Origin of the sequence: Streptomyces sp. NPDC127190 (genome assembly GCF_042672505.1) — a bacterium.
Lineage (GTDB): Bacteria > Actinomycetota > Actinomycetes > Streptomycetales > Streptomycetaceae > Streptomyces.
On sequence record NZ_JBHXVE010000017.1, the window covers coordinates 1 to 57438 of the forward strand.

The following is a 57438-nucleotide window of genomic DNA, read 5'->3' on the forward strand; positions in this document are numbered from 1 at the left end:
GAGGTAGAAGCGCTGCGCCATGGCGTCCTTCGGGGACCGCCAGGTCTCCGGGTCGTAGGCGCTGACGTACGCCGAGAGCCGCTCGCTGACGTCCTTGAACTCGGGGTGCGAGGTGACCTTGGCGATGGCCGGGCCGGGCTCGCGCTCGGACTCGATGAGGTGCATGTACACATCGCCGAACTGGAAGAGGCTGCGCCGCACCACACCGACGAGGTGCGGCAGCTCGCCCCGGTCGGACTCGGCGAACACCTTGGCGATGTCGGGGGCGGAGCCCGGGGCCATCCGGGCGACGATCAGGGCCTGGTGCACGGTTGTCTCCTCGTCGTCCGGGCTCAGTCGGTGGCCAGGGCGGGGGCGGGCCGGTGACCGGCGGCCGCCTTCTCGATCTTGTCCCGGATCAGGGCCATCTGGATCTTGGAGTTCCGGTTGATGTTGTCGGTCATCCAGTCGTCGTCGACCGGCGCCTCCGGCTTCATCTGGAAGTCCTGGGTCCACACCATGCGGGTGCCGGCCGGTACCTCCTCGTACTTCCAGTGGATGTTCATGTAGGCGAAGGGGCCGGTCTCGACCCGGCGGGCCCGCACCTCCAGGCGGGGACGGTCCGTCTCCCGCTCCGAGACCCAGCTCCACACCGTGCCGTTCTCGTCGGGGTGCATGGTGAGCCGGAAGGTGGTCTTGTTCCCCTCCTGGGAGAGGATCTCGGCGCTGGCGTACTCGGTGAAGAGGTTCGGCCAGTTCGCCACGTCGTTGGTCATGTCCCACACCAGGTCCAGGGGTGCGGCGACGGTGATCTCGTTCTGGGTGTGTCCGGCCATGTCAGGCTCCCGCGGGCAGTGCGCTGTTGACGAGGTCGAGGAACTGGCGGGGGGTCTTGCACCGCTCGGCGTCGACCGGCATGGGCGTGCCGCGGCGGTTCTCCAGCTCGCCGACGATGCCGAGCAGGCCGAGCGAGTCGATGCCGAGGTCGTCGAAGCCGGCGTCGGCGCGCCGCTCCAGCTCGTCCGGGGCGACGGTGACCCCGGCGGCCTTCTTCATGAGTTCGGAGAGCTCTTCCACGGTGATGTGGTCACTCATGCTTTTCCTCCTTCGCTGATGTCCGGTGGTGCGGCGGCGCCGTGCCGCAGCACGAGCGCCGCGTTCGACCCCATGAGTCCCCGGCTGAGGACCAGGGCGGTGCGCAGCTCGGCGGCGCGCGCCCGGCCGGTGACGAGGTCGAGGTCGTGGCAGGTGTCGACGACACCCGGGGTGGGCGGGACCAGGCCGTGTTCCAGCGCCAGGACCGCCGCCGCGGTGTCGAGGACGGGGGCCGCGCAGTAGCCGCGGCCGATCCCGGTCTTGGGCGCGGTGACCGGCACCCGCCGGGCGTGCGTGCCGAGCGCGTCGGCAAGGGCCAGCGCCTCCGCGCGGTCGGCCTCGGGGGTGCCGAGGGCGTCGGCGAAGACCACGTCGATCTCCTCCGGGGCGCAGCCGGCCTCGTCCAGGGCGCCGCGGATGGCCTGCGCGAGCCCCTCCCGGGACCGGTCCCAGCGGCCGGCTCCGGTGAAGGTCGCCGTGTGCCCGGCGAGGACGGCCCGGACGGGCAGCCCGCGGCGCCGCGCCGAGGCCGCCTCCTCCACGACGAGCATGGCGCCGCCCTCGGCCGGTACGAAGCCGCAGGCCTGGTCGGTGAACGGTCGGTAGGCGCGCGCCGGGTCGGCCTCCCGGCTCAGCTCGTCGTAGCCGAGCTGGCACACCACCGAGTACGGCGCGAGCGGCGCCTCGGTGGAGCCGGCCACGATGACGTCGGTGCCGCGCCGCACGGCCCGGGCCGCGTGGGCGAGGGCGTCCAGGCCGCCGGCCTCGTCGGCGGCGACCACCGAGCAGGGCCCCTTGAAGCCGCGCCGGATGGAGATCTGGCCGGTGCTGGCGGCGTAGAACCAGGCGATGGACTGGTAGGGGCCGACGTACCGGCTGCCCTTGCCCCACAGCCGCTGGAGTTCGCGCTGGCCGAACTCGCCGCCGCCGGAGCCGGCCGCGGTGACCACGCCCACGTCGAACGGGGAGCCGTCGGTGTCGGCGCGGCCGAGCCGGGCGTCGTCCAGCGCGAGGTCGGCCGCGGCCATCGCGAAGTGCGTGAAACGGTCGGTCTGGACGAGGAAGCGTTCCTCGACCGCGGCCGCCGGTTCGAAGCCGCGGATCTCGCCGGCCACCTTGAGCGGCAGCTCCTCACAGCCCTCCCGGGTCACCTTGTCGAGGACGCTGACGCCGTCCACGACGGATTTCCAGAAGGTCTCGGTGCTGGTTCCGTTGGGCGCGACGACGCCGATGCCGGTGACGACCGCCCGCCGAGGATGGGGTTCGCTCATCGTTTCCTTCCTCTCGGCCGGGTCAGGATCACCGCGGACTGGAAGCCGCCGAAGCCGCTGCCCACGGACAGGACGCCGTTCAGGGTCCGTTCGCGGGCGACGCGCGGGACGTAGTCCAGGTCGCATTCGGGGTCGGGGGTCTCGTAGTTCGCGGTGGGCGGGACGACCTGATGGGCGAGGGCCAGCACACAGGCGACGACCTCGATCGCGCCGATCGCCCCGAGGGAGTGGCCCACCATGGACTTGATGGAGCTCATGGGGGTGTCGTAGGCGTGCTGCCCGAGAGCCCGTTTCACGGCGGCGGTCTCGTGGCGGTCGTTCTGCCGGGTGCCGGAGCCGTGTGCGTTGACGTAGTCGATGGCGGTCGGGTCGAGGCGGGCGTGGTCGAGCGCGGTCTCGATCGCGCGGGCCATCTCCAGGCCCTCCTTGGTCAGGCCGGTCATGTGGTAGGCGTTGCCGAAGGTGGCGTAGCCGTCCAGCTCGCAGTAGACGCGGGCACCGCGGGCCCGGGCGTGCTCCAGCTCCTCCAGGACGAGCACCGCGCCGCCCTCGCCCATGACGAAGCCGTCACGGTCGTTGTCGAAGGGGCGGGAGGCGTGCGCGGGGTCGTCGTTGTGGGGGGACGTGGCCTTGATCGCGTCGAAGCAGGCCATGGTGATCGGGGAGATCGGGGAGTCGGAGGCGCCGGCGATGCATATGTCGGCCCGGCCCTCCTGGACGGTGTGGAAGGCGTAGCCGACGGCGTCCAGGCCGGAGGTGCAGCCGGTGGAGACCGTCTGCACCGGGCCCTGGGCGCCGAAGCGTTCCGCCACCGCGGAGGCGAGGGTGCTCGGCGAGAACGCCCGGTGCAGCTGGGGCTCCGCCTTGCGGTGGTCCACGTCCCAGCGCTGGCCGGCGCTGCTCACCAGCACGTAGTCGTGCTCCAGCCGGGTGGTGCCGCCGACCGCGGTGCCCAGCGACACCGCGACCCGCCAGGGGTTCTCCCGGCCGAGGTCGAGACCGGAGTCCCGGACCGCCTCCTCGCCCGCGACCAGGGCGAACTGTATGTACCGGTCCGCCCGCTCGACCTGTTCGGCGTCCAGGCCGTGCGCGGCCGGGTCGAAGTCGCACTCGGCCGCGATCCGCGACCTCAGTCCGGAGGGGTCGAAGAACGTGATGCCGCGCGTCGCGGTCCGGCCTTCGGCGAGCAAGTTCCAGAACGCCGGCACGCCGATCCCACCCGGAGCCACCACGCCTATGCCGGTCACCGCCACGCGCCGGGTCACGACCGGACCTGCCCCACCGCGACGGACTCCGTCTCCTCCGTGTCGACGTGGCCGAGGCTCGGCCGCGGGGCCAGCGGGCCGAGGTGGAAGACGATCCGCGCCTCCACGTTCCCCACGTTGCGGAAGCGGTGCCGCATGTTGATGGGGATCATCAGCCCCTGCTCCGGCCGGAGCGGATGGGGCTCGCCGTCCAGGTCGACCTCCAGCTCGCCGCAGACGACGTACACGAACTCCTCGGAGTACGGGTGGTAGTGCTCGCCGATGCGGTCTCCCGGCTGCACGATGGCCACACCCATGAAACCGCTGGTGGAGCCGACCGTGGCCGGGGTGAGCATGGCGCGCAGATCGCCGCCGCGCCGGGTGTTGGGCTCGACCTCGCTGAGGTGCACGATCTTCGGAAGGGGTTTGATCACGACGTACCTCCGTGGTGTGGTGCGGCTTGGCGGTTCAGGCGTCCGGGGAGCGGCGGTCGGTGATGAGCTGCATGCGGACGGCGGCACCGGCCAGCAGGCCGGCCGGGGCGGCCGCCGCGGCGTGGTCCGCGTCCGCGCCGGGGCGCAGGTCGATGAGCCGTACGACGACGTCGTCCCGCTGGAAGATCGTGCTGCGCAGCACCGGGCTGGCCGGGTCGTCCGCCGCCGCCTCGTCGGTCTGCGCGAGCAGCTCGGCCAGCTCCATCCCGCGGTCCGGGCGGGCCGGGTAGTACAGCGCGTGCCGCTCGCCCTCGGCCAGCTCGTCGGCGGTGACGTGGTGCACGGCGGGCAGCGCCGCCCGGGTGAAGAACACCCGCGCGGACTCCTGGTCGTTGAGGTCGCGCTCCTGCTCCAGATACGGGTTGATGGCCTCCTCGACGGCCCGTACCTCGGGCTGCCGGGCCACGTGCCGCAGCGCCGCGAGCAGGTCGCCGCGCACCTCGATGGCCCGTACCACCCGGTTGCCGTGCATGAACAGCGAGGTGCGGCACAGCCGGGTGGTCTCGTCGACCCGCGGCTCGGGCGAGGCGTAGTCCGCGAGGATCTTCGCGACCCGGTCCTCGCTGCCCGGCCGGACGGTGAAGGTGAGCGCGTGCCGGATCACTCCGTCACCGATCCGCGGGGACGCCTGGAGCCGGCGCTGCGGCTGCGCGGTCCCGGCCGCCGCCTCCGTGCCGGTCTCCCGGACGATGTGGAAGCGCAGCGAGCGGGTGTCGCGGACGCAGGAGTGCAGAGGCTCCACCATCCGCACGTGCTCCTCGCTGTTCACCCAGTTGAGGAACGGCGGGGCGCTCTCCCACTCGCTGGTGATCAGCCACTGGGAGGGGTTCTCGATGGACTGGCACAGCTGGTCGCTGACATGGCCGGGCACGGACGCGACCTGGTTGCACAGCTGCTCGTAGGCCTCCAGGAACTGCTGCTGGGCGCCGTCGTACACGTCCACCAGCAGGACGACCCGGAGGCGGGAGCCGTCGAAGACGGACTGGGAGACCCGTTTCGTCATCTGTCGCGTCAGCTGATCCGAGGCCTTTTCCGAGGTGGTCGTCATGGGTCGCACATCTCCTTCACGGGGGCCCGGGCGGGCAGAGGCTTCAGCGCCGTCGCCGATGACGCGACGTCAGCGCTTTTTGATCGTGTTCCGGTCGCGGACGGCGCGCGACTCGCGTGAACCAGGCGGGTGATTGAGCCCGCCGGGGGCCCCGCACCGGGCCCCGCACCGGGCATGGAACCTGCAACGAGCCCCACCGCCCGACCCCTGCCCCTGGAGCCACCGATGCAGCAGAAAGCCGATCACCAGGTGCCCGTCCTCATCGTGGGCGGTTCCCTGGTCGGCCTGTCCATGTCCCTCTTCCTGGGCCGTCTAGGCGTCCGCCACATGCTCGTCGAGCGGCACTCCGGCACCTCGATCCACCCGCGTGGCCGCGGCAACAACGTCCGCACGATGGAACTCTTCCGGGTGGCCGGCATCGAGCCGGCGATCAAGGAGGCGGCCTCGCTCCTCGCGGACAACCACGGCATCCTCCAGACCCCGACGCTGGTCGGCGACGCCGGCGAATGGCTGTTCCGGGAGATCGACCCGGGCGGCGGCCTGGCCCGGTTCAGCCCGACCAGCTGGTGCCTGTGCAGCCAGAACGACCTGGAGCCGGTGCTGCTGAGCGGCGCCCGCGCACTCGGCGGCGACCTGCGCTACTTCCACGAGCTGGAATCCTTCGCGCAGGACCCCGAAGGAGTGACGGCGTACGTCCGCGACCGCGACTCCGACCGGCTCTACACCGTCCGTGCCGACTACCTGGTCGCGGCCGACGGCCCGCGCAGCCCGGTGCGCAACCGGCTCGGCATCGGCCAGACCGGCCCCGGCGACCTGTTCGCCAACGTGAGCGTCACCTTCCGCTCCAAGCTCCTCGCCGACGTGGTGGGCGACCGCCGCTTCATCTGCTGCTACCTCACCGACCCGGAGGCGGACGGCGCCCTGCTGCCCGTCGACAACAAGGAGCGCTGGGTCTTCCACGCCCCCTGGCACCCCGAGCACGGCGAGACGCTGGACGAGTTCACCGAGGAACGGCTGCGCCGGCACATCCGCCGCGCCGTCGGTGTCCCCGACCTCGACGTGGAGATCACCGGCAAGGCGTCCTGGCGCGCCGCCGAACGGGTCGCCGCGGCCTACGCCGACGGGCGGGTCTTCCTGGCCGGCGACTCCGCCCACGAGATGTCCCCGACCGGCGCGTTCGGCTCCAACACCGGCATCCAGGACGCCCACAACCTGGCCTGGAAGCTCGCCGCCGTCGTCGACGGCTGGGCCGGCCCCGGCCTGCTCGGCAGTTACGACGCCGAGCGCCGCCCGGTCGCCCTCGCCACCAGCGCCCGTGCCTCGGCCCGCTCGGTGGAACACAGCCACCCGGGCTTCGCCCCGGCCCCCGGCATCGGCGGCGGCAGACGCGGCGGCATCCTCAACGTCGTCCTCGGCCACCGCTACCCGGACGGCGCGGTCGTCGGCGCCGACCGGTCCCAGCCCGTCGTCCCCGAGGGCCTCAGCCTGTCCGGCGAGCCGGGCACCCGCGCCCCCCACCTGTGGCTGCACCGCGCGGGCGACCGCCTGTCCACCCTGGACCTGTACGAGCGGTCACTGGTCCTGCTCAGCGACGCGTCGACCCCGGCGGGCGCGGAGTGGCAGCGGGCGGCGCACCGGACCGCCCAGACGGACGGGGTACGTCTGGAGCCCTACCGAATCGGCCCCGCCACCGCTCCGGACGCCGACCTGCACTGCGACACCGACTGGACCGAGTCCCACGGCACGACGGCCGACGGCGCGGTACTGATCCGCCCGGACGGCTTCGTGGCCTGGCGGACGCAGGACGCCCCGACGGACGCGGAGGCCGAGCTGCGGGGAGTGGTGCGGGAGGTGCTGGGGTTGGGGTGAGGGGGCTGGGGTGGGGCTGGGGTGGGGTTGAGGCGGGGCTGAGGCGGGGTGGGGTTGGGGCGGGGCTGAGGCGGGGTGGGTGCGGCGCGCGCGGGGGTCAGGCCGGCGCCGGGTGGGTCGCCGGCCGGCCGGGGGGGCCGGTGACCGGCCGGTGCGGGGGCGGGCCGGTGGTCGGCCGGTGCGGGCCCCGGCCGGTGGCCGACCGGTGCAGATCCGGCCCGTGGCCGGTGTGCGTCAGCGGATGCGGGAGGCCGACCTTCGGCGGACGGTGCGACAGGGGCTGACGCGGGGTGGGTGCGGGGGCCGGGCCGACGCGGAGAGGGTGCGGGGGCCGGGCCGACACCGGATGGGTCGCCGACCAGCGGGAGTCCGAGCCCGGTGGCCGACCCGTGCGGGTTCTGTCCGGGGGCCGACCGGTGCGGGGTCGGGCCGGTGGCCGACCGGTGCGGGGTCGGGCCGGGGGCCGACCGGTGCGGGGTCGGGCCGGGGGCCGACCGGTGCGGGGTCGGGCCGGGGGCCGACCGGTGCGGGGTCGGGCCGGGGGCCGACCGCTACGGTTCCGGCCGGGGGCCGGTATGCGGGTCCCGGCCGGTGCGGGTCCGGACCGGTGGCCGGTGTGCGGGTCTGGACCGGGGCCGACCCATGAGAGCGCAGGCGGCGTCGGCGGATGCGGGAGGCCGAGCTTCGGGGGACGGTGCGGCAGGGGCTGAAGCGGGATCGGCGCAGGCGCCCGGGACCTGGGCCGACGCCGGGCGGGTCGCCGACCAGCGGGAGTCCGGGCGCAGTGGCCGACCGGCACGGGTCCGGACCGGTGGCCGACGTGCGGGTCCCGGCCGTGGAGACCGGTGCAGGTACGGACCGGTGGCCCGATGCCGGGCGTCGGCGCTGCGCAGGTCGGCGGCCGGTACTGGGACCGGTGCCGGATCGGTGTGGTCCTGGCCTCGGCCGGTGTTAGATGCGGACCTCGACCGTTTTCGCGAGGCGGTCGTGGAGTCCTCGCCCGTCCCGGTCCCAGATCAGCGCCGGGATGGCCAGGCAGAGCAGGACCGAGCGGAACAGGGAGCGCAGCGGGCTGACCGTGCCGGTCTCCAGGGCGACGACCCGGAGGCCGAAGATCCGCTTACCCGGAGTGGAGCCGACCGTGCCGACGGTCAGCACGCTCAGCACGAAGAAGATGCCCAGTGCCCAGTTGCTGGTAGCCGGGCCGTTGCCGTGCGTGATCAGGCCGTATGCGATCAAGACACACAGCCCCCAGTCCACGAGCAGCGCGCCGAGCCGCCGCCCGGGCCGGGCGATCGAGTTCGGCCCCTGCTCCGGGAGCCCCAGCTGCTCACCCCGGTAGCCGAAGTCCGCACCGGCCTCTTCCATGGCCGCGCGGGGCCCGGAGAGCCACGATCCGATTGCCTGCCTGTTGTCCACGCGACCACGGTACTGTGCCCGAAATGACCGGGGTACGGCGGGGTGTCCCGGGGCTACGGTGGAAGCGTGGCCGGTTAACTTCTGCGAAACAAACGAGTCACGCCCGAGAAATCACCCATCCCTAGGGTCGAGACCAGCGTGTGCCACCGCACTGGCCGCACGAACGATCTACCACCCCGGCGAGGACGGTCGGGAGTAGGAGGAGCTGGATGTTCCAGAACGCCGACGAGGCCAAGAAGTTCATCGCGGACGAGGACGTCAAGTTCGTCGACGTCCGCTTCTGCGACCTGCCGGGCGTCATGCAGCACTTCACGGTGCCCGTTGAGGCGTTCGACCCGGACGAGGAGCTCGCCTTCGACGGCTCGTCGATCCGCGGCTTCCAGGCCATTCACGAGTCCGACATGGCCCTGCGCGCCGACCTCTCCACCGCCCGCGTGGACCCGTTCCGCCGCGACAAGACCCTCAACATCAACTTCTTCATCCACGACCCGATCACGGGCGAGCAGTACTCCCGCGACCCGCGCAACGTGGCGAAGAAGGCCGAGGCCTACCTCGCCTCGACCGGCATCGCGGACACCGCCTACTTCGGTCCCGAGGCGGAGTTCTACGTCTTCGACTCGGTGCGCTTCGCCACCTCCGCGAACGAGTCCTTCTACCACATCGACTCCGAGGCGGGCGCCTGGAACACCGGTGCGGTGGAGAACAACCGCGGTTACAAGGTCCGCTACAAGGGCGGCTACTTCCCGGTCGCGCCGGTCGACCACTTCGCCGACCTGCGTGCCGAGATCTCCCTGGAGCTGGAGAAGTCCGGCCTGAAGGTGGAGCGCCAGCACCACGAGGTGGGCACGGCCGGCCAGGCGGAGATCAACTACAAGTTCAACACGCTGCTCGCCGCGGCCGACGACCTCCAGCTCTTCAAGTACATCGTGAAGAACGTGGCCTGGCGCAACGGCAAGACCGCGACCTTCATGCCGAAGCCGATCTTCGGTGACAACGGCTCGGGCATGCACGTGCACCAGTCCCTCTGGTCCAACGGCGACCCGCTGTTCTACGACGAGGCCGGTTACGCGGGCCTGTCGGACACCGCCCGCTACTACATCGGCGGCATCCTCAAGCACGCCCCGTCGCTGCTGGCCTTCACCAACCCGACGGTGAACTCGTACCACCGCCTGGTGCCGGGCTTCGAGGCGCCGATCAACCTGGTGTACTCGCAGCGCAACCGCTCCGCCGCCATGCGTATCCCGATCACGGGTTCGAACCCGAAGGCCAAGCGTGTCGAGTTCCGCGCGCCCGACTCCTCCGGCAACCCGTACCTCGCCTTCTCGGCCCTGCTCCTCGCGGGTCTGGACGGCATCAAGAACAAGATCGAGCCGGCCGAGCCGATCGACAAGGACCTGTACGAGCTGGCTCCGGAGGAGCACGCGAACGTCGCCCAGGTCCCGACCTCGCTGAACGCCGTCCTGGACGCGCTCGAGGCCGACCACGAGTTCCTCCTCCAGGGCGACGTGTTCACGTCCGACCTGATCGAGACCTGGATCGACTTCAAGCGCACCAACGAGATCGCCCCGCTCCAGCTGCGTCCGCACCCGCACGAGTTCGAGCTGTACTTCGACGTGTGATCGACACCGCCGAGCGCCTCTGGGGGCCGTCATCCGCAAGGGTGGCGGCCCCCGCCGCGTTCGCCGGCCCCGGCCGGCTCAGCCCGTGTGCCGGAACCGGCTGCGGTACTCCGTCGGGGTGGTGTCGAGCTTGCGGCGGAAGGCGCGGATGAGGGTGTCGACGGTGTTGAACCCGCAGGCCGCGGCCACCCGCTCCAGGGTGTCGTCGGTGGTCTCCAGCCGGTTGCGGGCCGCCTCGACCCGGGCCGACTCGATGTACGACGCCGGGGTCGTGCCCAGTTCGGTCTTGAACAGGCGGGTCAGCTGGCGCTCGCTGACATGGGCGTGGGCGGCGAGGTCGGCGACGGTGAGCCGGCCGGTGGCGTGCCGGGTGACATGGCGGCGCAGCTCGTCCATGCGGCGGGTGGTCGAGACGGGTTCGAGGGGGACGCTGAACTGGCTCTGGCCGCCCGGCCGCTTCAGGTACATCACCAGTTGCCGGGCGACCCGCAGCGCGACGGTCTCGCCGAAGTCCTCGGCGACCAGGGCGAGGGAGAGGTCCAGGCAGGCCGTGATGCCCGCGCCGGTCCACACCTTGCCGTCGCGGATGAAGATCGGGTCGGCGTCGACCTCGACGGACGGGTGCTCGGCGGCCAGCTGCTGTGCCGTCGACCAGTGGGTGGTGGCGCGCCGGCCGTCGAGCAGTCCGGCGGCGGCGAGCAGGTGGGCGCCCACACAGACGGAGGCGATGCGCCGGGCGCGTTCGGCGAGGATCCCCACCCACCGGACCACCTCCGCGTCGGTCCGGGCATGGACCCGCCGGTGCTCGTCGACGTCGACCGAGCCGGGCACCAGCAGGGTGTCGATGGGGCCCTCGGCGGCCTGCTCGAAGGTGAGGTCCGGCAGCACCCGCACCCCGGCGGAGGTGGTGACCGGGTCCAGGCCCGCGGCCGCCAGCGCGACCCGGTAACCGCCGGCCTCCTCCGTCTCCCGGCGCAACAGCGCGAACACCTCCGGCGGCCCGGTGACATCGAGCAGATCGACCCCCTCGAACAGCAGCACGACGACCACGCGCTCCTCCCCCACCTCGTCCCTCTCCTTCTCGATGTCCGAATCTGCAAGTCACCCGACATTGTCGCCATAGCGGGAGCGCTCCTAGCGTGAGGGGCATGGAATCGACAACGCTGCGCGACCTCAACGACCTCGACCCGACCCCGGCCTCACTGGCCGCCTCGACGCTGATCCTGGTCGACTACCAGAACACCTACACCCGGGGAGTCCTGGAACTGACGGGCTGGGAGGCCGCGCTCGACGCCGGCGCCGAGCTGCTGGCCCGGGCCCGCGAGGCCGGCGCCAGGGTCGTCCACGTCATACACGACGGCGGCCCGGGCACCCCCTACGACATCCGCGCCGACATCGGCCGGATCCACCCGCGCGTCGCGCCCGCCGAGGGCGAGGCCGTGGTGGTCAAGGGGGCACCCGACGCGTTCCGTGACACCGACCTGGGCGCCCATGTCGACGCGGCCGGCCACCAGGACGTGATCATCGCCGGCTTCATGACCCACATGTGCGTGACCTTCACCGCCCAGGGCGCCTTCCTCCGCGGCAACCGCCCCACGGTCGTCGCCGACGCCTGCGCAACCCGCCCCCTGTCCACCCCCGTGGCCACCGTCCAGGCCCCCGAGCTCCACCACAGCGCCCTGGCCACCCTCGCGGACCTGTACGGCGTGGTCGTACCGTCCGTGACGGCCCTGCGCTGAGCCAGGCCGCCCTCTCCACCGGCGCCGCACAACCTTCCCGGCTTTCCATGCTTCCTACTCTCGGGGGATCATCCCTCCTGACTCTGTCGGACGAGAGAGGTTGAACGGGGATGTCTGAACTGGACGGCTGGGAGGGCGAGTTCGACCACAGGTGGGCGAACTCGGCTGAGCACAAGGAGCCTTCGGCGCGGGCTCGGATGCTGGCCGCGCGGTGGAAGGAGAACCCGCCGAATCCGGCGCCCTTCCGCGCCGACCCGGATCCGGTGGGGCCGCGACGCTCGTCGTGGGTGTCGACGGTCGTGGTGCTCGGCTGCGTGGCCGCGGTGATAGTGCTGCTGGGGTACGCGCAGATGCGTTCCTCGTACTGAGGGGGTGCGGGCGGTGGCCGGGCTGCGGGTGCTCGATGCCCCGGCTGCCCTCGGCCGCCGGCCTGCTCGGAGATCCGGATGGACGGCTGCGGGCGCGGATCCGGGTGCTGCTGGGTTGATTTCTCCGGGGCGGCCGGGGTGCCCCTCGTGCCGCGCCCGGGACACGCCGGCGGCCTTTTGCTGGTCCTAGGGCCGATCGGGAGCGCTTCATGGCGGTCCGGAGGTGCACACTGGACAGCGGGACGAGTGCCTGACTGCGGGGTGATGCACAATGCAGAGCCGCTTCCGGAGCGACCGGCGACTGACCATGCGCATGGGTCTCACGCTGTTCCTGCTCGGGTTGCTGTACGTGGGCTTCGTAGCTGCCCTGATCGTGCTGCTGAAGTCCTGGTTGCTGGTCGTCGTCCTGGTCGGGGCGATGTTCGTGGCGCAGTTCTGGTTCTCCGACCGGATCGCCATGTTCGCGATGCACGGCCGGGTGGTGGAGCGGGAGGAGTATCCCGAGCTGCACGCGGTGGTCGACCGGCTGTGCGCGATCGCGGACATGCCCAAGCCGGTGGTCGCGGTGTCCGAGATGGACATGCCGAACGCGTTCGCGACCGGGCGGAATCCCGATCACGCCGTCGTCTGTGTGACGACCGGGCTGCTGCGCCGGCTGGACCCCGCCGAGCTGGAGGGCGTGCTCGCGCACGAGCTGTCGCACGTGGCGCACAAGGACGTCGCCGTGATCACGATCGCCTCCTTCCTCGGGGTGATCGCGGGGCTGATCGTGCGGTTCGCCTTCTACTCACAGGTGTTCGGCGGAGGCCGCCGGGACCAGAACACGGCCGTCGTGTTCGCCGCCGTGCTCGGTGTCTCCGCGGCCGTGTACGCGATCAGCTTCCTGCTGATCCGGGCGCTGTCCCGGTACCGGGAGCTGGCCGCCGACCGCGCCGCCGCCCAGCTGACCGGCCGGCCCTCGGCGCTGGCGTCCGCGCTGACCAAGGTCTCCGGGGACATCGCCCGGATCCCGACCAAGGATCTGCGCACCGCCCAGGCGTTCAACGCGTTCTACTTCACCCCGGCCGCCGGCAAGGAGCCCGGGCTGGAGCGGTTCTTCTCCACCCATCCGACCCTGGAGCAGCGTCTGGCACAGCTGGGCCGGATCTCGGCGGAGCTGGGCGAAGCGGCCGTCCCCGGGGCGGGCGAATGACCGTGACACGTCGGCGGAAGGCGGGCTGAGCGTTGGGGCTGCTGGACATCCTGCTGGGGCGTACGAAACCGGTCGCGCCCGATCTCGACCAGCTGTTCGCGCTGCCGTCGGCCGCCGTCACCCTCCAGGCGGCGGCCGGTTTCACCCCGACCGGCGGCGGGGCGGTGTGCTTCGCCACGGTGGAGGGCGCGGCCTTCGAGCAGACCCACCGGGAGGTGCAGGCGCTGCTCGACGCGGACGCCGAGCGCACCGGTCCCCCGGTGGACCTGCGGCGGGACGACTACGGCTACTCCTGGCTGGTGTCCCAGCGCTCCCCCGACCAGCTCCCGCAGCTGGTCAACGACCTGCACGCGGTGAACAGCTCGATGGAGGCCAACGGCTTCGGCCCGCAGCTGCTGTGCTCGCTGGCCGGGTTCCGGGACGACGGGGGCCGCAGTCTGGCGCTGGTGTATCTGTACAAGCGGGGGAGCTTCTATCCCTTCGCGCCGCTGCCGGGCGGCGGGCAGCGGCGGAACAGCGCGCTGGAGCTCCAGGTGAAGGCGGCGCTCGCGGACGATCTGCGGATCGAGCCGGACCTCGCCCGCTGGTTCCCGGTGTGGGGCGCCCCCGGACTGTGACCGGGGACGCCCTGGCTCACCTGCTCTTCTGCTGCTCCTGACGGCGGGCCTCGTAGGGGCGCTCACGGCGGTAGCGGCGCTCCCAGCGGGCCTGCCGGTCGCGGCGCTCGCGGTAGGCCCGGTAGCTGTCCGGCAGCGCACCGGCGCCGGGCGCGGGCGGGGCCGCACCGGTCGTGCCGGTCGTGCCGGTCGTGCCGGGTGATCCGCGGCCGTGCGTGGCGTAGAGATAGAGCAGCGCTACGGCGGCGAGCCACCACAGATGGTCTCCGATACCGAGGATGACCAGGACGGCAGTCCCGGTCGCGACGATGCCACGCATGACGGACCTCCTTGGGTGCCGGTGGCGGAAGGGGAGGGTGTCGGCTTCGTGCCGTTTGTTCAGCGTAGGGAGAGCGGGAGCGCGGCTGCATCCGGTTTTCCGCGGCCCGTGCCGGATTCCACGGCCCGTGTCGCTACCCGGCGCGTTCGCCGTCCCGCGCCCTCACAGGCCGGGCCCCGCCCTCACAGGCCCGGCGCCGCCGTCACCACGCCCGCCGCGATGGCCGCGCCGAGCGTGCCGTGGTCGGCGGCGGTCCGGTCGGCGTAGGCGAGGGCGAAGTCGGCGACCGAGCGGTCGAAGGTGTCGGCGCCGCCGAGGTAGGCGGCGATGGCGACCCGGTCGCCGGAGCGGGCGTGCGCGCGGGCCAGGACGCTGCCGCACAGCCGGGCGTAGCCGGCCAGGGCCGCCGGGCCCAGGCCGGCCACGTCCACCGCGCCGCCCTTGGCCTGGCGCAGGTGCCGCCAGTAGAAGGCGCGGCCCTGGGGGCCGGTGGCGGCGCCGAGGAAGAGGTCGGCACCGGCCTGGAGCAGCCGCTGCCCGGCGACGACCCGGTCCCCGGGGTGGACGTACGGCCCGCTCGGCAGATGCTCCTCCAGCACCGAGGTCCGCGCCTCCCTGATCCGCAGGAACAGCGGGTCGCCCGCGTCCCGTCCGGCGAGCAGCACGAGGAAGCAGCGCATGCCGACGCTGCCGACGCCGACGACCTCGCGGGCGGCGTCGGCGAAGCGGTAGCGGTCGAGGAGGCTGCGGCGCTCCTCGGGGAGGGTGGAGCGGTAGTCGCTGAAGAGCTTGCGCAGGGAGGCGGTGTCCGGGGCACCGGCGGGCTCCAGCAGCGGCGGGTCGTGGATGATCCGGCACCGCCCGTCCACCAGCTCGGTGAGTTTGCCGAGGGCCGGCAGGTGGGTGCGGCGGCGGGCCCGGGTGAGCGTGGCCCCGGCCCGCGCCCGGCGCCGTCCGGAGCGGACCAGGGGGCGCAGGCTCGCCGTGTCGATCCGCTCGTGCCAGACGGCCAGTTCGCCGAGTCCGGCCAGCCGGCGGACGGTCGTGCGGTAGCCGGCGCAGGCGGCCCGGGCGGCGGTGCGCGCGGCGCCCTTGCCGTGGCCGTTCTCCAGGGCCGCGACGGCGACGCTGGCGGCGAGCCGCTTCACGTCCCATTCGAAGGGGCCGGGGAAGGTCTCGTCGAAGTCGTCCAGGTCGAACAGGAGGGTGCGGTCGGGGGCGGTGTACAGGCCGAAGTTCAGCAGATGGGCGTCGCCGCACAGCTGCACGGTGAGACCGGTGTGCGGGGCGGCGGCCAGGTCGGCGGCCATCACCGCCGCGGCGCCGCACAGGAAGGCGAGCGGGGAGGCGGCCATCCGGCCGTACCGCACGGGCAGCAGCTCCGGGAGCCGGTCGCGGCCCTGCCGTTCCAGTACGGCGACCGGGTCGGGGCGCTCGGCGGACGGCAGCCAGAGGGCGTGCGCGGAACGGGCGACGCGCTTGCGGGCCTCCTTGCCGCGCCGGGCGCGGTCCTCCGGAGTACTCATACGGCGGCCTCCCTCGGCTCCTCCCGCGCAGCTCCTGCTCGCAGTGAAGGCGCGGGAGGAGCCGGCCGCACGCGGATTACGCCGAACAGGTGACGGGAGACCGGGGCCGCTGTCAGTGCGGTGCGCGACCATGCAGACAGGGATCGGCGTGAGGGGATGGCGGCATGCGGCACATCGGCGTGGAGGAGCGGCGGGCCCGGCTGGCGGTGCGGCACCGGCTGGCGGGGGCGGTCCGGGCGGCGCGGCCGGAGGAGGTCGCCGGCGCGCTGGTGGCCCTGCACGGCACGGACCCGGCGACGGTGTATCTGGCGCTGGCCGCGCGCCTGGCCGACCCGGCGCGGACGGTCCCGGAGACGGAGCGGGCGCTGTACGAGGACCGCACGCTGGTCCGGATGCACGGCATGCGGCACACCGTGTTCGTGTTCCCGGCCGAGCTGACGGCGGTCGTGCACGCTTCGACGGGGCTGGCGGTGGCCGCGCGGGAGCGGGCGCACCTGCTCCGGGACATGGCCCGGGCGGGCGCCCCGGACGCGGACTGGCTGGCGGAGGTGGAGAAGGCGACGCTGGCCGCGCTGGAGCGGCGGGGCCAGGCGACCGCGGCGGAGCTGTCGGCGGACGAGCCGCGGCTGCGCGAGCAGTTCGTGTACGGCGCGGGCAAGAGCTACGAGGGCGTGCACACGGTGTGTTCGCGGCTGCTGCGCGTGCTCGGGGTCGAGGGCAAGGTCGTCCGCGGGCGGCCGCTCGGCTCCTGGACCTCCGGGCAGTTCCGCTGGGCGCCGGCCCCGCCGCATCCGGAGCTGGACGGCGGTGTGGCCCGGGCGCGGCTGCTGGAGCGCTGGCTGCGAGCCTGCGGCCCGGCCACCGAGGCGGATCTGAAGTGGTGGACGGGGTGGCGGGTGAGCGAGGTCCGCGGGGCGCTGACGGCGATCGGGGCGCGTGAGGTGTCGCTGGCGGAGGGCACGGGCTATGTGGCGGACGGCGACACGGACCCGGTGCAGGCCCCGGAAGAGCCGTGGGCGGCGCTGCTGCCGGCTCTCGACCCGACGGCCATGGGCTGGCAGCAGCGGGACTGGTACCTCGAACCGGGCCTGCGGCCGCAGCTGTTCGACCGCAGCGGGAACGTGGGGCCGACGGTGTGGTGGAACGGCCGGGTGGTGGGCGGCTGGGCCCGGCGCGCGGACGGGGAGGTCGTGTGGCGGATCCTCGCGGACGGCGTCGGCGCGGAGGGCGAGGCGGCGATCGCGCGGGAGGCGGAGCGGTTGCGGGCCTGGGTGGGGGCGACGCGGATCATCCCGCGTTTCCGGACGCCGCTGGAGCGGGAGTTGTCGGCCTGAGACCGGCGCCGGGCGCCCCGGGTCACGGGGCGTCCGGCGCCGTACCTCATCGGCTGTAGCGCAGCAGGGCGCGCACCATGTGGCAGGTGGTGGCGGACGGCGGATGCACACCGATCCGCTCGGCGGTGCTGCGGATCGCCTCGTCTCCCGCCTGGTTCGGCGCGTAGACACCGGAGTCGAGCAGGGCTATGGCGAGGCGCATGGCCTTCAGCCGCCGGTTGTGCGTGACGTACCAGTCGCGCGGCCGTCCGGCCGGCAGCGGCCGCTTCACCACGGGCTCGTACGGCGAGTCGAACAGCACGGAACGCTTGGCGGTGGACTGGGTCGGCAAGGGCTTCGGCTTCAGAGCGGCAGCGGGCACAGGCATCCTCCTGTCGCGGTCAGGGGGCCGTCCAGGGTTCCGGTGACCCCCTCGAACACTGCCTCCATTCTACTGCCGGGCACTGACAACGGGATGGTCGCGGAGTGCGCGAACTCCCAGGTCAAGCTGGAAATTGGCGCTGTGTCACACGAGGTTCGGAAGGTGCGGATGAGGCGGTCGGAATTCGAACACGCCGGGGGGTCAGCGGCCGAGGGCGTGCAGCACCGCGGCCGCGATGGCGCCTTCCCCCGTGGCGTTCGGATGCAGCGGCAGGGCGGGCGAGGCGGGGAGGAGCCCCTCGATCCAGGGGGCGGCGGAGCAGGCGTCATGACCCAGGGTCGGGGTCAGGGTGTCGACGTAGGTGTCGCCGTCGGCGCGGGCGGCGGTGGCGACCGTGTCGTTCAGGTCGCCCAGGACGGTGCGCAGGAACGTGAGGTCCCCGGTGGTGATGGGCATCTTGCCGAGGCACCGGGTGGGGTCGTCGGGCAGTACCGCCGGATAGCCGACGACCAGCACCCGGGCCCGGGGGGCGCGGGCGCGGATCTGCCGGAGGGCGCTGCCCAGTTCCGCCCCGGCGGCCTGGAGCCGCTCGGTGAGGGTGTCCTGGTAGTAGTCGCGGCACGGGGTGCCGAGCGGGGCGGTCACGGACAGGCCGGAGCAGGTGGCGGCGACGTCGCCGAACCCGAAGTCGGACGTGCCGAGGTTGTCGCCCGCGACGGTGACGGTGACCAGGGTGGCGTCCGGTGCGACGGCGTCGAGCTGGGGGCCGTTGACCGCCGAGCCGGCGTCCGTCTGGGCGGTGGTGAGCGCGCCGGTCTTCGCCCCGGCGCAGGTCACGTCCCGGTAGCCGGCCGGGGTCAGGGAGGCCGCGACGAGCCGGCCGTAGTCGTGGTCGGAGCGCATGCACAGCCCGGCGGACTGTCCGGGGATGCCGGCGCCGGCGGCGTAGGAGTCGCCGAGCGCCACATAGGTGCCGGCGGCCGGGTCGGTGCCGCTCGCGGCAGTGGTGTCCGCGTGGGCGGTGGTGGTGAGGGCGGTGGCGAGCAGGGCTCCGCCGACCAGGGCGGACATTCTCTGCACCGCGGTCGGCTTCGGTCGGTTCAGTGCGGCTCTGGGCACGGTCACTCCTGGGGAGGCTCACGACGGACGTCACGTTCGATACCGGCCGGTAACGGTGTGGACATCGTGGTGGGCCCAGGCCCGGCGGGCCATGTGCCCGCGCACCGTGCCGGGCCGGTCCAACTGTCCCGGCGCACAACGGTCTTGTGGGGCGCGCGGCGCTGCGTAACCTCCCGGTCATGACCCGCATACCGCCGCCCCCGCCCGCGATCGCGCCGGTCGCCGCCGTGCTGCTGGGCCGCGCGCCGGACCTGGGGCTGCGGATGGCCCGCCGGATCCGCGCCGAGGTCGGCTACTACGGCGGCCGGGGGCCCGTCGCCTTCGAGGAGCTGACGGCCTCCTGCCGGCGCAACGCCGAGCTGGTCTTCGGGCAGCTGGCCGACGGCTGCCCGGCCGGTCCGGAGGCGGCCCGGGAGACCGGCCGCAGAGCGGCCCGCGAGGGTGCGCCGCTCGGGGAGCTGCTGCACGCCTACCGCGTCGGCTCGGAGTTCCTGTGGGCCGAGCTGGCGGCCGAGGCCCGCACCGCGGACGCCGTCACCACCGACACCGTGGTCGCGCTGGCCGCGTGGTGGATGAACGAGGGGCTGGCGGCGGCCGCCAGTGACGCCTACCGGGAGACCGCCTCGGAGCTGCTGCTCCAGCGGGAGCGCGAGCGGTCCGCGCTGGTCGAGGCCCTGTTCACGGGGGTGCTGACCGACCGCACCACCGTGTGGGAGGCGGCCGACGCGCTCGGGCTGCCGGCCGAGGGGCCGTTCGTCGTGGTGGCGGCCGGGGTGCCCGCGCCGGGCCGGGAGGGGCTGCCCGGGATCGAGCCCCGGCTCCAGGCGGAGCGGATCCGCTCGGCCTGGCGGCTGCTGCCCGACGCGCAGATCGGCGTGGTGGCACCCGCGGGCCCGGACGGCGAGGAGGCGGTGCTGCGCGTCCTCGGCGGTTTCACCGCCTCCCGGGTGGGGGTCAGCCCCGCCTACTCCGCGCTGCGGGACACGCCCCGGGCGCTGCGGCTGGCCCGGCTGTGCCTGGCGCGGCTGCCGAAGGGGGCGGCGGGCGTCGTACGGTTCGACGACAGCCCGGTCGCCACGCTCGTGGCCGCGTCCCTGGACGAGGCCGGCCGGATCGCGCGGGCGGTGTTCGCGCGTGTGCTGGAGCTGCCGCCGGAGGAGAGCGGCCGGCTGCTGGAGACCCTGGACCACTGGTACGCGGCCGGGGGTTCGGCGGCCGACGCGGCGCGGCGGCTGTACTGCCATCGCAACACCGTCCGCTACCGGCTGCGCCGGCTGGAGGAGCTGACCGGCCGCTGCCTGCGCGATCCCCGCGCGGTCGCCGACCTCGCCGTGGCCCTGGAGGCACTGCGGCTGCTGCCGCCGGAGCCCGGGTAGCGTGGCGCGCATGGAAATCTGGATCAATCCCGCCTGCTCCAAGTGCCGTAGCGCGATCGGCCTGCTCGACGCCGAGGGCGCCGACTACACCGTCCGCCGCTACCTGGAGGACGTGCCGAGCGCGGACGAGATCAGGGCCGTACTGGAGCGGCTGCGCCTGGAGCCGTGGGACATCACCCGCACCGGCGAGCAGGCCGCCAAGGAGCTGGGGCTGAAGGACTGGCCGCGGGATGCGGAGTCGCGGGAGCGGTGGATCACGGCGCTCGCCGAGCACCCGAAGCTCATCCAGCGGCCGATCATCACCGCCGACGACGGTACGGCCCTGGTCGCCCGCACCGAGGAGGCCGTACGCGAGGCCCTGGCGCACAACAAGAGCTGAGCGCCGCTCAACTCCCCTGTGACTCAGGTTACTTGGGTAAGCGCTTCAGCGGCTGAGCAACCCTGTTCGGTATCTCGTACCTAGCGACGTACGCTCCCCTACCTCTTTCAGGAGGCGCGCATGTCGCGCAGGAGAACTCTCGGTACGAAGAAGAAGATCGCGCTGCTCGTCAGCGCCGCGGCGGTGGCCGGTGGCGGTGCCTTCGCGCTGGCCACCACGTCGAACGCCGCCCAGCCCGGTGCCCAGCACGCGCGGACGCTGTCGGCCGGGGACGCGGGCGTGTGCCAGGGGCTGGCCACGGCGCTCGGCAACAACCAGAAGTTCATCGACGGCCAGAAGGCGCATCCGGACAGCCAGTCGGCGGCCCGGATCGCCAACCGGCAGGCGGTGATCGACCAGATCAAGGTCCAGCAGAAGGCTGCCGGATGCACCGTCGGGGAGTCGGCTCAGGGCTCCCAGACTGCGCAGAACGGCACCGCCGGACAGGCCGGGCAGCAGGCGGGCGGCCAAGCCTCGCAGCAGGCCGGCGGACAAGCCTCGCAGCAGGCGGGCCAGCAGGCCGGCGGACAGCAGGGCCAGCAGGCCGCCGGACAGGCGGGCGCGCAGTCCGGTCAGCAGGTCTGCAAGGGCTCCACCGTGACCCTGTCCGGCGAGGCCGGTGCCCCGGCCGCGTCCAGCGGGCAGTTCCCGGCGGGTACGACCCTGAAGGTCACCAACCTGGACAACAACAAGTCCACGACGGTGAAGGTCACCTCCGTCTCCGGCAGTTGCGTGCTGCTCAACAACGCGGCCTTCGAACAGGTCAGGGAGCCCGGCAAGTTCCTGATCCGGCACGCGCTGATCGAGAAGGTGGGGTGAGGCTCAGGATCCGGACAGGAACGCGGTGAGGCGGCCGGCCACGTCGTCGTCGGGCCCCGCGGACTGGGGCAGCGCGTGGTGGGAGACCCCCGGCAGGATCGCCGTCCGCACGCGCGGCAGCAGTGCGCGCGCCCGGCCGGCCACCTCACCCGCCGCATGGGTCCTGCTGTTCGCGGCCACGAGCAGCAGGACCGGCAGGTCCAGCGCGCGCAGCGCGTCCGGCGCCGGGCGCGGGCCGGTCACCGGCCGCTCGGCGGGGAAGCCGGCGGCGGCCTCCTGGAGCCGCAGCCAGTCGGGGTCCAGGTCCGTCCGCCCGGTCTCCCACTCCAGGAAGGCACGGACCCGGCCGGGTGTGGGCCCGAGCAGCATCGGCAGCGCGCGCAGCAGGTAGGACTTCCGGTACCCGGCGAAGCACTGGGTCGGGTCCAGGAGGAACAGCCGGCGTACCCGGGCGCGGGAGCGCAGCGCGTGGTGCAGGGCGATCCAGCCGCCGTACGAGTGTCCGCCCACGTCGGCGGCGCCGGCGCCGAGGCCGTCGAGCAGGGCGTCCAGCCAGGCCGCCAGATCGTCGGCGGTGCGCAGCGGGCGGGCGTCGGCCGGGGTGCCGAGGCCGGGGCGGCCGATCAGGTCGGCGGCGTACACCCGCCGGATCCGGGACAGCTCGGCGGCCTGGGCGTACCAGGAAGCGGCGGTCGCCCCGTCGCCGCCGGGCAGGAGCAGCAGCGGGGGCGCGTCGCGCGGGCCGCAGGCGTTGACATGGGTGTCCCCGAAGGGGGTGGAGACGAACAGGGACTCCCGGTCCGCCGGCCATTTCGCCAGCACCCTGTCGTACGCAACCCGGAAGGCGTCGCCGTCGTACCCGGCCGTGGAAACCATCGGAGAACCCCCTATTATCTCGCTCAGCAAGATATTCGCCGAGCGAGATAGTAGCGGGGAGGCCCTGTGGAGACGGACCCGGTACCCGGACCCGAGCTGGAGACCGTCCATCTGCTGCGGGCGGTCGCCGTCGAGCTGGGGCTGCACAGCGGCCGGTTCGCGCAGGAGCACGGCATGCACCCCACGGACGTACGCGCCCTGATCGCGCTCATGGACGCGCGGCGGGCCGACGAGGAGCTGACCGCCGGACGGCTCGGCGCCGCGCTCGGCCTGAACTCGGCGGGCACCACCGCCCTCGTGGACCGGCTGGAGCGGGCCAGACACGTACGCCGGGTGCGTGGGACACGGGACCGGCGGCGGGTGGTGATCGAGGTGGAGGAACGCGCCGTCGCGCTCGGCCGGTCCTTCTTCGGCCCGCTGATCGAGCGCTGCCTGGAGCTGCTGCGCGGCTATGACGAGCGCGAGCGGGCCGCGATCCACGGGTTTCTCGACGGGGTGCGGCGGGCCGCGGCGGAGGCGTCCCATACCCCGCCCACCGACACCTCACAACGTGACCCGCGGCACAGAACCACCAGGTAACACGGGGTTCACATTCGAGCAATGACCGGGAAACCGCCTGTTGACAAGCTGCGCGGCAGATCGAGCGGCGCCCCAGTGCCGCAGCGCCGCAGCACCCGCCCGCCGGTGCGCCCGACCCACCCCCGAAGGATGTGGCCCCGTGACCTTCAAGGCTGAGTACATCTGGATCGACGGCACCGAGCCGACGGCCAAGCTCCGTTCCAAGACGAAGATCATCACGGGTTCCCCGGCCGGTCTCGACGCGCTGCCGATCTGGGGCTTCGACGGCTCCTCCACCAACCAGGCCGAGGGCCACTCCTCGGACCGCGTCCTCAAGCCGGTCTTCACCTGCCCGGACCCGATCCGCGGCGGCGACGACATCCTGGTGCTGTGCGAGGTCCTCGACATCGACATGACCCCGCACTCCTCCAACACCCGGGCCGCGCTGGCCGAGGTCGCGGAGCGGTTCGCCGCGCAGGAGCCGATCTTCGGCATCGAGCAGGAGTACACCTTCTTCGACGGCGCCCGCCCGCTGGGCTTCCCCGAGGGCGGCTTCCCGGCCCCCCAGGGCGGCTACTACTGCGGTGTCGGCGCCGACGAGATCTTCGGCCGTGAGATCGTCGAGGCCCACCTGGACAACTGCCTGAAGGCGGGCCTGGGCATCTCCGGCATCAACGCCGAGGTCATGCCCGGCCAGTGGGAGTTCCAGGTCGGCCCGCTGGCCCCGCTGGAGGTCTCCGACCAGCTGTGGGTGGCCCGCTGGCTGCTCTACCGCACCGCCGAGGACTTCGGTGTCTCCGCCACCCTCGATCCCAAGCCGGTCAAGGGCGACTGGAACGGCGCCGGCGCGCACACCAACTTCTCCACCAAGGCGATGCGCGAGGGCTACGACGCGATCATCACCGCGTGCGAGTCGCTCGGCGAGGGCTCCAAGCCGCTCGACCACGTCAAGAACTACGGCGCCGGCATCGACGACCGGCTGACCGGTCTGCACGAGACCGCCCCGTGGAACGAGTACTCCTACGGCGTCTCGAACCGCGGTGCCTCGGTCCGCATCCCGTGGCAGGTCGAGAAGGACGGCAAGGGCTACATCGAGGACCGCCGTCCGAACGCCAACGTCGACCCGTACGTGGTGACCCGCCTGCTGGTGGACACCTGCTGCTCCGCCCTGGAGAAGGCCGGCCAGGTCTGATCCGCCCGCTCGTCCGCAGGGGCGCCCGCCGTGACGGCGGGCGCCCCTGCCGCATGCCCGGCGCCCGCCCTGCCCCGCTCCCCCGTCCGCGAGTTGCCGGTGACACCAGGGTCGTCGGAGCGGACCGGGTCTGCTTCAATAGGCGCATGGCCGGCTTCCAGAAGAACCTCGCGACGGGTCGTCACGACCTCGAGCCCTTCTGGCCGTCCCGTCAGCACCACGACTTCGACCGGATGTGTTGTCGCGCGACCACCGCGCGGACCCGCTGAAGCCGTAACTCCCGGCCCCGGTCGGCGCGAAACGACGTACGTCCCCGACGCACTCCTCGCGCGAAAGAGCTGACCTCTCATGGCGATCACCCGTTCCCTGCCCTCCCCTTCCCCCGTCGCCCCCTCCCCCGTCGGCGCCCGGCACCGGCTGCGCGCCGTCGCCCCGGACGAGGCCTTCGACATCGCGGAGCTGCTGCCGCCGGGCGCCACCTGGCTGCCCGCCCCGCAGCACACCCTGCCCGCGCTGCCCGGCCGGCCGCCGATGGTCGGCTACCTGGTGCTGGTCCCCGCCGACCAGCACCCGCCGTTCACCCCCGTCGCCGTACCGGACCCGGTCGCCGTGCCGGACCCAGCCGACGACGCCGCGGGCGGCCCGCCCGATCCCCTGGTCCGCATCGACCTCACCCGGCGCACCGCCGGCGTCGACGGCCGCGCACTGGACCTCACCTACCTGGAGTTCGAGCTGCTCGCCCACCTGGTCACCAACCCGCATCGGGTGCACACCCGCGACCAGCTGGTCTCCACGGTGTGGGGGTACGGCCATGTCGGCGACGGCCGTACCGTCGACGTGCACGTCGCCCGGCTGCGCCGCAAGCTGGGCGCCGAGCACCGCCGGGCGATCCAGACGGTGCGCCGGGTCGGCTACAAGTACACCCCGCCGGCCGGGCGCTGAACCCCGTCGTTCTGCCGACGGCAGAGCGCTCTTCCCGCCCCGCCCCCGGGCGGGCAGGCTCCCCGGTATGAGACTTCTGGTGCTGGGCGGTACGGAGTTCGTGGGCCGGGCCGTCGTGGAGGCCGCGCTCGACCGCGGCTGGGAGGTGACCGTCTTCAACCGGGGGCGCCGCGAGCCCCCCTCCGGGGTGCGGTCGCTGACCGGTGACCGCGCCTCCCCGGACGGCCTGGCCGCCCTCGCCGCGCACCCGGGCAGCTGGGACGCGGTCGTCGACACCTGGTCCGGTGAGCCTCGTGCCGTACGGGGGTCGGCACGAGCCTTGCGGGAGCGGGCCGGACGGTATGTGTACGTCTCCAGCCGCTCGGTGTACGCCTGGCCCTGGCCGCCCGGGGTCGCCGAGGACGCCGCCGCGCTGGTCGAGGGGGCGTCCGCCGACGCCGGGACGTCCGACTACGCCCGGGACAAGCGGGGCGGTGAACTGGCCGCCGTGGCGGAGTTCGGCGCCGCACGCTCGGTGCTGGTGCGGGCCGGGCTGATCCTCGGCCCGTACGAGAACGTCGGCCGGCTGCCCTGGTGGCTGTCCCGGACGGCCCGCGGCGGCCCGGTCCTGGCGCCGGGACCGGCCGGGCTGCCGCTCCAGTACGTCGATGTGCGCGACCTCGCCCAGTGGCTGCTCGGCGCGGTGGAGCGGGGGGCGAGCGGGCCGTACAACCTGGTGAGCCCGCCCGGCCACACCACCATGGGCGAACTGCTGCGGGCCTGCGCCGAGGTGACCGGCGCGGGCGCCGAGCTGCGCTGGACCGACCCGGAGACGATCCTGGCCGCCGGCATAGAACCGTGGACCCAGCTGCCGGTCTGGGTGCCGCCCGGCGAGGAGTGGGCCGGCGCGCACGGGGCGGACGTCTCCCGGGCGCTGGAGACCGGGCTGGTGTGCCGGCCGGTGACGGAGACCGTCGCGGACACCTGGCGCTGGCTGACCGGGATCGGCGGCGAGGCGCCCCGCCGCCCGGACCGGCCCGCCGTCGGGCTGGATCCGGACGTGGAGGCCGGGGTGCTGGCCCTGGCGAGCCAACTCGCTGTTTCCGAAGGGAATTTGTGAGACCGGTGAACACCTTTGGGGCGGCGCCCGTATGGAAGGGCGCCGCTTCACTCCTGTCGGGCGCCTCGCTGCCGCCCCGCAAGGAAGTCAGAGGAGTTCCATGGGACGCAACACACGCAAACGCCGTACGCCACCGGCCACCAAGGCGCTAGCCGCAGCGGCGGCCCTAGCGCTCGGTGGGGGCGGGCTGCTCTGGGCGAACTTCTACGCCTCGGCGCACGAGTCGGACAATCAGATGTGGGGAGGCAACCAGACGAAGGCCGCAACGGCGCAGGTCGCCACCATCTCCTGCCCCGACGTCGGCCAGAAGCTGACGAACGTGCCGAACGCCGCCCGCTGGGGTGTCGCACAGGAGCTGTCGAACCTCGACAAGCAGATCACCGAGGCCTACACCCGGCTCGCCTCCACCCGGGACGCGCAGTCGAAGGACCCCAGCTTCGTGCAGAACGCGATCGTCGGCCCGCTCAAGGAAAAGCGGTCGGCGACGATCAACCGGATCCGCATCGACGTCCAGCGCGCCGGCGGCAGCTTCGACAACTCGCTCGCCCAGCTCGCCTCCTGCACGACGCAGTCCGCCAACCAGACCACCGCTGGGGGGAACAACGGTGGCCAGCAGAACAACACCGGCGGTCAGCAGCAGGGCGGTGCCGGCCAGCAGGGCGGTGCCGGCCAGCAGGGCGGTGCCGGCCAGCAGGGCGGTGCCGGGCAGAACATCGGCGGCCAGGCCGGCAACGGCCCCGTCGCGGCGGACTTCGTGGACATCACCAAGGTCGCCCCGAACGTCCAGGGCAAGCCGCGCCAGACCGGCAACGCCTCGACGGGCACGTTCGTCACCCGCTGCGGGGTGAACGCCAACAAGAACCACAACACCGACAACGTCATCGTGGCGCCCGGAGTGACCAACGGCGCGCACCACCTGCACGACTACGTCGGCAACCAGAAGATCAACGCCTTCGCCAGCAACCAGACGTTCCTCCAGGGCGGCACCAGCTGCCAGAACAAGAACGACCTGTCGGCGTACTACTGGCCGGTGGTCCGGGTCCAGGACGGCACCCAGGACTTCGACCAGAACGCCCTCGGCGGTGGCAAGGAGGGCAACGCCGGCCGGATCCTGACCCCGGTGGCCGCGCAGATCAAGTACGTGGGCAGCCCGGCGAGCAAGGTGGTGCCGATGCCGCAGTTCCTGCGGATCATCACCGGTGACGCCAAGACCACCACCAACGGTCTGGCGAACGCCAACGCGCACTGGAGCTGCACCGGCTTCGAGAACAAGGTCCAGCTGACGCAGCAGTACCCGATCTGTCCGCAGGGCAGCAAGGTGGTGCGGACCTTCGCCTTCCAGAGCTGCTGGGACGGGCAGAACATCGACAGCGCCAACCACCGTACGCACGTGGCCTTCCCGGACCCGGCGAGCGGGGTCTGCCCGAACGGCTTCAAGGCCATCCCGCAGCTGACCATGCGGCTGGTCTACAACATCACCCCGCCGACCGTGCAGAACGGCCAGGTGAAGAACGCCTACGCGGTGGACGGCTTCCCGGAGCAGCTGCACAAGCCGGCCACGGACCACGACGACTTCATCAGCATCACGACCGGCGGTCTGGCCAACCGGATCGCGAACTGCATCAACAGCGGCGCGAACTGCGCCTGACCCCGCCCCACCCCGCGGACGGGCCGTGAACGAGGCCGGTGACGGAAGCCCCCCTCCCGTCACCGGCCTCCCGCGTGCCCGGGGCCGCGCTCAGCCGCCGTGCATATGGCGGTGGTCGGTGCCCATCTCGACATCACCGCCGAGCGTGCCCCGCAGCGCACGGACCGTGCCGTCGTCGCCGACGGCGACCCACTTGCGGCCGACGAGGTAGTAACCGCCGTAGTCCTTCGCGTCGTTGATCCACTCGCGCTGGCCGCGGTCGGTGGCGAAGGTCGCGAGGATGAACTTGCCGTCCTTGTTGGCGCAGATGGCCTGGCGGATCTCGTCGGCGTCCGTCTGCATGTCCGGCGTGCAGCGCACCGCGGCGGCCAGCTTCTCCAGGCTGCCGGTCGCGGTCGGCGGCACCTTCGCGGTCGTGCCGCCGGCGCCGCAGCCGCCCAGCGCGAGGACCGCGGCGGCGGCGAGCATCGGTCGGGTCAGCCTCATCTGTTCCTCCGGATCGTGTGGCCCACAGCATGCGTCAGCTCCTTCGGATACGGCTCCCGGCCGCGGAGCGCTCAAATCCGGGGCCGCGCCGGGGCGGGCCACCCGGCCGGCGGTGACCGATCAACGCGTCGCTCGTTTTCCCGGACGTGCAGTCACAGGATGTAGCCCAGCGCCACGCACCCGCCTCCTCCGGAGCAGCCGGCCCGGTCGACGTCGAGCAGGCCGAGGCCGCGCTCGTCGAGCACTACCCACGGCTGGTCCGCATCGCCTACCTGGTACTGCCCCCCGGTCTCGGCCGCAGCCGCCGGGTGCTCACCGCGCACGCACTGGTCCAGCGGGCCCTGCCCCGGGGCCGCGGCCGGCGGTCGACGATCCCGGCCCAGGCCGGCCGCCGGGACGCCGACCCCGGGTACGCCTTCCTCCGTGAGCGGGTGCTGCGTTCGGCGCTGGAGGCGGCCCGGCCCCGCGCGGGTCTGCCCAAACTGTCCCAGCTGCCGCCGCTGCTGCCGCAGGTGTGGGGCCTCAGGCTCTTCCCGCGCTCCGGCGGCGCCGACGAACTCGCCCTGGACCAGCGGCTGTCCGCGCTGTCCGGGCCGGCCCGGGCCGCCTGTGTGCTGCGCGGCCTGGACCGGCTGTCCGACGCCGAGGTGCGCAAGGTGCTCACGGCCGCCGGGGTGGACGACCCGGGCGGCGCGCTGGCCACCGCGGACGACATCCCCGCGCCGGGCCCGCTGCTCGACTCCCCCGAGTTCGACCCCTGTTCGCTCCAGGCCCGGCCCACCGATCTGGTGCGCCGCCGTCAGCACACCAGGGCCGCGCTCGCCGCGGCCGCCGCGCTCGCGGTGTGCGGGGCGCTGGTCGCGCTGCCGGGCGACGGCTGGGGCCCGGACGGCGCCGCCGCGCCCGCCTACGCCGAGAACCCGTCCGCCGAGGCCGCCCTCGATCCGGGCAGGCTGGTGCGGATCTCCCCCACCGCCTGGAAGACCTCGGCGCGCACCGACTTCTCGGTGTGGCCCGCGCGCGGCCCGCTCACCGGGGACACCGCGCTGCTGCGCCGGGCGCTCGCCGTCTGGGCCCGCCCCGGGCAGACCGTCCGGGTCTCGGCGACCCCCGGCACCCAGACCGGCGGCCCGGCGGGCCCGCCCCAGCTGCTGTACGCGGGCGAGGTGGACACCGCCCGGGTGGTGATCCTCTACGACGGTCTGCGCATCGCCCGCTACGCCGAGCCGAAGGACGGCACCGCGGGCGCGGCGCTGGACTTCGCCCGGGTCGACGGCGCGACCGGCGCCGAGGCGAGCGCGCTGGTGCTGGGCCGCGCCGACGGCAACGTCCGCTATCTGACCGCCCCCTGGGTGCGCAGGGCGGCGGCGCGGGACCTGATGAAGCCGGCCTCGGCGGCGACCCCGCTGACCGTGACGGACGGGGTCACCGCACCGCTGGCCAGCCCGGCGTTGCAGCCCGGCGCCTGCACCTCGTGGACCGTGCTCCAGCTGACCGACGCCTCCGGGACCCGGCTCGCCACCGACCTCGGCGAGCTGGTCCCGGCCCATCTGACCGCCGGGCGGCCCGGTGCGCCCGGCGAGGCGTCCGGGGCGGCGGGGCTGCGCGCGTGGGCGCCGTTCGCCTGCTCGCTGGCGGCCGAGCGGGCGGCCGGGGTGCGCACCGTCAACGCCTGGCCGTACTCCGAGCAGCCGCTGCCCGACGGCAGCGGGGCGGGTGACTGGGTGTGCACCCGGGCCGACACCTGGCGCGGTGACGGCACGGTGGCGCTGGCCCAGTTCCGCACCCCGAACGGGCCGGTCGGCGCGGCCGTCGCCAAGGGCGTGGACGTGCCGGCCTGCGGACCGCGGGATCCGCATGTGCTGGCCGGGGTGCTGTGGAAGTCCGGCGGCGGGCACTGGTACCTGCTGGCGGCGGGTGACCCGCGGACGGCGTCGATCCGGGCCACGGGCGGGGTCACCGCCTCCGGCCCGGGCGCGCTGCTGGCGGCGCGGGCCACGCAGGGGGCGCAGGCCGAGCTGAAGGGCACCCTGGCGGACGGGCGGACGGTCACCGGACTGCACTAGTTGACACTGGCGTCAACAAGCTCGGCCGCGGGGGTTCCCAGGGGACCTACCCGCCAGTACATTGACGCCATGTCTAACACGCAGGCCCGGGTGCCGCTCACGGCACGCAAGGTGTCCTTCTCCTGGGACGGCACCCCGTTGCACTGGGTGCCGGGGGATCCGTTCACCACCCACACCATCAATGTGCTGCACCTGCTGCTGCCGGCCGGTGAGCGGTGGTTCGTGCACGTGTACAAGCAGGTGCTGCCGTACATCCGCGACGAGCGGCTGCGCGAGGACGTCATCGGGTTCATCGGCCAGGAGGCCATGCACTCCCAGGCCCATGACGAGGTGCTGCCGCACCTGCGCGAGCAGGGGCTCGACCCGACGCCGTACACCGCGCAGGTCGACTGGTTCTTCGAGAAGCTGCTCGGCGACCGGACGCTGCCGCCGGGCAGGCCGCGCCGGTGGTGGCTGCTGGAGCGGGTCGCGCTGATCGCGGCGATCGAGCACTACACCGCCTTCCTCGGCAACTGGGTGCTCAACGCCGAGCAGCTGGACCGGTGCGGCGCCGACCCGACCATGCTGGACCTGCTGCGCTGGCACGGCGCCGAGGAGGTCGAGCACCGCTCGGTCGCCTTCGAGCTGTTCCTGCACCTGGACGGCAGCTACCGGCGGCGCGCCCGGACCTGGGCCACGGCCTTCACGGCGCTGGTGTTCCTGTGGCAGCGCGGGGTGCGGTTCTTCATGGAGAACGACCCGACGCTGGTCGACGGCAAGGCCTCCTTCAAGGACTTCTACCTGCGGGGCAGGAGCGGTCTGCTGCCCTCGACCGGGGACATGCTCCGGTCCATCCCCCGCTATCTGAGCCGGGACTACCACCCCTCGCAGGAGGGCGACACCGAGCAGGCGGTCGCCTATCTGGCCTCCTCCCCCGCGGCCACGGCGGCGCAGAAGAGGGCCGCGTGATGCCGCAGCCCCGCGCCCTCGCCACCGCCGCGCTCCTCACGGGCGCCGCCCTGCTGACCCGGCGCGCCCTGCGCCGGCGCATCCAGGACTCGCCGCTGTGGCCGCTGCCCGCGCTGGACCCGCCGATATCCGGCCGGCCGCGTTCCCGGGCGCTGCGGCTGCTGCTCACCTCGCACGAGACGGTCGCCGACGGGGTCGTACGGCTGCGGCTGGAGGGCGAGGCGCTGCCGCGCTGGGAGCCGGGCGCGCATCTGGACCTGGTGCTGCCCTCGGGACGGGTGCGGCAGTACTCGCTGTGCGGGGACCCCCGGGACACCTCGGGCTACACGGTCGCCACCCGGCTGGTGGCGGACGGGCGGGGCGGCTCGCGGGAGGTGCACGAGCAGCTGGCCGAGGGCATGGAGCTGGAGGTGCGCGGGCCGCGGAACCGTTTCCCGCTGGTCGCGGCGGACTCCTATGTCTTCGTCGCGGGCGGGATCGGCATCACCCCCATTCTGCCGATGCTGCGGGCGCTGCCGGACGGCGCTCACTGGCGGCTGCTGTACTGCGGGCGGACCCGGGCGTCGATGCCGTTCCTGGCCGAGGTGCGGGAGCTGGCCGGGGAGCGGCTGACGCTGGTCGCCGAGGACGAGGACGGACGGCCGGACCTGGACGCCCTGTTCGCCGGGGTGCCGGAGGGCACGGCGGTGTACTGCTGTGGCCCCGAGGGGCTGATGGCGGCGGTGGCGGAGCGGCTGCCCGAGGGCGCCGCGCTGCACCTGGAGCGGTTCGCCCCGCGCACGGCCACCGAGGGCGACACGGAGTTCGAGGTCGAACTGCGGCGCAGCGGGCGGACGGTGACCGTGCCGGCCGCCTCCACCGTGCTGGACGCCGTACGCCGGGAGCTGCCGGACATCCCCTACTCCTGCCGGCAGGGCTTCTGCGGGACCTGCCAACAGCGGGTGCTGGAAGGGGAGATCGACCACCGGGACGAGCTGCTCACGGACGCGGAGCGTGGTGACTCGATGCTGCTCTGTGTATCGCGTGCACGAAGTGATCGATTGGTGCTGGACATGTGAACACCACCGATCCGAACCGGTCGGTAAGGTGTTCGCATGAGTACCGGGGTTCGCCGCAGGATGGGCGTCGAGGAGCGGCGGCAGCAGCTCATCGGTGTCGCACTGGAGCTGTTCAGCCGGCGCTCGCCGGACGAGGTCTCCATCGACGAGATAGCCGCGGCCGCGGGCATCTCCCGGCCGCTGGTCTACCACTACTTCCCCGGCAAACTCAGCCTGTACGAGGCGGCGTTGAAGCGTGCGGCGGAGGATCTCGCGGCGCGCTTCGCCGAGCCGCACGAGGGTCCGCTCGGCGCCCGGCTGCTGCGCGTGATGCGCCGCTACTTCGACTTCGTGGACGAGCACGGCCCGGGCTTCTCGGCGCTGATGCGCGGCGGCCCGGCCGTCTCCGCGGACGGCGTCGGCACCAAGGACCACGTGTCCACGACCAACGCCCTCATCGACTCCGTACGGCAGGCCGCCTACGAGCAGATCCTGGCGCACCTCGGTGTCACCGACGCCTCCCCGCGCCTGGAGCTGGTCGTCCGCTCCTGGATCTCGCTCGCCGAGTCCACGGCGCTGCTCTGGCTGGACGGCCGGCGGGTGCCGCGCGCCGAACTGGAACTCCAGCTGGTGCACGACTTCGCCGCGCTGGCCGCGGTGAGCGCGGCCTACGACGACGACATGGCCGAGACCCTGCGCACGATGGTCAAGGAAGAGCCGGCCGACGGCCCCTTCGCGGAGCTGGTCGGCCGGCTGCTGTCCCTGGCGCCCTGAGCGCCGGTCCCGCTATCCGTCGTACTTGCGGTAGGAGGGATCGAGGTCGCGCACCTCGGCGGAGGCGTGCAGGACGACCCCCTCCTCCGGCGCCACATGGGCGCGGACCAGTTCCAGCACGGTCTCGGTGAGCCGCGCCCTGGTCTCCTCGCTGCGGCCGGCGAGGAGCCCGATGGTCACGTTCACGATGGCGTGTCCGTGCGCCTCCGGGTCCTCGTATCCGAACGCCATGGAGTCACTGGACCGGAAGAGCGTCATGCACGCCTCCGGCCGGGCCGCCGCGATCTCGACAACCGCCTGGTGCAGGGCCCGCGCGAAGTCCCTCTCGTCGAAGGCGTCCTCCACCGGGTGCGAGTAGTCGACGGTGATCTGCGGCATGGCCACTCCTGTTCTACGGCAACGGCCCGACCCTACTTCGCCGCCCTGGTGAACACCGCCACGGTCCGCGCCGGGACGGTGAAGGTGCCCGAGCCGGCCGCGTAGGAGGAGGTCTTCACCACCGGGTCGGCGCCGCCGGCCTGCACCGGGTGCAGCCGGTAGTCCGTCCCGGCGAGGGCGGTCACCTTCTGCTCCTGCTGGTGCGGGGTGGCGTTGAAGACGACGACCAGGTCACCGAGGGTCATGGTGATCACGCCGGGCGTCTCGTCCGGGCCGGACAGCGGGAAGGACAGCCGGCCCTGCACCGCGTCCGCCGTGCCGAGCGAGAACGCCTTCTCGGTGGTACGGATCCGCAGCAGGTCCCGGTAGGCGGCGGAGGCGCCGGTGATCTGCGGGCAGCCCACCCTGACCGTGCTCAGCAGGGGCTTGGCGTACTCCCACTTGGACTGGTTGTCGGCCGCCATCGGCAGGCCCCGGCCGAAGCCGTTGCCGTCCGCGCAGTTCCAGTGGATGGCGTTGAACCAGTCGCCGCTGTCGAAGGAGTTGCGGTCCAGCGACTTCGAGCGCAGCAGGTCGGTGCCGGCCTGGGAGAGGGCCGGGCCCTGCGAGAGGGCGGCCGTGGCCATCGCCAGGACCTGCATCCGGGCCCGGTCGGCGGCGCTCGTGGAGGCGGGCAGCTTGTAGGTCAGCGCGTCGAACAGCGACTCGTTGTCATGGGCGTCGACATAGGCGAGGGCGTCGCCCGGTGCGTCGGCGTATCCGGCGGGTGCGCCGTTGTAGTCGATCTCCGCTCCGGTGACCTCCTTGCCGTCGTCGTCCGTGAAGCGGTACTTGGCGAGGTTGCCGGTGAGCCCGACCTTGATCAGGTCCTGGTAGTGCAGCAGCCGGGCCTTCTGCTCGGCCGGGGTGCCGTTCGCCGCCGAGCCGTTGGGGTCGGTGTACAGGCCGGAGGCGAAGCCCTGGACGCCGGGGTCGGAGTCGAAGGGGCTGCCGCCGCGTACGGCGTCCCGGGCGCGGTCGGAGAAGGTGGCGATGCCGGTGCCGGCCATGTTCTTCTGCGTGGCCTGCACGAAGCGGGCGTCGTTGGCGACCTCGCCGAAGTTCCAGCCCTCGCCGTACAGGATGATCTTCTTGCCGTCGACGCCGTCCTTGGCCGGGGTGAGCGCGTCGAGGGCCTTGCGGACGGCGAGGATGTTGGCCTTCGGGTGGTGGCCCATCAGGTCGAAGCGGAAGCCGTCGACCTTGTACTCCTTGGCCCAGGTGACGATCGAGTCCACGACCAGCTTGCCCATCATCGCGTTCTCCGGCGCGGTGTTGGCGCAGCAGGTGCTGTCGGCCACCGAGCCGTCGGCGAGGAGCCGCTGGTAGTAGCCGGGCACGACCTTGTCCAGGACGGAGGTGTCCGCCTGGCCGCTGGCCGCCGTGTGGTTGTAGACCACGTCCATGACGACCCGCAGGCCGTCCTGGTTGAGGGCCTGCACCATCCTGCGGAACTGGACCGTGCGGGCGGTGCCGTCCGGGTCGGTGGCGTAGGAGCCCTCGGGGACCGTGTAGTGGTAGGGGTCGTAGCCCCAGTTGTAGGCGTCCTTGGCGGCGGTCTTCGCCACGCATGCCTGCTGCTGGTCGGAGTCGGCCGGGTAGGAGGCGAGGTCGCAGCCGGGGCTCGCCTGGTCGGCCTTCTTCTCGGGGACGGTCGCGAAGTCGAACGCGGGCAGCAGATGGACGTAGGAGGTCCCGGCCCCGGCCAGCGCGCGCAGGTGCTTGGAGCCGTCGCTGTTCCTGTCGGTGAAGGCCAGGTAGGTGCCCGGGTGCTTCGCGGTGGGGTCGCCGATCGAGAAGTCCCGGATGTGCAGCTCCTGGATCTGCGCGTCCTTCAGCGGTACGGCCTTCGGCTTGCGCAGGGCGGACCAGCCGCTCGGGGCGAGGGACGGGTCGTCCAGGTCGGCGACGACACTGCGCTCGGAGTCGGCGGTGAGCGCGACCGAGTAGGGGTCGGTGACCTTGTTGGTGACCAGCTTGCGGACGCTGGGCGCCCACACCTTCACGACGTACCGGTAGGACCGGCCCTTCCAGGACGCCGGGCCGGTGACGGACCAGACGCCGGTGGTGTCGTCGCGGTGCATGGCGTGCAGCGAGCCGTCCAGCTCCAGGGCGACGCTCTGCGCGGTCGGCGCCCACACCGACAGGGTGGGCCGGCCGTGGTGGAAGACCGGGCCGAGCCGCGCCTTGGTGGCGGCCGGGTAGAGGTCGTCCAGGACTCCGGCGATCTGCACCCCGGTGGCCGCCAGCACGGCTCCGTTCGCGGCCCGCTGGGAGGCGACGAGCTGGCCCTTCAGGGCCGCACGCACCCGGTCCCGGTCGCGCGGGTCGACGGACCAGGCGGCGTAGTCCTTCAGGTGCGGGAACCTGGCCTTCTGGGCGTCCGTCAGCGTGGTCCTGGTCAGCCGGATCCAGTGCTCGTCGTCGCTGGTCAGCGTCCCGTCCTTGACGGCGATCGAGCCGTCGGGCGAGTACAGCAGCTGGGTGGAGGCGGCGCCGTCGACGCCGTTCCAGGCGACCGTGTCCCGGTCGATCCAGATCGCCTTGGCGGTGGTCGGGTCGAGGGCGGCGGCGCTGCCGGCGGGCTGCGGCAGCAGGTGCTCCTCCTGCCCGCTCACCAGCCACACCTCGTGGCCGTCGGCCTTGAGGTCCAGGGACTGGTCGGTGGGCAGGTCCTTGTCGTCGCCCTTGTGGATGATGTAGCTGAGACTGGTGGCACCCTCGGTGAGCGGCACCTCGAAGACCGCGCCATACGCATCAGTCTTGACCGGCTTCAGCGGGTTCGACCAGTCGGTGGGGTGCGCGGCGCCCGTCCAGACGTGCAGGCCCCAGCCGCTGTAGTCGCCGTCGGCGCGGTGGTAGTGCAGGACCGCCTTGGTGGTGTCCTGGGCGGGGTAGCCGGGCTTCTGCGTCAGTACGTCGCTCTTGCCCTGCTCGACCCAGACCTCGCCGGTGCGGGTGACGTCGATGCTCCGGTCGGCGGAGACGTCCTTGTTGCCGTCCTTGTCGACGACCAGGAAGCCGACGTTCGAGGCGCCCGGCTTGAGCTTGACGTAGGCGAAGGCGCCCCAGGCGTCCCGGCCGATGAACGGGTGGCCGGCGGGCCAGCTGGTCGCCTCGCCGTCGGCGAGGTCGCCCCAGGCGTACAGGCCCCAGTTGTCGTAGTCGCCGTCGGTGCGCTTGTAGTGGACGATCGCGTAGTCGCGGGAGGAGGCGGTGGGGACCTGCGGCGCGGGCGGGGTGCCGCTGGTGCTGCTCGCCAGGGCGCTCGCGGTGTGCCCGGCCGAGTCGACGACGACGGCCTTGTAGCGCAGGGCGGTTCCGGCGGGGACGTCCTTGCCGAGGTTCTGGGTGACCTTGTAGGGCGCGTGGTCGGCGGTGCCGAGCACGTGCCACTTCGCGTCGCCGACCTGGGCGGCGAACACGACCCGGTCCAGCTGTCCGCCGGTCACGCCGGCGGTGACCTCCACGGTGCCGGTGGCGCCGGCGGCGGGGGCGGTCAGGGTGACGGAGGGGGCGGCGGCGGGCGCGTCGAGGGTGCCGGAGGCCTTGTAGACGACGGCGGACTCGGCCGGGACGGTGACGGTGACCTTGCGGTCGCCGTCGGAGGTCACGGAGCCGGTGGCGCCGTGGATCGCCCGGTACGCCATGCCGGCCGAGCCGGTCGCGAAGGTGGCCGTCCGCGCCGTACCGGCGTTGTTGAAGGCGACGATGTACTCCTGGCCGGTGGCCGCGTCCGTGCGGGTGACGGCGTAGATGCCGGGGCCGTCGGCCGCGTAGCGCTCGGTCTGGACCCCGTCGGCCAGGGCGGGGTTGGCCCTGCGCAGCTCGGACAGGGCGGCGATGTCGCGGTAGAGCGGGGCGGCGGTGTCGTAGGAGTCGCTCGCGTGGGTGCGGTCGGTGCCGATCTCGTCGTCGTCGAGGTAGTCGGCGACCTTGGAGGCGAACATGGTCTGGCGGGCGTCCTTGTCGCCGCCGGAGCCGGTGAAGCCCTGCTCGTCGCCGTAGTAGACGACCGGGTTGCCACGGCTGAGGAACATCAGCTCGTTGGCGAACTCGTCCTTCTTCAGCAGTTCGGCGTCGGTGGCGCCGGGGTTGTCCTGCTTCAGGAAGTACCCGATGCGGCCCATGTCGTGGTTGCCGAGGAAGGTGACCTGCTCATAGGCGTTGGCCTTGTCGGTCGTGTACCTGTAGTCGGCGCCGAAGACGCTCGCCAGCTTCTGCGCGCTGCCGCCCTGGGAGGCGTAGCCGCGGGCGGCGTCCTGGAAGGGGAAGTCGAGGGTGGCGTCGAGGCGGCCCTGGGTGACGTACGGGGAGGTGACGTCGGGGTCGGCGGAGTAGACCTCGCCGAACATGAAGAAGTTCTTCCGCCCGTGCGCGGCCGCGTACCGGTCCAGGGCGGTGGCCCACTGGGTCCAGAACGGCAGGTCGACGTGTTTGACGGTGTCGATCCGGAAGCCGTCGACGGCGAAGTCCTTCACCCACCGCTCGTAGATCTTCTCCATGCCGTGCACGACCTCGGGCCGCTCGGTCCACAGGTCGTCCAGGCCGGAGAAGTCGCCGTACGTGGTCGATTCGCCCGCGTAGGTGGAATCACCCCGGTTGTGGTACATCGTCGGGTCGTTGAGCCAGGCCGGGACCTTGGCGTTGCTGGTGACCTGCGGGGTGTACGGGAAGGAGGCGTTGGAGACGGCGGGGAACTTCCGGCCGCCGTCCGCGTAGTCGGCGTCGTCGAACGGCCGCCCGTCCTCGGTCAGGTAGGGGAAGGCGCCCTTGGAGAGGTAGCCGTACTCCTTCTGCCGGTAGTCGACGACGTCGGCGGTGTGGTTGGTGATGACGTCGAAGAAGACCTTCATGCCCTTGGCGTGCGCCGTGGAGATGAGGTTCTTCAGGTCCTGGTTGGTGCCGAAGTGCGGGTCGACCCGGGTGAAGTCGGTGATCCAGTAGCCGTGGTAGCCGGCCGAGGCGTTCGCGCCCGTGCCCTGCACCGGCCGGTTCTTGAAGATCGGCGCCATCCAGATGGCGGTGGTGCCGAGGCCCTTGATGTAGTCGAGCCGCTTCGTCAGGCCCTTGAGGTCGCCGCCCTGGTAGAAGCCCTTGTCGGTGGGGTCGTAGCCGGTCTGGAGCCGGGAACCGGTCAGCCCGCCCCGGTCGTTGGCGGTGTCGCCGTTGGCGAAACGATCCGGCATGACGAAGTAGAACTGCTCGCGGGTGTCGTCGTGCCGGGTGGCCTGGGCGGCGAGCGCGGCGTCCGAGGGCGGCTCGGGCGCGGTCGCCGCGTGCGCGGCCAGTGGCTGGATCAGGGCGGTTGCGAGACAGGCGGCGGCAACGGCCGCGGCCCCTCTCCGGCGTGGGGTACGGCGCGTGCGGGGCGCCGGCCATCTCGGTATCACGGGCGGGTAACTCCTCGCGTCACGGCTCAGGGGGGTCCGACCCCGCGGGACCGTATCGCCAACGAAAGGTTTACAGCAAGAGTCTTGAAACACACAGCAAGAAATTTCAGCACCGCCCTTGACGTGCCCTTCTCAACGGCCCCAGTCTCACCAGTTGTTGAAAGCCGAACCCCCACTGTCGGAGCCGCACATGACCAGACACCGGCCACCGGGTGTCCTCCACCGCACGGCGAGCGCCGTCGCGGCGGGGGCGCTCGCGTTCCTGGGCGTGACCACTCTTCAGGTCACGCCCGCACAGGCGGATCCCGCCGCCAAGGGCGATGTGATCGCCAACCTGTGGGAGTGGAACTGGGACTCGATCGCCTCGGAGTGCAAGAACGTGCTGGGCCCGGCGGGCTACGGCGCGGTCCAGGTCGCCCCGCCCGCCGAGTCGCTCAAGCAGTCCAACTACTACTGGTGGGACGTCTACCAGCCCTACTCCTACGACCTGAACAGCCGCTTCGGGTCCCAGGCCAAGTTCGCCTCGATGATCAGCGCCTGTCACCAGGCGGGCGTGAAGGTCTACACGGACGCGGTGATCAACCACACCTCCGCGCAGACCGGCACCGGATACAACGGCACGACGGTCGGCAACAAGTACGACACCCCCGAGTGGGACCGCACCGACTACCACGACTCGACCGACTGCCCCACCTCCGACCTGACCATCCAGGACTACTCCAACCTGACCCAGGTCCAGAACTGCGAGCTGCTCGGCCTGCCCGACCTGAGGACCGGCTCGGACCACGTCCGCAGCGGCATCGCCGGCTACCTCAACAGCCAGCTCGCCCTGGGCGTCGACGGCTTCCGGGTGGACGCGGCCAAGCACATCCCCGAGGCGGACCTGGCCGCCATCGAGTCCAAGCTCACGCGTACGACGTCCGGGACGACGCCGTACATATTCCAGGAGGTCTACCCGGGCGCCACCCCGCAGCCCTCGGACTACTACGCCTCCGGTGACGTCCTGGACTTCACCTACGCGAGCAAGCTGAAGTCCGCGTTCCAGGGCAATGTGTCCGACCTGTCCTCGATCGAGAGCAGCGGCATCCTCCCGGCCGCCAACTCGGTCTCCTTCGTCACCAACCACGACACCGAGCGCAACGGCACGGACCTGTCCTACAAGGACGGTGACAGCTACAAGCTGGCCAACCTCTTCCAGCTCGCCTACAAGTGGTCCACGCCCACGGTCTACGCCAGCTGGGAGTGGACCCAGAGCGACCAGGCGCCGCCGAACTCCTCGGGCTTCGTGACCAACACCGACTGCTCCGGCAGCTGGTACTGCCTCGACCGCGACACCGCCGTGGTCGGCATGGTGGCCTGGCACAACGCCGTGGACACCGCCGCCGTCTCGGACTGGCAGACCAAGTCCTCGTCCGTGATCGGCTTCGGGCGCAGCGGCAAGGGCTTCTTCGCGCTGAACAACGGCACCTCGGCGGCGACGTACACCTTCGCCACGGGCATGGCCGACGGCACCTACAAGAACGTGATCGACGGCGGGGCCTCCACGGTGACCGTGTCCGGCGGCAGCGCCTCCCTCACCGTCCCGGCCAAGGGTGCGGTCGCCTTCTACAACGCGTCCTACACCTGCACGGTGGGCTGCGGCGACGCGGGCGGCGGCTCCGGTGACACGGTCAGCGCGACCTTCGACGAGTACGCGTCCACACCCTCCGGCAGCAACGTCTACGTGGTCGGCTCCATCCCGGCGCTGGGCGGCTGGGACACCTCCAAGGCGGTCAAGCTGTCGTCCGCCGGGTATCCGGTCTGGTCGGGCGAGGTGAACGTGCCGGTGAACGCATCGTTCGAGTACAAGTACCTCAAGAAGGACAGCTCCGGGAACGTGACCTGGGAGTCCAACGCCAACCGGTCGGCCACCACGACCACCTCGGCGCTCACCCTGAACAACTCCTGGAACGTGGCGAACACCGACGCCACGGATGTCACCTTCGCCGAGAACGCGACGACCACGTACGGCACCAACGTCTACGTCGTCGGCTCCGTCCCCTCCCTCGGCTCCTGGAACACGGCCGACGCCATCCCGCTGTCCTCGGCGTCCTACCCGGTGTGGAGCAAGGCGGTCATCGTGCCCAAGAGCACCACCTTCCAGTACAAGTACATCAAGAAGGACGGCTCCGGGAACGTGACCTGGGAGTCGGGCGGCAACCGGTCGTACACGACGGGCGCCGCCTCCGGCTACAGCACCCACGACAGCTGGCAGTAACCCGAACGGCGCGGTGGCGGTGCCCCTTCCCACGAGGGGTCACCGCCACCGTCGCATGCGGCCGGGTGGAGCCCGGCGCCGGGTTGGCGGCGCCCCGGCGGGCCCTTCGGCGGGGCGGCCGGAGCGCGGGCCGCCTGCTGCTCTCCGTGCGGGCCGCGGCCCGGGGCACCCTCGGGCGGGCGGCCGGGGCGGCGGGGAACGGGGGCCACCGCGGTGCTGGCGCCCCCAGACCGACCGCTGGGCGGCAAGCCGGCCCTACGCCCGGGGTGAACAGGGTCGATGACCCGGCTGCGGCCGGCCGAGCAGCCCGGTCGGCACCGCCGCGCGCACATCATGAGCGCGGCATGCCGGGATGACCGTGAGCGGCCCCGTGGCGTCACTGTGACCGGTCCGGCGCGCTGCGGCCCTCGCAGCGGAGCTGCACCCGGCGGCCGGTCAGCTCCGTCGGGATCGCCGAGCAGTGCGGTCGGGACACGCCCCGCAGATCGTGACCGCGGCGGTGACCTCCACAGCCCGCGACGACCAGCGACCCCTTGGCGTCACTGCGGCCAGTCCACCCGCGCCTGGCGGCCTGGCCCCGCCCGGCGCGCCGCGACCCTCGCAGCGGAGCTGCGGCGCGCCCGGACCCGGACCACCGCCGGACGCGATGGCACCGGGCGGTACGCCCGGCGGCCCGGGGCGACCCCTCGGCCAGGGACCTGGCGGCGCCCACCTCGGCGGTGGCGGCCGTACAGGGCGACCCTGCCGGGATCGCAGCGCCCCCGCGGCCGCGGCCCACCACCATCTGCCGACGACCGCACCGCAGAACCCGCCGGCACCCCGGGGCCGACCCCGCGGGCCGCGGCCACGGCCCGGCAGCGGCGGCCCGAGGCGACCCCACGGTCGGGACCTGGCGGCGCCCACCTCGGCGGTGGCGGCCGTACAGGACGGCCCTGCCGGGACCGCAGCGCCCCCGCGGCCGTGGCCCACCAGCATCTGCTGACGACCGCACCGCAGAACCCGCCGGCACCCCGGGGCCGACCCCGTGGCCACGGCCCGGCAGCGGCGGCCCGGGGCGACCCCCGGTCGGGACCTGGCGGCGCCCACCTCGGCGGTGGCGGCCGTACAGGGCGACCCTGCCGGGATCGCGACGCCTCCACGGCCGCGGCCCACCACCATCTGCTGACGACCGCACCGCAGAACCCGCCGGCGCCCCGGGGCCGACCCCGCGGCCGCCGCCACGGCCCGGCAGCGGCGGCCCGGGGCGACCCCACGGTCGGGACCTGGCGGCGCCCACCTCGGCGGTTGCGGCTGTACAGGACGGCCCGGCCGGGATTGCGGCCACCGCGGCCCTGGCTGCGGCCCGGCTGCGGGCTGCGGGCTGCGGGCTGCTATGCAGGTGCTACGACCCCACCCGGGGCAGCGTCCCGTGGGACGGGGCGACGTCCGGCAGGACGACGCCGGGGAGCCGCGCCGGCGGATCGGGGCGGTGTTCCACGACCTCGTGCGCTACGACCGACAGCCGCCGCCCGGCCGGGCCCGCCTCGGGAGCCGCGACACGCCGGCCACGCCGACCCGGGCCTTCCCGCGCGGCGACTCCCCTCTGCCCGCCCCTGGACGAGCCGGTGGGAAATGGCCACCCTGGCGGGGGGAACGGAACCTGGCGGTAACGGAAACGTCACGCTTGCAAGATCTTGCAGAAATCTTCTTGCAACGCCTTTCGCAAGGACTTGCAGGCTTGCTACTTTCCTCCCGCGCCCGGCGGCCGTCGATTGGGACAGACGGCACCCGCGGTCTCCCAAGGGACGATCCGGGCTTCCCTCTTCTAGGAGCTTCAATATGCGACGTGGCATATCGATCGCCGCCGCGGTCACCGTGATCGCCCTCTCCGCCACCGCCTGTGGCGGCTCGGGTGACAGCGCGGCCGGCAAGCCGAAGGACCCGAAGGACGTCTCCGGCACGATCACGTACTGGGACACCTCGGACGCGGCGACCGAAGCCCCGACGTACAAGGCCCTGATCAAGAAGTTCGAGGCCACGTACCCGAAGATCAAGGTGAACTACCAGAGCATCCCGTTCACCGATGTCGAGCAGAAGTTCAAGTCGGCCGCGAAGAGCGGCAAGGGCGCCCCGGACGTCGTCCGCACCGACGTCGGCCTGATGGCGGAGTACGCCTCGCTCGGTTACATCGCCCCGCTCGACGGCACGGCCGCGCTGAAGGACACCTCGGACTTCAACACGGGCCCGATGAACACCGCCAAGTACAACGGCAAGACCTACGGCGTGCCGTCGGTCACCGACACCCTGGGCCTGCTGTACAACAAGGACCTGCTGAAGAAGGCCGGCATCGCCAAGCCGCCGGCCACGTGGGACGAGTTCATCGCCGACGCCAAGACCATCAAGAAGAAGACCGGGGCCTACGGCACCTACGTCAACCCGGACTCCTACTTCCTGCTCCCGCTGCTCTACAGCAACGGCGCCGACATGGCCGACACCTCCGCCAAGAAGATCACCATCAGCGACGACAAGGCCGTCACGGCCCTGACGACCGCGAAGAAGATCTACGACGAGGCCTCGATGAAGGTCGACTTCGCCAACGCGTACCAGAACATGCAGACGGCCTTCAAGAACGGCAAGGTCGCCATGCTGGTCCAGGGCCCGTGGTCGGTGAGCGACGACGTGACCGGCTCGGCGTTCAAGGGCAAGGAGGACAACCTCGGCTTCGCCCCCGTCCCGGCCGGCGCCGGCGGCACCGCCCAGGCCCCGACCGGCGGTCACGACCTGGCCGTCTACCAGGGCTCGTCGAACCTGGACGCCAGCTACCTGTTCACCCAGTTCATGACGTCCACCGAGAGCCAGATCGCGATCGCCAAGGGCACCGGCACGCTGCCGACCCGCAAGTCCGCGTACACCTCCGATGTCACCGCCAACGCCAAGATCGCCGGGTTCAAGCCGATCCTGGAGAAGACCGCCCGCCCCCGCGTCGCGCTGCCGCAGGTCGGTTCGCTCTTCACGCCGCTCGCCCAGAACTACGTGAAGATCCTCCAGGGCGACGAGTCGGTCAAGTCCGGCCTGGACGCCACCGCCAAGCAGTTCCAGCAGCTGCTGCCCGGCTACTCCATCGGCTGACCCTGACCGTCAGCAGCCGACCACGGTAGCCGCACGGCGACCGAAGGACACGCAGCCCCGGGGACACACGTTTCCCCGCTGCCGCCCCGCCCGGGGCTCCCCGGGGCTGCGCGCACCACCAGACTTCTGCCGCGAAAGAGCCGATGAGGATGACGACCGCAGCGAGCACCGGACCCACCGACAGGACAGCGCGAGGCAAGAGCCCGCGCCCCGAACGCGTTTCCGCGCTCCGGCGCTCCTGGGACAAGTACTGGTACGCCTGGGCGATGGTGACCCCGGTCGCCGTCGTCATCGCCGTACTCGTCCTCTATCCGCTGGGCTACGGCCTCTACCAGTCGCTGACCGACGCCAACGAGGCGAACGTCGCCACCACGATCGGTGCCTTCCACCGCCCGGCGACCTACCACTTCGTCGGCCTGGACAACTACTGGCACGTCCTGTCGGGCGCGGACGGCGACTTCTACCCGCGGCTGGTGTGGACGATCGTGTGGACCGTGTCCTGCGTCGCCCTCCAGGTCGGCCTCGGCATGGGCCTCGCGGTGCTGCTCAACCGGGAGATGCGGCTGCGCGGCTTCTACCGGGCGATGCTGATCCTGCCCTGGGCCGTGCCGTCGTTCATCGGCGTCTTCGCCTGGCGGCTGATGCTGAACTCCCAGTACGGCGTCCTCAACGACATCATCACCTCGGTCGGCCTGCCCGCGCAGAACTGGCTCGGCACCCCGCTGGCCCAGAAGATCGCCGTCATCATGGTGAACGTGTGGATCGGCATCCCGTTCAACATGGTCGCGGTCCTGGGCGGCCTCCAGTCGATCCCGAAGGAGCTGTACGAGGCGGCCGAGATGGACGGCGCCTCGCCCTGGCAGCGCTTCCTCAACGTCACCCTGCCCGGTCTGCGCCCGGTGACGAACACCGTGATCCTGCTGGGCTGCATCTGGACGTTCAACATGTTCAACGTCATCTACCTGCTGCTGGGCAACAACACGACCGGTGACACCGACATCCTCGTCACCTTCGCCTTCCACAAGGCCTTCACCGGCGTCTCGGACTACGCGGGAGCGGCGACCTACGGGATCATCATCCTCGCCCTCCTGATGGCCTTCTCGACGTTCTACCGCCGCAGCACCCTGAAGTCCGAGCAGGCGTAAGGAGCCATCGTCATGACCGCAGCCACGCACGAGACGGCCGCCGCCGCCCGCTCCGCCGCCGAGCCCGCCGCCGCTCCCCGCGCCCGCAGGGTGCGCGGCCGGGAGGAGCGCAGCCTGGGGGCCTCCGTCGCCCTGCACGCCACGCTGATCCTGGCGGCCGTGATCGCCGCCTTCCCGGTGGTGTGGATCTTCTTCATCTCGCTGGGCCCGAAGACCGCCTGGCAGCAGCCCAGCGAGGTGTTCAAGGACCTGAGCCTCCACAACTACGCCGATGTGCTGTCCCACTCGGACCTGCCGAAGTGGTTCCTGAACACCGTCATCGTGGCGGGCGGCACCACCGTGCTCGGTGTCTTCCTCGCGGCGACCGCCGGCTACGCGGTGTCCCGGATGAGGTTCCCCGGCAGCAAGCAGCTGATGTGGACCTTCCTGGTCACCCAGATGTTCCCCTCCATCGTGCTGATCGTGCCGCTGTACCTGCTGATGTCCGACCTGGACCTGCTGGACAACTACCTCGGCCTGATACTCGCCTACGCGACCACCGCGGTGCCGTTCTGCGCCTGGATGATGAAGGGCTACTTCGACACGATCCCCAAGGAGATCGACGAGGCGGGCAGGGTGGACGGCCTCACCCCGTTCGGCACCTTCTGGCGGCTGATCGTGCCGCTGGCCCGGCCGGGGCTCGCGGTCACCGCGTTCTACAGCTTCCTCACCGCCTGGGGCGAGGTCGCCTACGCCACCCAGTTCATGCAGTCCGACCACTACACGCTGGCGGTCGGCATCCGCACCTTCGCACAGGACCAGCGCCCCGACTGGGCGTGGACCTCGGCCACGGCGATCATCATCACCGTCCCGGCGGCCATCGTCTTCCTCCTCGTGCAGCGCAGCCTGGTCTCCGGGCTCACCGCCGGCGGTACCAAGTCCTGACCCCCGGCCCCGGCCGGGCGGCGACCCCGCCCGGCCCGCACCCGTCTGCAAGCGCTTCCGTCGTTCCCCCCGCATCCTTAAGGGAATCCATGACCCAGCACGTCACCGACGCAGTCCCCACCGACGCCTCCCCCGCCGCCTCCGGGCGCCGGGAGTGGTGGCGCGACGCGGTCATCTACCAGGTCTATCCGCGCAGTTTCGCCGACGGCAACGGCGACGGCATGGGCGATCTGCCCGGCATCCGCTCCCGGCTGCCGTACCTGAAGAAGCTGGGGGTGGACGCCGTCTGGCTGTCGCCGTTCTACGCCTCCCCGCAGGCGGACGCCGGCTACGACGTCGCCGACTACCGGGCCGTGGACCCGATGTTCGGCACCCTCACCGACGCCGACGACCTGGTCCGCGACGCGCACGCCCTGGGCCTGAAGGTCATCGTGGACGTCGTCCCGAACCACTGCTCGGACCAGCACGAGTGGTTCAAGCAGGCGCTGCGCGAGGGTCCCGGCTCGCCGCTCCGGGAGCGCTTCCACTTCCGGCCCGGCAAGGGCGTGGACGGCGAACTGCCGCCCAACGACTGGGAGTCGATCTTCGGTGGTCCGGCCTGGACCCGGGTCGCGGACGGCGAGTGGTACCTGCACCTGTTCGCGCCGGAGCAGCCCGACTTCAACTGGGACCACCCCGCGGTGCACGACGAGTTCCGCTCCATCCTGCGGTTCTGGCTGGACCTCGGGGTCGACGGCTTCCGCATCGACGTCGCGCACGGCCTGGTGAAGGCGCCCGGTCTGCCGGACATCGGCCACGAGGAGCAGGTCAAGCTGCTGGGCACCGAGGCGATGCCCTACTTCGACCAGGACGGCGTGCACGAGATCTACCGGGGCTGGCGGCGCATCCTGGACGAGTACCAGGGCAGCGAGCGGATCGCCGTCGCCGAGGCGTGGACCCCGACGGTGGAGCGCAGCGCCCTGTACGTCCGCCCGGACGAGCTGCACCAGGCCTTCAACTTCTCCTACCTGACCACCGAGTGGGACGCGGCCGGCCTGCGCGATGTCATCGACCGCTCGCTGAGCGCCGTCAACGCCGTGTCCGCGCCCGCCACCTGGGTGCTGTCCAACCACGACGTGGTCCGGCATGTCACGCGGCTCGCGGACGGGGACGAGGCGCACGGTCTGCGCCGGGCGCGCGCGGCGACGCTGCTGATGCTGGCACTGCCCGGCTCGGCCTACCTCTACCAGGGTGAGGAACTCGGCCTCCCCGAGGTCGTCGACCTGCCCGACGAGGTCCGCCAGGACCCGGCGTTCTTCCGCAGCTCGGGCCAGGACGGCACGCGCGACGGCTGCCGGGTGCCGCTGCCGTGGTCCGGGCAGGAGCCGCCGTTCGGCTTCGGTCCGGTGCCGGGCGGCCCCAGCTGGCTGCCGCAGCCCGCGGACTGGAAGCATCTGACCGTCGAGGCGCAGGAGGGCGACCCCACGTCCACGCTGGAGTTCTACCGCAGCGCGCTCGCCGTACGGCGCGAGCACCCGGCGCTCGGCGCGGGCCGCGAGATCACCTGGCTGGAGACCCCCAAGGGGGTACTGGCCTTCCGCCGCGACACCGCCGAGGGCTCCTTCGTCTGCACGGTCAACCTCACCGCCGCGCCGGTCGTGGTCCCGACGCCGGGCACCCTGCTGCTCGCCAGCGCCGACGTGCAGCCGGGCGCCGCGTCCACGGAACTGCCCGCGGACTGCACCATCTGGTGGGCAGTCTGAGATGCGGCCGGTACAGTCCAACACTGTGACCACACGGCTTGCCGACATCGCTGCGCAGGCGGGGGTGAGCGAAGCGACCGTCAGCCGGGTCCTCAACGGGAAGCCGGGCGTCGCCGCCACCACCCGCCAGTCCGTGCTCGCCGCGCTCGACGTCCTGGGCTATGAGCGTCCGGTACGGCTGCGGCAGCGCAGCGAGGGGCTGGTGGGGCTGATCACGCCGGAGCTGGAGAACCCGATATTCCCGGCCCTGGCCCAGGTCATCGGACAGGCGCTGACCCGCCAGGGCTACACGCCGGTGCTCGCCACCCAGACCCCCGGCGGGTCGACGGAGGACGAGCTGACCGAGATGCTGGTGGACCGCGGGGTCGCCGGGATCATCTATGTGTCCGGGCTGCACGCGGACACCACCGCCGACATGCAGCGCTATGAGCGGCTGCGGGCGCAGGGCGTGCCGTTCGTCCTGGTGGACGGGTTCTCGCCGAAGGTGCAGGCGCCGTTCATCTCGCCCGACGACCGGGCCGCGATGACGCTCGCGGTGACGCATCTGGTGTCGCTGGGCCACACCCGGATCGGGCTGGCCCTCGGGCCGAAGCGGTTCGTGCCGGTGCAGCGGAAGATCGACGGTTTCGTACGGGCCATGCACGACCAGCTGGGCTTCGCGCCCGAGACGGTCGAGTCGGAGCTGATCCAGCACTCGCTGTACACGCTGGAGGGTGGTCAGGCGGCCGCGCTGGCGCTGATCGGGCGGGACTGCACGGCGGTGGTCTGCGCCAGCGACATGATGGCCCTGGGGGCGATACGCGCGGCCCGGCAGCAGGGCCTTGAGGTGCCGCGGGACATCTCGGTGGTCGGCTTCGACGACTCCCCGCTGATCGCGTTCACCGACCCGCCGCTGACCACGGTCCGCAAGCCGGTGCCGGCCATGGGCCAGGCGGCGGTGCGCACACTGCTGGAGGAGATCGGGGGGACGCCGGCGCCGCACAGCGAGTTCGTGTTCATGCCCGAACTGGTGGTGCGGGGGTCCACGGCCTCGGCGCCGCACGGGGTGCGCGCCTCATAAGGATGTCCGTTCTGTCGTAGGACGTCGTAGGACATCAGGGTCTGCCACAGGACGTGCGGGATGGACCCGGGCTTGGGATGATCTGTCGGAGAAGTCTTTTCTGGCAGACTTGATGCCCATGAGTGACTCGACCGTGACAGCGTCGGAAGGTCGCGAGGAGCTGCCCCTTCCGCGGGCCGTCACGAGCGAGGCCGGAAGGGGACCGCTGCGCCGGCTGCGCCGGCTGCGGCGGCCCCGGCTGTGGTTCGAGATCCTTCTGATCGCGGTGAGTTACTGGACGTACTCGCTGATCCGCAACGCGGTCCCCGAGCAGCGGGCCGAGGCGCTGCGCAACGCCGACTGGATCTGGCGCACCGAGCACCATCTGGGCATCGCCGTGGAGCAGTCGGTCAACCATGCGCTGAACTCGGTGACTTGGCTGATCATCGGGATGAACTACTACTACGCCACGCTGCACTTCGCCATCACGCTCGGGGTGCTGGTGTGGCTCTTCCGGTGGCATCCCGGGCGGTACGCGGCGACCCGGCTGGCGCTGTTCGCCACCACGGGCGTCGCACTCGTCGGTTACTACCTGTTCCCGCTCGCCCCGCCCCGGCTGATGCGCGGCGGGGCCTTCGTGGACACCGTCATGATCCACCACACCTGGGGTTCGATGGCCTCCGGCGACCTCAAACACATGTCCAACCAGTACGCGGCCATGCCGTCCATGCACATCGGCTGGTCGCTGTGGTGCGGGCTGACCGTCTTCCTGCTGGCCTCGGTGCCGTGGGTGCGGGTGCTGGGGCTGCTGTACCCGACGGTCACGCTCGCGGTCATCGTCGCCACGGCCAACCACTTCTGGCTCGACGCGGTGGGCGGGATGCTCTGTCTCTCCTTCGGGGTCGCGGTGGCCCGGCTCTGGTACGGCGCGCTGCCCTGCCGGCTGCCGCGCCGGGTGCCGCAGCCGGGGCCGGAGCGGGAGCCGGCCCGGGCCGCTCAGCCCTCGTAGAACAACTCCTGGACGACCGTGCGGGCCCTGCGGGTGGTACGGCGGTAGGCGTCCAGCATGTCCCCGGCGTGTCCGGCGCCGTAGCCCAGGTAGCGGCCCACCGCGGCCAGCTCGCGCGGCTCCGTCGGGAAGGTGTCCCCGGCCCGGCCGCGGACCAGCATCACCGCGTTGCGCACCCGGGTGGCCAGCACCCAGGCCTCGTCCAGCACGGCCGCGTCGTCGGCGTCCAGCAGCCCCGCCGCCTGCGCCGCGGCCAGGGCCGCGCGGGTGCGGGTGGTGCGCAGGCCGGGCACCTCGTGGGCGTGCCGCAGCTGGAGCAGCTGGACGGTCCACTCCACGTCCGACAGGCCGCCGGGGCCGAGCTTGGTGTGCAGCTTGGGATCGGCGCCGCGCGGCAGCCGCTCGGACTCCATACGGGCCTTGAGCCGGCGGATCTCGCGGACGGAATCGTCCTCCAGACCGCGCGGCGGATAGCGCAGCGGGTCGATCAGCTCGATGAAGCGGCGGGCCAGGTCCTCGTCGCCGGCCACCGGCTCGGCCCGCAGCAGCGCCTGCGACTCCCAGACCAGCGACCAGCGGCGGTAGTACGCCTCGTACGACTTCAGGGTGCGCACCAGGGGCCCCGACTTGCCCTCCGGGCGCAGACCGGCGTCGATCAGCAGCGGCGGGTCGGTGCTGGGCAGCTGGAGCAGCCGGCGCATCTCCTCCACGACCTTGTTGGCCGCGGCGGCCGCCTCCTGCTCGTCGACGCCGTCCCTCGGCTCGTGCACGAAGAGGACGTCGGCGTCGGAGCCGTACCCCAGCTCGCCGCCGCCGAACCGGCCCATTCCTATGATCGCGAACCGGGTGGGGAGCGTGTCGCCCCAGCTGTCCCGCACCACCGCGCGCAGGGCGCCCGCCAGGGTGGCCGCGGTGAGGTCGGAGACCGCCGTGCCGACCCGGTCCACCAGGGCGCCCTGGTCGGCCTCCACGGGGCTGGTCTCCGTGCCGTAGGACGCCACGATGTCCGCGGCGGCGGTGCGGAACAGCTCCCGGCGGCGCACGCCACGGGCCGCGGTGACGCCCTGCCGGGCGTTGTCCGCGCGGCTCACCGCCGCCAGGACCTCCTGTTCCAGGTGGGCGCGTTCCCGCGGTGCGAGGCCGCCGCCCCGGCCGTCGCCGTCGCCGAGCAGCGCCACCGCCTCCGGGGCGCGCATCAGCAGGTCGGGGGCGAGGCGGCCGGCCGACAGGACCCGGGCCAGGTTCTCGGCCGCCGCGCCCTCGTCCCGCAGCAGCCGCAGGTACCAGGGGGTCTTGCCGAGCGCGTCGGAGACCTTGCGGAAGTTGAGCAGTCCGGCGTCCGGGTCCGCCGAGTCGGCGAACCAGCCGAGCAGGACCGGCAGCAGGGTGCGCTGGATCGCCGCCTTGCGGGTCACCCCGGAGGCGAGGGCCTCCAGGTGGCGCAGGGCGGAGGCCGGATCCGCGTAACCGAGGGCGACGAGGCGTTCACGGGCCGCCTCCGGGCTCAGCCGGGTCTCGCCCGGGGCGAGTTGGGCGACCGCGTCGAGCAGCGGGCGGTAGAAGAGCTTCTCGTGCAGCCGCCGTACGACCGTGGTGTGCCGCTTCCACTCGCGGGTCAGCTCGGCCACCGGGTCCGTGCGCAGGTTCAGCGAGCGGCCCAGGCGGCGCAGGTCGGCCTCGGCCTCGGGGACCAGGTGGGTGCGGCGCAGCCGGTACAGCTGGATGCGGTGCTCCATGGTGCGCAGGAAGCGGTACGCCTCGTCCAGCCGGGCGGCGTCCTCGCGGCCCACGTAGCCGCCCGCGGCGAGCGCCTGGAGGGCGTCCAGGGTGGTGCCGCTGCGCAGCGTGTGGTCGGTGCGGCCGTGCACCAGCTGGAGGAGCTGGACCGCGAACTCGACGTCCCGGAGGCCGCCCGGGCCCAGCTTCAGCTCGCGGTCGACCTCGGCCGCGGGGATGTTCTCCACGACGCGTCGGCGCATCTTCTGCACGTCCGGTACGAAGTTCTCCCGTTCGGCCGCCTTCCAGACCAGGGGGTGCAGGGCGTCCAGGTACGCCTGGCCGAGGTCGGGGTCGCCGGCCACCGGGCGGGCCTTGAGCAGGGCCTGGAACTCCCAGGTCTTCGCCCAGCGTTGGTAGTAGGCGAGGTGGGAGGAGAGGGTGCGGACGAGGGGGCCGTTGCGGCCCTCGGGGCGCAGGTTGGCGTCCACCGGCCAGATCGAGCCCTCGACCGTGCTCTCGGAGCAGATCCGCATGAGGTGCGAGGCCAGTTTGGTGGCCGCTCTCAGGGCCTGGGTCTCGGTGGCGTCCCCCGCCGCCTCCGCCACGAAGATCACGTCGACGTCCGAGACGTAGTTCAGCTCATGACCGCCGCACTTGCCCATCCCGATCACCGCGAGGCGGCAGGCCGCGGCGTCGGCCGGGGCGGCCTGCCGGGCGATCGCGAGGGCCCTGCGGAGGGTGGCGGTGGCCAGGTCGGCCAGTTCCGCCGCGGTCTGCGCGGTGTCCGTGGTGCCGCAGACGTCCCGCGCGGCGATGGACAGCAGGCAGCGGCGGTAGGCGACGCGGAGGGAGACCGGGTCGGTGGCCTCGGCCAGGCCCCGCTCGAACTCGGCGAGGCCCGGGTGCAGGTCCTGGGGCTCGTAGGTGACCAGGGCGCGCCAGTCGGTGGGGTGCCGGGCCAGGTGGTCGGCGAGGGCGGCGGAGGCGCCCAGGACGCCGAGGAGGCGGTCGCGGAGGGGCTTGGCCGCGATGAGGGTGTCCAGCAGTTCGCGGTGGACGGCGGTGGAGGGCTGGGCCTCCAGGAGGCGGACCAGGCCGTGCAGGGCCAGGTCGGGGTCGGCGGTGGCGCCCAGGGCCTCCAGCAGGACGGGATCGTTGCGGACCGGGGTCAGCTCGGGGCCGTCCAGCAGGCGCTCGGCGGCGGAGGGGTCGGTGAAGCCGTGCCGGAGCAGGCGGGTGAAGGTGCTGCTTCTGCGGCCCGGCGTCATCTCCGTGGTCTCCCCTCGGATCGGGTTCGTCCTGGCCAGAGCCTAACCGGAGGGGTGGTGGGGTGGCCTGGGCGGGCGGGCGGAGGGCTGGGGTGGTGGGCTGGGTACAGGCGGTGGTCCTATGCCTGCGGCGGCCTGTGCGGGTGCATTGCGGTTGGCGTGGCGCCTTCGGGCCGTTCTGAACCGGCGCCGCGCGCGGCCGCACCCAGCGTTCATCGGCTCTTCACCCGCGCGGTTGGCTCGCGTGGCGCCCGGGAATGTTGACGTGTGCATGCTCTGTCCGCACCGCCAGCCCTCTTCCAACCGGAGGTTGATGTGTCCGGCAGTTCCGTGTACCGCCGAGCCCGTACCGTCGCGGCATCCGCAGTGGCCCTCGCCGCGGCCGCGACCGGGCTGTGGACGGGGCTGGGGTCCGCGCACGCCGCGGGCGCCGTGCCCACCCCGGACCACGTGGTCGTCGTGGTCTTCGAGAACCACGCGTACAGCCAGGTCATCGGCTCCTCCAGCGCGCCGTACATCAACTCGCTGAAGTCCGGTGGCGCCAGTCTGAGCCAGTCGTACGCCGAGACCCACCCGAGTCAGCCGAACTACTACGCGATGTTCTCGGGCTCCACCCAGGGCATCACCGACGACAGCTGTGTGACCCCCGGGTTCTCCTCGGCCCCCAACCTCGCCTCCGAGGTGATCGCCGCGGGGAAGAGCTGGGCCAGCTACAACGAGTCGCTGCCGAGTGACGGGTCGACCGTGTGCAGCAGCGGCAATTACGCCCAGAAGCACAACCCGTGGTTCGGCTTCAGCAATGTCCCGACCTCGACCGCGAAGACGTTCGCGGAGTTCCCCACGGACTACTCGACGCTGCCGCAGGTGTCGTTCGTGGTGCCGAACCTCTGCGACGACATGCACGACTGCTCCGTCGCCACCGGCGACACCTGGCTGAAGAACAACCTCGGCGCCTATGCCACCTGGGCCAAGACGCACAACAGTCTGCTGGCCGTCACGTTCGACGAGGACAACCGGCTGAGCGGCAACCGGATCCCGACCGTGTTCTACGGGCAGCCGGTCACCCCGGGGTCGACCAGTTCCACGACGTACAACCACTACAACCTGCTGCGCACCCTGGAGGACATGGAGGGGACGGGCACGCACGCGGGCAACGCGGGCTCGGCGCAGGACATCACGGGTATCTGGGCGTCCTGACGTGTACGTAGCGGACAGTCGCGCGTCCGCCGATGGCGCCGTCCGGCCGCTGGCCGGGCGGCGCCGGGCGGCGGTCGCCCCTGCCGTTCTCGCCCTCGGGGCGGTCAGCCTGATCACGGACGTGTCGTCCGAGATGGTCACGGCCGTACTGCCGTTGTACCTGGTCAGCGGGTTGGGCCTGTCCCCGCTGGGGTTCGGGGTGCTGGACGGTGTGTACAACGGGTTCTCGGCGCTCGTACGGCTCGCGGGCGGGCATCTCGCCGACCGGGGCGGCGGGCGGCACAAGTGGGTCGCCGGTGCCGGTTACGCGCTGTCGGCGGTGTGCAAGCCGCTGCTGCTGGTGGCTCACTCGCTGACCCCGATCGGGCTGGTGCTGGCGCTGGACCGGACGGGGAAGGGGCTGCGCACCGCTCCGCGGGACGCGCTCATCTCGCTGTCGGCTCCGGCCGAGTCGCGGGGGCGGGCCTTCGGGGTGCACCGGGCCATGGACACCGCGGGCGCCCTGTGCGGTCCGCTGGTGGCGTTCCTGATCCTGCGGGCCGCCGTGGACGGGTACGACGCCGTGTTCACGGTCAGCTTCTGTGTGGCCGTGCTGGGTGTCCTGGTGCTGGTGCTGTTCGTGCCGGGCGGCCGGGGCGGTGCGGTGCCCGTGCAGCGGCCCACGCTGCGGGGGGCCGTGGGACTGCTGCGCGGGCGGGCGCTGCGGCGGGTCGGCGTGTGTGCGCTGCTGCTGGGGCTGGCCACGGTGAGCGACTCGTTCGTGTACCTGCTGTTGCAGCGCCGGCTCGGGGTTCCGGACCGGTGGTTCGCGCTGTTGCCGCTGGGTACGGCGGCCGCGTTCCTGTTGCTCGCGGTGCCGCTCGGACGGTTCGCGGACCGGGTCGGGCGGTGGCGGGTGTTCCTCGCCGGCCATGGGGCGCTGCTGGTCGCGTACGGGCTGCTGCTCACGTCGTGGCGGGGGGCCGCGCTGCCGTTCGTGGTGCTGGCGCTGCACGGCTGCTTCTACGCGGCGACCGACGGGGTGCTGATGGCCGCGGCCTCGGACGGGGTGCCGGAGGCGCTGCGCTCGTCCGGGCTGGCCCTGGTGCAGACCGGGCAGGCGGGGGCCCGTTTCGCCTGCTCCCTGCTGTTCGGCGCGGCCTGGACGGTGTGGGGCGACCGTGCCGCGCTGGCCGGCGCGACGGTGGCGCTGGCCACGTGCGCGTTCTTCTCCTTCCGTCTGCGTCCGAAAGGCGTCGTGTGACTGTCCGTGCGCGGGTTCTGGTTCTGGTCTCGGCCGTCGTCCTGCTGGCGGCCGTAGGGGTGGCGGCCGTGCTGCATGCCTCGGCCCGGGCGGAACGGCGTGACCAGGTGCAGGCCGGCGGGCCGCGCGTCAGCCCGGGCACGGTGACGCTGACGCAGGCCGGACGCATGCTGTTCCGCAATATGGCGTGGGGGCCGCACCGGGACGAGGTGGTGTCCGTCCCGGCCGGCGATCCGGCGGGGGCGCGTACCGCCTCCGGGCTCACGTGCCTGCGTTTCTACGCGGCTTCGGGGACCGGCGTGTGTCTCCAGGCGGTGCACGGGCCGGTCTCGGACACCTATCGTGCGCTGGTCCTGGACGCGCGTCTGCGGACCCTGCACCGCTACGACGTGCCGGGTATCCCGTCGCGCGCCCGGGTCTCCCCCACCGGGCACTTCGCCGCCTGGACGGCGTTCGTGGGCGGTGACTCGTACGCCGGGACGAACTTCTCCACGCGCGCGGCGATCGTGGACACCCGCAGCGGGGCGCTGATCCCGACCCTGGAGGACTTCCGGATCGTGAAGGACGGCCGCCCCTACCGGGCGGCGGACGCCAACTTCTGGGGCGTGACCTTCGCCGCGGACGACCGCACCTTCTATGCCACGCTGGCGACGAAGGGGCGTACGTACCTGGTGCGGGGGGATCTGCGGGGCCGCACGCTCACCACCGTGCACGAGAACGTCGAGTGCCCCTCGCTGTCGCCGGACGGCACGCGCATCGCCTACAAGAAGCGGGTGAAGGGCCTGCCCAAAGACGCTCCCTGGCGGCTGTACGTGCTCGACCTGCGCACATGGCGCGAAACACCGCTGGCCGAGCGGCGCAGCGTCGACGACCAGGCGGTGTGGAGGGACGACCACCACATCGTGTACGCACTGCCCGGGGACTACGGCGCGGATCTGTACGAGGTGCCGGCGGACGGGTCGGGTCGGGCGCGGAGGATCAGTACGGCCGCGGTGTCCCCCGCGTTCCCCCGCTGACCGGTCCCCCGGCGGGCCCCGCACCTGTACGCCCCGCTATGCATTCCTGCGCCGTGCGAGCCTGGACGACGTCATCTCCTGAGGTCCGCCGGGATCCGTTACGCCGATCCGGTGCCGGGTCCGGAGCGGCGGCGGGCGCGGGCGCGCAGGGTGAGGGCTGTTGCCGCAGCGGCGGCGAGGAGCAGGGCGGCCGTGGTCCAGGTCGCGGCGCCGACGGAGGAGCGTGCGGCGGTGCAGTGGTCGGCGGGGGCGATGCGCAGCCGGGCCCAGGGCCGGGCGGGCTCGTCCAGCCGGGAGTCGTGCCGGTAGACGACGTAGAGACCGGGGGACGCGTCGCAGGCGAGGGTGGTGGTGGCGGTCAGGACGGCCTTGGCTCCGCGCAGCACGGGACGGTCGGTGAAGGCGCGGGAGGTGAGGATGATGTCGCCGTCCGCGCCCTCGTCGTCGTTGTCCGTGAGGGTGATACGGCTGCCGGCCCGGAAGGTGCGTACGTCCCACGCGGACTGGGGCCAGGGGTCGTCCGGCGCCCAGCGTTCCTCCAGGGAGGGCTTGGGCAGGCGGGCCACCTCGGTACGGCAGGCGCGGCGTGCGGAGTCGCCGGCGGGCGCCACGCGCACACGTGCCCAGACGAAGGGGGTCTCGTCCGGTCCCACGTCCCCGGCGCCCCTCAGCACCACCGGGTAGGTGCCCGGCCGGGTGTCGCAGGCGATGGTGACGGTGGTGGTCAGCAGCGGGTCCCTCATGCGCAGCGTTCCCGGCGCGAGGAACGCGCGCGAGTTGAGGGTGTCGCCGTACCGGCCCAGGGCACCCCGCCGCTCCTCGATCGTCAGGGTGTCACCGGGCCGCACCGAGCGGACGCTGCCGAGCGGAAGCGATGCGTGCGACCGTGCGGCTGCGGCCGGTGCGGCCTGTGCGACCGGTGCGGCCGCGAGGAGGGGCAGCAGAAGCGCCGCGCACGCGGCCCTGTGGAGTCGGTGCATCGCCTCGCCTGTCAGTCGCCGGTCGGTGGTCCCTCTGGAAGAGGGGTGGGCGGCCCGCGCCGTTCCCGGCCGACGGCGCACAGCCATGGCCGTCCCGGCGGGCGCCATCGAGGACGGAAGGCCGGTCCG

The 57438-nt window shown here is 72.6% G+C and carries 49 protein-coding genes; 30 read left to right on the top strand and 19 right to left on the bottom strand.

Going from position 1 to position 57438, the window contains the following annotated elements:
* From ACFVIU_RS24535 to ACFVIU_RS24565, 7 genes are all read right to left on the bottom strand, one after another.
* A partial coding sequence (locus tag ACFVIU_RS24535; protein WP_385845062.1) for a TcmI family type II polyketide cyclase occupies positions 1-309 on the bottom strand: 309 nt, incomplete at its 3' end.
* Between the two features lie 23 nt (positions 310-332).
* Positions 333-815: an SRPBCC family protein gene (locus ACFVIU_RS24540; protein WP_385845063.1), complete on the bottom strand. Its 483-nt coding sequence runs from the start codon at positions 813-815 to the stop codon at positions 333-335.
* Position 816: 1 nt separating this feature from the next.
* Positions 817-1074: an acyl carrier protein gene (locus ACFVIU_RS24545; protein ID WP_385845064.1), complete on the bottom strand. Its 258-nt coding sequence runs from the start codon at positions 1072-1074 to the stop codon at positions 817-819.
* On the bottom strand, positions 1071-2345 hold the full coding sequence (locus tag ACFVIU_RS24550) for a beta-ketoacyl synthase N-terminal-like domain-containing protein (protein ID WP_385845066.1): 1275 nt from the start codon (positions 2343-2345) through the stop codon (positions 1071-1073). Before ACFVIU_RS24550 ends, ACFVIU_RS24545 begins: the two co-directional genes overlap by 4 nt.
* Positions 2342-3610, bottom strand: a complete 1269-nt coding sequence (locus ACFVIU_RS24555) for a beta-ketoacyl-[acyl-carrier-protein] synthase family protein (protein WP_385845068.1) — start codon at positions 3608-3610, stop codon at positions 2342-2344. Before ACFVIU_RS24555 ends, ACFVIU_RS24550 begins: the two co-directional genes overlap by 4 nt.
* Positions 3607-4023: a cupin domain-containing protein gene (locus ACFVIU_RS24560; protein ID WP_385845069.1), complete on the bottom strand. Its 417-nt coding sequence runs from the start codon at positions 4021-4023 to the stop codon at positions 3607-3609. The genes ACFVIU_RS24555 and ACFVIU_RS24560 overlap by 4 nt, the downstream gene beginning before the upstream one ends.
* Before the next feature lie 34 nt (positions 4024-4057).
* Positions 4058-5131, bottom strand: a complete 1074-nt coding sequence (locus ACFVIU_RS24565) for a SchA/CurD-like domain-containing protein (protein ID WP_385845071.1) — start codon at positions 5129-5131, stop codon at positions 4058-4060.
* 225 nt (positions 5132-5356) lie between these two features.
* Here ACFVIU_RS24565 and ACFVIU_RS24570 point away from each other — a divergent pair, with 225 nt between their 5' ends.
* Positions 5357-7000 (top strand): FAD-dependent oxidoreductase, encoded by a 1644-nt coding sequence (locus ACFVIU_RS24570; RefSeq protein WP_385845072.1) that lies wholly within the window; start codon positions 5357-5359, stop codon positions 6998-7000.
* A 951-nt stretch (positions 7001-7951) separates the two neighbouring features.
* On the opposite strand, the gene ACFVIU_RS24575 is transcribed toward ACFVIU_RS24570, so the two are convergent.
* Positions 7952-8419: an RDD family protein gene (locus ACFVIU_RS24575; protein WP_385845074.1), complete on the bottom strand. Its 468-nt coding sequence runs from the start codon at positions 8417-8419 to the stop codon at positions 7952-7954.
* 209 nt (positions 8420-8628) lie between these two features.
* Between ACFVIU_RS24575 and glnA the strand changes: the two genes are divergently transcribed.
* The gene (gene glnA, locus ACFVIU_RS24580) at positions 8629-10038 is read left to right on the top strand and encodes a type I glutamate--ammonia ligase (RefSeq protein WP_385845075.1); all 1410 of its coding nucleotides are present in this window, start codon (positions 8629-8631) and stop codon (positions 10036-10038) included.
* A gap of 78 nt (positions 10039-10116) precedes the next feature.
* Here glnA and ACFVIU_RS24585 read toward each other — a convergent pair whose 3' ends face one another.
* Complete coding sequence (locus ACFVIU_RS24585) at positions 10117-11103, bottom strand: GlxA family transcriptional regulator (protein ID WP_385845077.1); 987 nt, start codon at positions 11101-11103, stop codon at positions 10117-10119.
* Positions 11104-11186: 83 nt separating this feature from the next.
* Here ACFVIU_RS24585 and ACFVIU_RS24590 point away from each other — a divergent pair, with 83 nt between their 5' ends.
* The 4 genes from ACFVIU_RS24590 to ACFVIU_RS24605 all read left to right on the top strand — a co-directional run bounded on the left by ACFVIU_RS24590 (position 11187) and on the right by ACFVIU_RS24605 (position 13954).
* Positions 11187-11777 carry a cysteine hydrolase family protein gene (locus tag ACFVIU_RS24590; protein ID WP_385845079.1) on the top strand — a complete coding sequence of 197 codons (591 nt, stop codon included), beginning with the start codon at positions 11187-11189 and terminating at the stop codon, positions 11775-11777.
* Between the two features lie 110 nt (positions 11778-11887).
* Positions 11888-12145: a hypothetical protein gene (locus tag ACFVIU_RS24595; protein WP_385845080.1), complete on the top strand. Its 258-nt coding sequence runs from the start codon at positions 11888-11890 to the stop codon at positions 12143-12145.
* Between the two features lie 271 nt (positions 12146-12416).
* Complete coding sequence (gene htpX / locus ACFVIU_RS24600; protein ID WP_385845082.1) at positions 12417-13337, top strand: zinc metalloprotease HtpX; 921 nt, start codon at positions 12417-12419, stop codon at positions 13335-13337.
* A 32-nt stretch (positions 13338-13369) separates the two neighbouring features.
* Positions 13370-13954: a hypothetical protein gene (locus ACFVIU_RS24605; protein WP_385845083.1), complete on the top strand. Its 585-nt coding sequence runs from the start codon at positions 13370-13372 to the stop codon at positions 13952-13954.
* A gap of 16 nt (positions 13955-13970) precedes the next feature.
* Here ACFVIU_RS24605 and ACFVIU_RS24610 read toward each other — a convergent pair whose 3' ends face one another.
* Positions 13971-14273, bottom strand: coding sequence for a hypothetical protein (locus tag ACFVIU_RS24610; protein ID WP_385845085.1), 303 nt, complete (start codon positions 14271-14273; stop codon positions 13971-13973).
* Between the two features lie 182 nt (positions 14274-14455).
* Entirely contained in the window at positions 14456-15799 is a 1344-nt protein-coding gene (locus tag ACFVIU_RS24615; RefSeq protein WP_385845087.1) for a DUF2252 domain-containing protein, read from the bottom strand.
* A 164-nt stretch (positions 15800-15963) separates the two neighbouring features.
* On the opposite strand from ACFVIU_RS24615, the gene ACFVIU_RS24620 reads away from it, so the two are divergent.
* On the top strand, positions 15964-17133 hold the full coding sequence (locus tag ACFVIU_RS24620; protein ID WP_385845088.1) for a winged helix DNA-binding domain-containing protein: 1170 nt from the start codon (positions 15964-15966) through the stop codon (positions 17131-17133).
* Positions 17134-17179: 46 nt separating this feature from the next.
* On the opposite strand, the gene ACFVIU_RS24625 is transcribed toward ACFVIU_RS24620, so the two are convergent.
* Positions 17180-17494, bottom strand: coding sequence for a hypothetical protein (locus ACFVIU_RS24625; RefSeq protein ID WP_385845089.1), 315 nt, complete (start codon positions 17492-17494; stop codon positions 17180-17182).
* Positions 17495-17695: 201 nt separating this feature from the next.
* On the bottom strand, positions 17696-18613 hold the full coding sequence (locus ACFVIU_RS24630) for an SGNH/GDSL hydrolase family protein (protein ID WP_385845091.1): 918 nt from the start codon (positions 18611-18613) through the stop codon (positions 17696-17698).
* Positions 18614-18792: 179 nt separating this feature from the next.
* Between ACFVIU_RS24630 and ACFVIU_RS24635 the strand changes: the two genes are divergently transcribed.
* The 3 genes from ACFVIU_RS24635 to ACFVIU_RS24645 all read left to right on the top strand — a co-directional run bounded on the left by ACFVIU_RS24635 (position 18793) and on the right by ACFVIU_RS24645 (position 21226).
* On the top strand, positions 18793-19989 hold the full coding sequence (locus ACFVIU_RS24635; RefSeq protein WP_385845092.1) for a PucR family transcriptional regulator: 1197 nt from the start codon (positions 18793-18795) through the stop codon (positions 19987-19989).
* Between the two features lie 10 nt (positions 19990-19999).
* On the top strand, positions 20000-20368 hold the full coding sequence (locus tag ACFVIU_RS24640) for an arsenate reductase family protein (protein ID WP_385845093.1): 369 nt from the start codon (positions 20000-20002) through the stop codon (positions 20366-20368).
* Positions 20369-20488: 120 nt separating this feature from the next.
* Positions 20489-21226, top strand: a complete 738-nt coding sequence (locus tag ACFVIU_RS24645) for a hypothetical protein (RefSeq protein WP_385845094.1) — start codon at positions 20489-20491, stop codon at positions 21224-21226.
* Between the two features lie 3 nt (positions 21227-21229).
* Here ACFVIU_RS24645 and ACFVIU_RS24650 read toward each other — a convergent pair whose 3' ends face one another.
* Positions 21230-22102, bottom strand: coding sequence for an alpha/beta fold hydrolase (locus tag ACFVIU_RS24650; RefSeq protein WP_385845096.1), 873 nt, complete (start codon positions 22100-22102; stop codon positions 21230-21232).
* A 66-nt stretch (positions 22103-22168) separates the two neighbouring features.
* On the opposite strand from ACFVIU_RS24650, the gene ACFVIU_RS24655 reads away from it, so the two are divergent.
* From ACFVIU_RS24655 to ACFVIU_RS24680, 6 genes are all read left to right on the top strand, one after another.
* Entirely contained in the window at positions 22169-22681 is a 513-nt protein-coding gene (locus ACFVIU_RS24655) for a MarR family transcriptional regulator (protein ID WP_385845097.1), read from the top strand.
* A 139-nt stretch (positions 22682-22820) separates the two neighbouring features.
* A complete protein-coding gene (gene glnII, locus ACFVIU_RS24660) occupies positions 22821-23852 on the top strand; it encodes a glutamine synthetase (RefSeq protein ID WP_385845099.1) in 1032 nt (343 codons plus the stop codon).
* A gap of 146 nt (positions 23853-23998) precedes the next feature.
* Positions 23999-24121 carry a hypothetical protein gene (locus ACFVIU_RS24665; RefSeq protein WP_385845100.1) on the top strand — a complete coding sequence of 41 codons (123 nt, stop codon included), beginning with the start codon at positions 23999-24001 and terminating at the stop codon, positions 24119-24121.
* 79 nt (positions 24122-24200) lie between these two features.
* Positions 24201-24794 (top strand): winged helix-turn-helix domain-containing protein, encoded by a 594-nt coding sequence (locus tag ACFVIU_RS24670; RefSeq protein WP_385845101.1) that lies wholly within the window; start codon positions 24201-24203, stop codon positions 24792-24794.
* 67 nt (positions 24795-24861) lie between these two features.
* Positions 24862-25893, top strand: coding sequence for an SDR family oxidoreductase (locus ACFVIU_RS24675; protein ID WP_385845103.1), 1032 nt, complete (start codon positions 24862-24864; stop codon positions 25891-25893).
* A 100-nt stretch (positions 25894-25993) separates the two neighbouring features.
* Positions 25994-27541: a DUF1996 domain-containing protein gene (locus ACFVIU_RS24680; RefSeq protein ID WP_385845104.1), complete on the top strand. Its 1548-nt coding sequence runs from the start codon at positions 25994-25996 to the stop codon at positions 27539-27541.
* A 90-nt stretch (positions 27542-27631) separates the two neighbouring features.
* Here ACFVIU_RS24680 and ACFVIU_RS24685 read toward each other — a convergent pair whose 3' ends face one another.
* Entirely contained in the window at positions 27632-28027 is a 396-nt protein-coding gene (locus ACFVIU_RS24685; protein WP_385845105.1) for a hypothetical protein, read from the bottom strand.
* Between the two features lie 146 nt (positions 28028-28173).
* On the opposite strand from ACFVIU_RS24685, the gene ACFVIU_RS24690 reads away from it, so the two are divergent.
* The 4 genes from ACFVIU_RS24690 to ACFVIU_RS24705 all read left to right on the top strand — a co-directional run bounded on the left by ACFVIU_RS24690 (position 28174) and on the right by ACFVIU_RS24705 (position 32852).
* Positions 28174-30093 carry a hypothetical protein gene (locus ACFVIU_RS24690; RefSeq protein WP_385845107.1) on the top strand — a complete coding sequence of 640 codons (1920 nt, stop codon included), beginning with the start codon at positions 28174-28176 and terminating at the stop codon, positions 30091-30093.
* A 69-nt stretch (positions 30094-30162) separates the two neighbouring features.
* The gene (locus ACFVIU_RS24695) at positions 30163-31041 is read left to right on the top strand and encodes a metal-dependent hydrolase (RefSeq protein WP_385845108.1); all 879 of its coding nucleotides are present in this window, start codon (positions 30163-30165) and stop codon (positions 31039-31041) included.
* Entirely contained in the window at positions 31041-32099 is a 1059-nt protein-coding gene (locus ACFVIU_RS24700; RefSeq protein WP_385845109.1) for a PDR/VanB family oxidoreductase, read from the top strand. Before ACFVIU_RS24695 ends, ACFVIU_RS24700 begins: the two co-directional genes overlap by 1 nt.
* Positions 32100-32135: 36 nt before the next feature.
* Positions 32136-32852, top strand: a complete 717-nt coding sequence (locus tag ACFVIU_RS24705; RefSeq protein ID WP_385845110.1) for a TetR/AcrR family transcriptional regulator — start codon at positions 32136-32138, stop codon at positions 32850-32852.
* Between the two features lie 12 nt (positions 32853-32864).
* On the opposite strand, the gene ACFVIU_RS24710 is transcribed toward ACFVIU_RS24705, so the two are convergent.
* Positions 32865-33230 (bottom strand): 5-carboxymethyl-2-hydroxymuconate Delta-isomerase, encoded by a 366-nt coding sequence (locus ACFVIU_RS24710; RefSeq protein ID WP_385845111.1) that lies wholly within the window; start codon positions 33228-33230, stop codon positions 32865-32867.
* Positions 33231-33262: 32 nt separating this feature from the next.
* Positions 33263-38662 carry a pullulanase-type alpha-1,6-glucosidase gene (pulA, locus tag ACFVIU_RS24715; protein WP_385845112.1) on the bottom strand — a complete coding sequence of 1800 codons (5400 nt, stop codon included), beginning with the start codon at positions 38660-38662 and terminating at the stop codon, positions 33263-33265.
* Between the two features lie 190 nt (positions 38663-38852).
* On the opposite strand from pulA, the gene ACFVIU_RS24720 reads away from it, so the two are divergent.
* From ACFVIU_RS24720 to ACFVIU_RS24750, 7 genes are all read left to right on the top strand, one after another.
* The gene (locus tag ACFVIU_RS24720; RefSeq protein WP_385845113.1) at positions 38853-40919 is read left to right on the top strand and encodes a carbohydrate-binding module family 20 domain-containing protein; all 2067 of its coding nucleotides are present in this window, start codon (positions 38853-38855) and stop codon (positions 40917-40919) included.
* A 1818-nt stretch (positions 40920-42737) separates the two neighbouring features.
* On the top strand, positions 42738-44027 hold the full coding sequence (locus ACFVIU_RS24725) for an extracellular solute-binding protein (protein WP_385845114.1): 1290 nt from the start codon (positions 42738-42740) through the stop codon (positions 44025-44027).
* A 149-nt stretch (positions 44028-44176) separates the two neighbouring features.
* On the top strand, positions 44177-45172 hold the full coding sequence (locus tag ACFVIU_RS24730; protein ID WP_385845115.1) for a carbohydrate ABC transporter permease: 996 nt from the start codon (positions 44177-44179) through the stop codon (positions 45170-45172).
* Positions 45173-45184: 12 nt separating this feature from the next.
* A complete protein-coding gene (locus ACFVIU_RS24735; RefSeq protein WP_385845116.1) occupies positions 45185-46096 on the top strand; it encodes a sugar ABC transporter permease in 912 nt (303 codons plus the stop codon).
* An 89-nt stretch (positions 46097-46185) separates the two neighbouring features.
* On the top strand, positions 46186-47838 hold the full coding sequence (locus tag ACFVIU_RS24740) for a glycoside hydrolase family 13 protein (RefSeq protein WP_385845118.1): 1653 nt from the start codon (positions 46186-46188) through the stop codon (positions 47836-47838).
* 25 nt (positions 47839-47863) lie between these two features.
* Positions 47864-48898 (top strand): LacI family DNA-binding transcriptional regulator, encoded by a 1035-nt coding sequence (locus ACFVIU_RS24745; protein WP_385845119.1) that lies wholly within the window; start codon positions 47864-47866, stop codon positions 48896-48898.
* A 118-nt stretch (positions 48899-49016) separates the two neighbouring features.
* Positions 49017-49886: a phosphatase PAP2 family protein gene (locus tag ACFVIU_RS24750; protein WP_385845120.1), complete on the top strand. Its 870-nt coding sequence runs from the start codon at positions 49017-49019 to the stop codon at positions 49884-49886.
* Here the strand turns inward: ACFVIU_RS24750 and ACFVIU_RS24755 are convergent.
* Positions 49874-52873, bottom strand: coding sequence for a bifunctional [glutamine synthetase] adenylyltransferase/[glutamine synthetase]-adenylyl-L-tyrosine phosphorylase (locus ACFVIU_RS24755; RefSeq protein WP_385845122.1), 3000 nt, complete (start codon positions 52871-52873; stop codon positions 49874-49876). The genes ACFVIU_RS24750 and ACFVIU_RS24755 overlap by 13 nt on opposite strands.
* A 315-nt stretch (positions 52874-53188) precedes the next feature.
* Here ACFVIU_RS24755 and ACFVIU_RS24760 point away from each other — a divergent pair, with 315 nt between their 5' ends.
* Genes ACFVIU_RS24760 through ACFVIU_RS24770 form a run of 3 tightly spaced genes read left to right on the top strand, consistent with a single transcriptional unit; the run spans position 53189 to position 56329 of the window.
* Positions 53189-54070, top strand: a complete 882-nt coding sequence (locus tag ACFVIU_RS24760) for an alkaline phosphatase family protein (RefSeq protein ID WP_385845123.1) — start codon at positions 53189-53191, stop codon at positions 54068-54070.
* Position 54071: 1 nt separating this feature from the next.
* The gene (locus ACFVIU_RS24765; protein ID WP_385845125.1) at positions 54072-55313 is read left to right on the top strand and encodes an MFS transporter; all 1242 of its coding nucleotides are present in this window, start codon (positions 54072-54074) and stop codon (positions 55311-55313) included.
* On the top strand, positions 55310-56329 hold the full coding sequence (locus ACFVIU_RS24770) for a TolB family protein (RefSeq protein WP_385845127.1): 1020 nt from the start codon (positions 55310-55312) through the stop codon (positions 56327-56329). The genes ACFVIU_RS24765 and ACFVIU_RS24770 overlap by 4 nt, the downstream gene beginning before the upstream one ends.
* Before the next feature lie 98 nt (positions 56330-56427).
* Here the strand turns inward: ACFVIU_RS24770 and ACFVIU_RS24775 are convergent, their stop codons facing one another.
* A complete protein-coding gene (locus ACFVIU_RS24775; protein WP_385845128.1) occupies positions 56428-57309 on the bottom strand; it encodes a hypothetical protein in 882 nt (293 codons plus the stop codon).
* Positions 57310-57438 lie beyond the last annotated feature (129 nt).

Coding starts and splice junctions, on each gene's coding strand:
- ACFVIU_RS24685 (WP_385845105.1), bottom strand. CDS start 28,027: ATGAGGCTGACCCGACCGATGCTCGCCGCCGCCGCGGTCCTCGCGCTG.
- htpX (WP_385845082.1), top strand. CDS start 12,417: ATGCAGAGCCGCTTCCGGAGCGACCGGCGACTGACCATGCGCATGGGT.
- ACFVIU_RS24735 (WP_385845116.1), top strand. CDS start 45,185: ATGACCGCAGCCACGCACGAGACGGCCGCCGCCGCCCGCTCCGCCGCC.
- ACFVIU_RS24540 (WP_385845063.1), bottom strand. CDS start 815: ATGGCCGGACACACCCAGAACGAGATCACCGTCGCCGCACCCCTGGAC.
- ACFVIU_RS24755 (WP_385845122.1), bottom strand. CDS start 52,873: ATGACGCCGGGCCGCAGAAGCAGCACCTTCACCCGCCTGCTCCGGCAC.
- ACFVIU_RS24775 (WP_385845128.1), bottom strand. CDS start 57,309: ATGCACCGACTCCACAGGGCCGCGTGCGCGGCGCTTCTGCTGCCCCTC.
- ACFVIU_RS24705 (WP_385845110.1), top strand. CDS start 32,136: ATGAGTACCGGGGTTCGCCGCAGGATGGGCGTCGAGGAGCGGCGGCAG.
- ACFVIU_RS24730 (WP_385845115.1), top strand. CDS start 44,177: ATGACGACCGCAGCGAGCACCGGACCCACCGACAGGACAGCGCGAGGC.
- ACFVIU_RS24570 (WP_385845072.1), top strand. CDS start 5,357: ATGCAGCAGAAAGCCGATCACCAGGTGCCCGTCCTCATCGTGGGCGGT.
- ACFVIU_RS24670 (WP_385845101.1), top strand. CDS start 24,201: ATGGCGATCACCCGTTCCCTGCCCTCCCCTTCCCCCGTCGCCCCCTCC.
- ACFVIU_RS24635 (WP_385845092.1), top strand. CDS start 18,793: ATGACCCGCATACCGCCGCCCCCGCCCGCGATCGCGCCGGTCGCCGCC.
- ACFVIU_RS24620 (WP_385845088.1), top strand. CDS start 15,964: ATGCGGCACATCGGCGTGGAGGAGCGGCGGGCCCGGCTGGCGGTGCGG.
- ACFVIU_RS24695 (WP_385845108.1), top strand. CDS start 30,163: ATGTCTAACACGCAGGCCCGGGTGCCGCTCACGGCACGCAAGGTGTCC.
- ACFVIU_RS24675 (WP_385845103.1), top strand. CDS start 24,862: ATGAGACTTCTGGTGCTGGGCGGTACGGAGTTCGTGGGCCGGGCCGTC.
- ACFVIU_RS24550 (WP_385845066.1), bottom strand. CDS start 2,345: ATGAGCGAACCCCATCCTCGGCGGGCGGTCGTCACCGGCATCGGCGTC.
- ACFVIU_RS24590 (WP_385845079.1), top strand. CDS start 11,187: ATGGAATCGACAACGCTGCGCGACCTCAACGACCTCGACCCGACCCCG.
- ACFVIU_RS24615 (WP_385845087.1), bottom strand. CDS start 15,799: ATGAGTACTCCGGAGGACCGCGCCCGGCGCGGCAAGGAGGCCCGCAAG.
- ACFVIU_RS24710 (WP_385845111.1), bottom strand. CDS start 33,230: ATGCCGCAGATCACCGTCGACTACTCGCACCCGGTGGAGGACGCCTTC.
- ACFVIU_RS24680 (WP_385845104.1), top strand. CDS start 25,994: ATGGGACGCAACACACGCAAACGCCGTACGCCACCGGCCACCAAGGCG.
- ACFVIU_RS24700 (WP_385845109.1), top strand. CDS start 31,041: ATGCCGCAGCCCCGCGCCCTCGCCACCGCCGCGCTCCTCACGGGCGCC.
- ACFVIU_RS24565 (WP_385845071.1), bottom strand. CDS start 5,131: ATGACGACCACCTCGGAAAAGGCCTCGGATCAGCTGACGCGACAGATG.
- ACFVIU_RS24725 (WP_385845114.1), top strand. CDS start 42,738: ATGCGACGTGGCATATCGATCGCCGCCGCGGTCACCGTGATCGCCCTC.
- ACFVIU_RS24595 (WP_385845080.1), top strand. CDS start 11,888: ATGTCTGAACTGGACGGCTGGGAGGGCGAGTTCGACCACAGGTGGGCG.
- ACFVIU_RS24665 (WP_385845100.1), top strand. CDS start 23,999: ATGGCCGGCTTCCAGAAGAACCTCGCGACGGGTCGTCACGACCTCGAG.
- ACFVIU_RS24740 (WP_385845118.1), top strand. CDS start 46,186: ATGACCCAGCACGTCACCGACGCAGTCCCCACCGACGCCTCCCCCGCC.
- ACFVIU_RS24645 (WP_385845094.1), top strand. CDS start 20,489: ATGTCGCGCAGGAGAACTCTCGGTACGAAGAAGAAGATCGCGCTGCTC.
- ACFVIU_RS24545 (WP_385845064.1), bottom strand. CDS start 1,074: ATGAGTGACCACATCACCGTGGAAGAGCTCTCCGAACTCATGAAGAAG.
- ACFVIU_RS24720 (WP_385845113.1), top strand. CDS start 38,853: ATGACCAGACACCGGCCACCGGGTGTCCTCCACCGCACGGCGAGCGCC.
- ACFVIU_RS24650 (WP_385845096.1), bottom strand. CDS start 22,102: ATGGTTTCCACGGCCGGGTACGACGGCGACGCCTTCCGGGTTGCGTAC.
- glnA (WP_385845075.1), top strand. CDS start 8,629: ATGTTCCAGAACGCCGACGAGGCCAAGAAGTTCATCGCGGACGAGGAC.
- ACFVIU_RS24640 (WP_385845093.1), top strand. CDS start 20,000: ATGGAAATCTGGATCAATCCCGCCTGCTCCAAGTGCCGTAGCGCGATC.
- ACFVIU_RS24750 (WP_385845120.1), top strand. CDS start 49,017: ATGAGTGACTCGACCGTGACAGCGTCGGAAGGTCGCGAGGAGCTGCCC.
- ACFVIU_RS24610 (WP_385845085.1), bottom strand. CDS start 14,273: ATGCGTGGCATCGTCGCGACCGGGACTGCCGTCCTGGTCATCCTCGGT.